The following is a 57,671-nucleotide window of genomic DNA, read 5'->3' on the forward strand; positions in this document are numbered from 1 at the left end:
AGGGATACATCAAATTAGAGAGATTATTAGAAAAATTGCAGCAACAGGTACTACTATATTACTTGCTTCTCACCTGTTAGATGAAGTAGAAAAAGTATGCTCTCACGTGATAATTATTAGAAAAGGAGTTATGCTTTACGCTGGTAGTGTAGATGATATGAATGCTAGTTTTGGTTATGTAGAATTAAAAGCTAAAAATGAAGAGTTTTTAATGGAAATACTAAAAAACCATGATTGGTTTGAAAAAATTAAGATAGACGAAGAAACGGGGCTTACTAAAGCTAATTTAACTAAACCTATAGAAGCAGAAGAACTAAACAAAATGCTTTTTGAAAAAGGAATAATTCTTTCTCACTTAGTTAAAAGAAAAGAAAGTTTAGAGCAACAATTTTTAGAATTAACCAAACAAAACGCTTAATATGTTACGATTACTAAATATAGAATTTCATAAATTAAAATATAGTAAATCTACCAAAGTGCTTTCTATTATCTATTTTGGTTTATTTACTTTTCTTGCCTTATTTGCTTCCATTAAATTTAATTTTATAGGGCTTGATTTTCAATTAGCAGATCAGGGGATTTTTAATTTTCCGTATATCTGGCATTTTAATAGCTACTTTGCTTCTTTTTTAAAGATATTTTTAGCTATTGTTATTGTTTCTATGATGTCTAATGAATATAGCAACAGAACTTTAAAACAGAACCTTATTGATGGTATGAGCAAAAAAGAATTTGTTCTTTCTAAGTTTTATACTGTTTTAGTATTTTCTGTAGTTTCTACCTTATTTATTGTATTGGTATCTTTAATTTTAGGACTTGCTTTTTCTGATTTTACAGAACTTTCTATTATTTTTTCTGATCTGGAGTTTATATTAGCCTACTTAGTAAAACTGATTGGTTTTTTCTCCTTTTGTATGTTTTTAGGCATTTTAGTAAAACGTTCTGCTTTTGCTCTTGGTTTCTTGTTTGTATGGTGGATTTTTGAAAGTATTATTATTGGTATACTTAGATTCAAAATTATGGACGATGCAGAAAAAACTGGATACATTACCCAATTTTTCCCATTAGAATCTATGGCTAATTTGGTAAAACAACCATTTACTAGGCTTAATGTAATACAAACAGCTGCAAATCAACTACAAACAGATATCACTTCAGATTATGGTGTACATTGGTATCAAATTATAATAGTATTGGCTTGGACAGCTATTTTTGTTTGGGCTTCATATAGATTATTAAAAAGTAGAGATTTATAATATTTTAATAGAATTTTTAAAGAAAAGTAGAATTTTTTTCAGCAAAAATCGTTTAGTTTTGAACCCTGACTTTTGATTGATGAAAAAAATTCTACTTATACTTTTACTATTACCCATAGCCGTATTTTCTCAAGGTGAAGCCAATTATTGGTATTTTGGTACAAATGCCGGAGTAAATTTTAACACCTCTCCTCCTACTTCTTTAAACGACGGACAATTAGATACTAGTGAAGGCTGCTCTTCAATTTCTGATGAAAGCGGAAATCTTTTGTTTTACACTGACGGAAGAACTGTGTGGAATAGAAATCATCAAATTATGAGTAATGCCAATTATTTTGGTAATACTGGTTTACTTGGTGACCCCTCTAGTACCTCTAGTGGTCTTATTGTACCTCATCCTACAGATAGTGATATATATTATGTTTTTACGGTAGATGAACCTCATCATGACAATGCAGATACTTATCCATCTCAAGGTCCTGGTACTTCTAATGGAGAATATACAGATCTACCCAACAGTAACGTCCCAGATGATGATGATGGTTATAATAACGGACTTAATTATTCTGTTGTAGATATGAGTCTTAATGGTGGTTTAGGAGATGTTATTTCAACTGAAAAGAACATTCATTTAATAACTTACGATGAAACAGATAGTGAAGAAATAAAATATAAATGTTCAGAAAAAATTACCGCGGTTAAGGGGAGCGATTGTAATTCTATTTGGGTACTTACTCATTTTATAGACAAATTCTACGCTTTTAAAATAGACGATACTGGTGTAAATACTAATCCTATAATTTCTCAAACAGGACCTAGCATTCCTATTTCTTCTTATAGAAGAGCTGCTTTGGGATATATGAAAACATCTCCAGACGGGAAAAAAATACTAATAGCACATAACACAAAAACCTACAATCAACAAGGTAGTGACGACGCAGAAGATGGCGGTGTATATCTATATGATTTTAACGATGCCACAGGAAACGTATCTAATAATTTACCTTTAGTTGAAAATGTAAATGCTTACGGTGTAGAATTTTCTATGGAAACCCAAAAAGCTTATGCTACGGTAACCAAAAACAACTCTGCATTCTTATACCAATGGGATTTGACTAGTGCAGACATCCCTAACTCTATACAAAGTATAAGTGGAGTAAGTGGCTCTTCTGCAACAGCTTTACAGTTAGCCCCAAATGGTAAAATCTACAAACCTGTGATTTCAACAGCTAAATTAGCTGTCATTAATAATCCTGAGTTAGATGCTAGCCTGGTAGACTATACAGAATCTACAATAGCTGGAGCTATAAACTTAGGTTCAAATAATGCTATTTTTGGTTTACCTCCTTTTATTCAATCTATATTTTCTTCTAGGGTAAATATTATAGATCAAAATTCTGAAGAAATCATTACTAATTTAAGTCTTTGTGAAGGAGAGAGTTTTAACCTTTCTTATGCTAATAATTATACCAATGCAACTTATACCTGGTATAAGGATGGAGTTGAAATTACTACTGCAAATACCGAGTCTTTTACGGTCAATTATGACAGCTCTATTACTACTCCTTATACCCAATCTTATAAATTAGAAATAGATATTAATGATGGGTCTTGCCCATTAATTGGCTTAGCAAACATTACTTACAATCCTTTTCCTGAAATTAGTGATATTTCTTTTAATCAATGTAATTATACTAGTAACGATACTTCAATTTTTGATTTAACTAATATTGAATTAACCGCTTCAGAAACTGGTTTATCCTTCCAATATTACGAGAATCTACAAGATGCAGAAAATGAAATAAATAGTATTGACAATCCTTCTTATTATTATAATAAAAGCAATCCACAAATAGTAATTGCTAAAGTTTCTAGTGAATTTTGCAGTTCTTATGCTGAAATTTCTCTTACTATTAGTAATAAGACAATAACTGCACCTATAGAAATTAATACTTGTTCTATTAATGATACCGGATTTGAAAGTTTTGATTTAAATGAAGCACTTGATCAAATTAACGCTCTAAATTCTCTTTACAATGTTAGTTTTTATTCTTCTGAAGAAGATGCTATTCTTATGGAAAATGCTATCAATAATATTAGTAATTACCAAAACACAACTAGCTTTCAACAAACCATATATGCTAGAGTAGAAAACGGAAGCTTATGTGAAGATATAATTCCTATTATATTGACTGTAGAAGATCCTATAATTTTATCGGAAGATGAAACCATTATTTATTGTTTAGAAGATTATCCTGATGAAATAGAATTAGACACTGGTATACCTACAAATCAAATAAATGATTTTACGTATTATTGGGAGCCTACAGGAGAAACCACTCCAACTATTTCTACCAATGTTATTGGTAACTATTCTGTTACTGTAACAAATATAGAAACAGGTTGCGAAAAAATTAGATTAATAGATTTAGAAGCTTCTAATAGGGCAGCGTTTACCACAGAATTAGATGGACTTATTGGAGAAAATAAAGTTTCTATAATTCTAGACGAAAGTAGCATTGGTGTTTATGAATACTCATTAGATAATCAATTTTTTAATTATCAAGATGAAAATTATTTTATAAACCTTACCCCTGGCTCCCATACTATCTACGTAAGAGATATTAATGGATGTGGAATTACCAGCAAAGAAATACTTGTACTTGGCGTTATGAGGTTTTTTACACCTAATAATGATGGTATTAATGATACTTGGCATTTATTAGGTAGAGACGCTACTAATACAGACGGTATAGAAATTTATATTTTTGATAGGTTTGGAAAATTAATAACATCTATAGACCCTGACGGAAAAGGCTGGGATGGAACCTATAATGGTAAAAATTTACCTTCTAACGATTATTGGTATCTGATAAAATTTAATAACGGAAAGGCATATAAAAATAATTTCACATTAAAACGATAGTTTTCATAAAATAACTATATTTACTACTAAATATTAGTTATTTATGAAACAATTCTATTTTATTTTAATATTTTTAATTCCATTATCTGTAATCTCACAAAAAATTTCGTTGTACGATCAATTTAATGGTAGGTATGATTATGTTGGTATAGGTAACACATTAAACACAGAAGAAAATAACAATCCTACGTCCCCATGTAGTATCAACACCTCATCGTCTGCTACATTAAACCTAAATACTTCTCAAACAATAAAAGCAGCTTATCTATATTGGGCTGGTTCTGGTACAGGAGATTTAAATGTAACTCTCAACAATCAAAACCTAACTGCCGATAGAAATTTTATAGTAAATTTAAATAACTTAGATTTTTTTGCTGCTTTTAAAGATGTAACTACAATTTTACAAGCTACAGGTAATGGCACTTATACCTTGTCTAATTTAGATTTAAATAGTGTTATCACCAACAATTCTGCATATTGTAATACTGCAACTAATTTCGGAGGTTGGTCTATAATAATTGTTTATGAAGACCCTAGCCTACCCTTAAATCAACTTAGTATTTATGATGGATTAGAAGGTGTTTCTAGTAGCAATCTTAATTTAAATATTAATCTTACAAATATAAACGTCATTGATAATATTGGAGCTAAAATTGGATTTTTAGCTTGGGAGGGTGACCAATCTTTATATTATGGAGAAGACTTATTAGTAAACGGGAACTTAATTTCTAATCCGCCCTTAAATCCATTAGGTAATGCTTTTAATGGTACAAATAGCTTTACAAATTCTAGTACTAGCTACAATATGGATTTAGATGTTTACAATGTAGAAAATAATATCAATATTGGAGACACCACTGCCAACATTCAACTTACTACTGGTGATTTAGATGAAAACGGAATTTTTAGAGCAGATTTAATTATTATTAATAACATAGTAACTGTATTTAACAGTGTTCTACCAGATCCTGCTCCTGTAATAGATTTAGTAGATGTATTTTGTGAATCTAGAGATATTGAAGTAAACTATACTGTTACTAATATCAACTGTACAGATGAACTTCCTGCAAATACAGTAATTTTATTTTATGCAGATAATTTACTTGTAGGGCAAACTAACACAAATAACATAATTGCTATTGGTGGTTCAGAATCTGGACAAATTACCTTAAGTATCCCTGCTTCTATTGCAAATACTTTTACATTATCTATGGTAGTAAACGATGATGGAAATGGAAATACTATTATTCAAGAAATTAATCCAGATAATAACGAAACAAATACACAAGTACAATTAATTAATCCTGTAGCTGCTGTTACTCCTTTAGATTTTGAAGAGTGTGACGATGCAAGTAACGACGGAATATCTAGTTTTGATTTTAGCTCCAACACCTCTTTAGTAATAGGCTCTCAAACAGATGTTTCTGTAAGTTATTATGAATTACTTAGTGATGCTGAAAATGCAATAAACCCCATTACAAATACTAACAATTACCAAAATATTACCAATCCACAAGAAATTTTTATCAGAATAGAATCTACAAAAGATAGTGACTGCTATATCACCACTTCGTTTTTCTTAACAATACACTACTTACCTGTAATTGGAGACCCAGAAGATTTAATTTTATGTGATGATTTTAGTAATGATGAAATAGCTACATTTAATTTAAATGATAACGATATTTTATTAGAAAATAATCAGCCAAACAGTGCATTAACTTATCATCTAACTCAAAATGATGCAGATATAAATCAAAATAACATTACTAACTTATCTGCTTTTGAAAATACCACTAACCCACAAACCATTTATGCAAGATTAGAAAATGAAGATCACCCAGAATGTTATACTACTGCTTCATTTTTATTAATTATAAATGCCATAGAAAATTTAGAAATTCCTGAAACAATTATTAATTGTGATGAAGGTTTTAACTTAGCAAGTTTTGACTTAACAGAAATAGAAGAGTTTATCCCCTTAACCAATTCAGAAGTTATAGAAAACTATTATGTAACAGCTACAGATGCTAGTTTTTTAAACAATCCTATTACAAATCCCATTAACTATTATTCAGTAAGTGATCCTCAACAAATTTTTGTTAGAGTAGAAGAGCAAGATGCTTGTTATAAAATCTATAGTTTTAATATAGGCGTAGAAAACTGTCCGCCATTTATACCAGAAGGTTTTTCACCAAACGATGATACAGTAAATGATACTTTTCATATAAGCGGATTGTATAATATTTTTGAAAAATTTCAGCTAAAAATTTACAATCGTTACGGTAACCTTATTTATGAAGGTAACAATAATACCCCTGAGTGGGATGGTAAAAGTACTAGAGGTTTAACCAATGAAGGGAAGCAATTACCTACAGGTACATACTACTACATATTAGATTTAAAAGATTCTAATTACCAAGTTTATAAAAGTTGGGTATATCTTAACCGATAAATTATGCTATAGTTAAATTATATACACAGTTAGAACTAATCTTTGAAAATTACCTAATTTTGCAATCCAAAATTTAGCTTTGAAAAGATTTTTATTTTTTGCATTTACATTATTTAGTTTTACTGGGTTTAGCCAATATATCAAAGTAGATTCTAATAGTTATACCCCACAAGAATTAATTGAAGATATTTTAATTAATAGCGGTTGTATAGAAAATATATTGGTTACTAATTCTGTAAGCGGAAGTTTTAATACAGAAAAAAGTATTGGCTATTTTAATAAAAACAATAGCAATTTTCCTTTTGAAGACGGTGTGGTAATGAGTACCGGTAGGCTTTCTAATGTACCTGGGCCAAATAACAATCTGAGTGATGATGATGCAAATGGTTGGGGTGCAGACCAAGATTTAGAACAAGTTTTGGGTATAAGCAATACACTAAATGCAACTTCTATTGAGTTTGATTTTACTCCCAATGCAAATACCATTCAATTTCAATACATTTTTGCTTCAGAAGAATACCAAGAAGGAGATGATAGTACTTGCCAATACTCAGATGTATTTGGTTTTTTAATTAAACCTATAGGTGGCACCTACACCAACATTGCGGTAGTACCAGGCACAACAACTCCAGTAAAAGTCACCACAGTACACCCAGAAATACCTGGAGGCTGTGATGCAGAAAATGAACAATATTTTTCTTCTTTCAACAATAACAATCACTCAATAAATTTTAACGGTCAAACCAAACCATTGGTAGCTCAAGCTTCTGTAAATGCAGGAAGTACCTATCATATAAAACTAGTAATAGCAGACGATTATAACTACAGATACGATTCTGCTGTTTTTCTAGAAGGAAGCAGTTTTAATATTGGTGCAGATTTAGGAGATGATTTAACCGGAGAAAACGCGCTTTGTGAGAATGAAACACATACACTTTCTGTAAGTGATAACGGTAATACACCTACAAATTATGAATGGTTTCTAGTTAATAACGATAATTCTGAGACTTTACTTACTTCTGGAACCACAACTACAGATTACACTATTAACACCGCTGGTACATATAAAGTGGTGGTTACTTACGGAGCAAATTGCACTGCAGAAGACAGTATTGAGGTAGAGTATTTTAGTTTTTCTAATTTAGTAGATGGTTTTTTATACGAGTGTGACACCAATAATGACGGATTAAGTATTTTTAATTTAAATAATGCAAGTCAAGATTTAATTAATAACAATCCAAACTTTACAGTTACCAACTATTTTTTAACAGAAACAGAGGCATTATCCAACCAAAATCCTATTTCTAACGCAGATAGTTTTTCTAATACCAATCCTAGTCAAAAAATTTATGCAAGAGTTGTTTCAATTTCTGGTTGTGTAACTACTGTAGGCCTAACATTAGAAACCACTTATACCAGTTATACTGCAATAAGTCTGGTAAATTGTTACTCAATTGCAAACAGTTTTATCCCTTTTAATTTAGCTAATGCTTATTCTTTAATTGAAACAGAAACCGGTTTAAGCTCTTTTTCGGTTACTTATTATGCTAATGAAGGTGATGCGTTAGCGGAAACAAATTCGCTTTCTAATAATATAGAAGTAAGTATAGAAGATTTACCCCTTTCTGTTTTCGGAAAAATTGAAAACTCCGCTGGCTGCCAAGGTATTATAGAAGTAGTTTTACAAGGTATACAAGAACCTGAACTTAACCCTAGTTACCAAGCTCCATATCTTTGTGTAGAAGAAAACAATACAGTTACTATTGAAGCAGGACTTAAAGAAAGCAACTCTACATTTACTTTTGAATGGAATACAGGTGAAACCACGCCTTCTATTAACGTAGATTCTTTAGGCACCTACCAGGTAAATATTACTAAAACTGAAGTTGTAAATGGAGAAGAATATACTTGTTCTACAACAAATTCTATAGAAGTTTTTGGTTCAGAAAAAGCAAGTATATCTTATAAAATTGAAGGTACTTTTGATGATTATACGTTAATTATTTCTGCAGAAGGTGATGGTGACTACATATATTCTTTAGACAATCAATTTAACAACTACCAAGAATCTCCTATTTTTAGTGTAGAAGCAGGTTCTCACATAATTTATGTAAAAGATATAAATGGCTGCGGTATTGCTATGAAAGAAATTATAGTATTAGGCTACCCAAAGTTTTTTACACCAAACCAAGATGGAATTAATGATACTTGGAGACTAATAGGTACTAACAACCTAAACAAACAGATTAAAGCGGTATATATTTTTGATAGATTTGGCAAATTATTAAAAAGTATTTCTTCTGTAGGTTATTGGGACGGAACCTTTCACGGTAAACAAATGCCATCTTCAGAATATTGGTTTTTAGTAACTTTTAAAGATGCCGAAGATTTTAAGGGACATTTCACATTAAAGAGATAGCAAATTGTTATTTTTAGAGTATGAAATTTAAACTTAAATCGGCGTTTCAACCAACTGGTGATCAACCCCAAGCTATAAAGCAATTAACAGAAGGTATTCATCAAAACGAGAGATACCAAACTTTATTAGGTGTTACAGGTTCTGGTAAAACATTTACCATGGCCAATGTGGTAAAAAATGTAGAAAAACCTACACTTGTTCTAGCACATAATAAAACACTAGCAGCACAATTATATAATGAATTTAAAGCATTTTTTCCAGAAAACGCGGTAGAGTATTTTGTGTCTTATTACGACTATTATCAACCAGAAGCATATATACCTACTTCTGGTACATATATAGAAAAAGATTTATCTATTAACGAAGAAATAGAAAAGTTACGATTAAGCACTACCTCTTCCCTACTTTCAGGCAGACGAGATGTTTTAGTTGTAGCCTCTGTAAGTTGTCTTTATGGTATTGGTAACCCTGTAGAGTTTCAAAAAAATGTCATTTCCATTCAAAAAGATATGGAAATTTCTAGAACCAAATTACTTCATAGGTTGGTACAGAGTTTATACTCTAGAACAGAAGCAGAATTTAATCGTGGTAATTTCAGAATTAAAGGTGATACCGTAGATATTTTTCCTGGTTATGCAGACGATGCTTTCCGAGTTCATTTTTTTGGAGATGAAATTGAAGAAATTGAAGCTTTTGATCCCTTAACTAATGAGATTTTTGAAAAATACGAGCGACTAAATATCTATCCAGCAAATATGTTTGTGACCTCTCCAGATGTTTTAAACAATGCTATAAACGATATTACGCTAGATTTAGGTAAGCAAATTAACTACTTTAAAGATATTGGCAAGCCACTAGAAGCAAAACGCTTAGAAGAACGTACTAACTTTGATTTAGAAATGATTAAAGAGTTAGGGTATTGCTCTGGTATAGAAAACTATTCTCGTTATTTAGATGGCAGGCAACCAGGTACGCGTCCTTTCTGCTTGCTAGATTATTTCCCAGATGATTATTTAATGATTATTGATGAAAGTCACGTTACCATTCCGCAAGTTGGTGCTATGTATGGTGGTGACAGAAGCAGAAAAGAAAATTTGGTAGAATATGGTTTTCGTCTTCCGGCAGCAATGGATAATAGACCTTTAAAAGCTGAAGAATTTGAAGCCTTACAAAACCAAGTAGTATATGTTAGTGCTACACCTGCAGATTATGAGTTAGCAAAAACAGATGGTGTTTACGTAGAGCAGGTAATTAGACCTACTGGCCTGCTAGACCCGATTATAGAAGTTAGACCTAGCCTCAATCAAATAGATGATTTAATTGAAGAAATTCAAATTAGAGTAGAGAAAGACCAGCGTATTTTAGTAACTACTCTAACTAAGAGAATGGCAGAAGAACTCACCAAATATTTAAGCAGAATAGATATTAGGTGTAGATACATTCACAGTGATATAGATACTTTAGAGCGTGTAGAAATAATGCAAGATTTACGTAGAGGTATTTTTGATGTTTTAGTAGGAGTTAACTTACTAAGAGAAGGTTTAGATTTACCAGAAGTTTCTTTAGTAGCAATTTTAGATGCAGATAAAGAAGGTTTTTTAAGAAGCAATAGATCACTTACACAAACTATTGGGCGTGCGGCAAGACACTTAGAGGGAAAAGCTATTATGTATGCAGACAAGATTACTAAAAGTATGCAGCAAACCATTGATGAAACCGAGTATAGAAGACAAAAGCAAATAAATTATAATACTAAAAACAAGATAACTCCAACTGCATTAAACAAATCTTTAGATGAAAACTCTCTTTACGGGAAAAAGACACAACCATATAAGTTTGAGCCTGCAGAAAATTTAAAAGCAGCAGAAGAAGAAGTTACTTATTTTAATGAAAACCAATTAGAAGATAGAATTAGAAGCGTACGTAAAGAAATGGAAAAAGCTGCAAAAGAATTAGATTTTATGGCTGCAGCAAAATTTAGAGATGAAATTAAAATGCTTCAAGAGAAACTAAAAAACAAAAAAGATTAAATTAAAAAAGGCTTGAGCAATAATACTCAAGCCTTTTTACTTAACTAATCCAACCTTACTATTATTATGAAACCTCTATAAAGCGTTTAGCTTGCACTTTTGCTTCTTCTTTTTTTGGTAGGTTAATCAACAAAACTCCATTTTCATAAGAAGCATTAATTTTAGAACTATCTACAGTTTCTGGTAAACTAAAAGCTCTTTTAAAGGTACTGTAGCTAAATTCTCTACGAGTAAATTTACCTGTTGCTTCCTCTTTTGTTTCTGTATTTTCTTTTTTAGCTTCAGAAGAAATTGTTAATACATCATTATTTAATTCTATATTAAAATCTTCTTTCTTTTTTCCTGGTGCAGCTACTTCAACTAAAAAATTATCTTCTGTTTCTTGAATATTAACTGCAGGGATACTTACTCCAATATTATTTACATTAGAAGTACCTCCTAACCAATCTGTTTTAAACATATCATCAAAAATAGATGGTAACCAATTTTCTGCTGGTGTTCTTTTAACTAAACTCATAATTATAATTTTTAATGTTTATATCAATTTTACGTTTAGCAATTAGCAATATAAATACCAACTCTAAAAAAGCGTCTTTTTGTCAGTTTTACATATTAAAAACAAGACATAAAGTCAGTTTATTTGTTTAAACTTATGTTAAGCTAGGTTTAATAGTCACTTAAAGAATTAAATTAGTAGCAGAAATCATTTTATGAAATCACTTTTCAACAGAGTATTTAGTTTTTTTCATACCATAGAAGGTAAAATTGCTTTTTACCCTACCCTATTTGCTTTTATAGGTTTTCATTTTGCTATGCTAATGCTCTATTTAGAAAAATTGGGTATTTCTACTTTTATTATAGAGCACGTACCAGAATTGGTTATTAATAATGCAGATACAGCTAAAACCTTACTCAGTTTTTTAACAGGAGGTATTATTTCTATAATGGTTTTTAGCTTTTCTATGGTAATGGTTTTACTTAACCAAGCATCTAGCAATTTTTCCCCAAGAGTATTACCTGGTTTAATTTCTAACAAAAATCATCAATATGTATTAGGTATTTATTTAGCTACCATTTTATACAACACCTTTACTTTAGTTGGTATAAACCCTAGAGACGAAGAACAATACCAATTACCAGGGTTTTCTGTTTTATTAGGCATTATATTTACCGTAGTTTGTTTTGGTGCTTTTCTATACTTTATTCATTCTATCTCTCAAGCCATACAGGTAAATAATATTTTAGATAGTATTTATAAAAAAGCAAAGAAAAAACTTATTGCAATTTTAGATAACGAAAAAGAAAGTACTCCAGATTTTCCAGATACTTCTAATTGGGTAAGCTATTACAGCTCAGAAACCGGATATTTTCAAAAATTTGCTGTAAATAATCTACTAGATATTTGTACAGAAGAAGACCTTCAAATAAAAATATTACCCGTTCAAGGAGTTTTTGTACTAAAGGGAATTCCTATTATAAAAATAAACAGAGAGATATCTGATGAATTACTGAATAAAATTCTATCTAATTTTAATTTTGCAAGAGGAGAATTAGTTGAAGATAATTACGTACTTGCCTTTAAACAAATTACAGAAATTGGAATAAAAGCAATGTCACCAGGTATAAACGATCCAGGTACAGCTATTAACACCATAGATTATTTAACAGAATTATTTGCTTACAGAATTAAGAAAAACGACAAAACAGTTCTAGTAAAAGATGAGGTTTCTAGAATTTTTATTACCACAGTAAATTTTAAAGAATTGCTTTACCAAGTTATGGTTGCATATAGAACTTATTGCAAAACAGACATTTCTTGCGTACAAAAGTTATTTATAATGATGACATACTTACTACAACAAGATTGTAAACTAGCCTCTTATAAAAAAGATATTTTAGAAGAAGCAGAGCAACTTTACACCGATATTCAACAAACTATACAGAATAAAAAAGACTTAGAAAGAATAGATAAAATTTATAAAAAACTATCTAGCTATTCAAAGTGAAATAAATTCTTAAATTTGTAGTTCATTAAAATAAATTATGGGATTAAACAATAATGATATCTTCAAAAAATTACGTGTTGCACATAAATTGAGAGATGATGATATCGTAAAAATTTTTGAGTTAGTAGATTTTAAAGTTTCTAAAAGTGAGTTAAACGCTATCTTTAGAAAAGAAGACCATCCCAAATACCAAGAATGTGGTGATCAATTTTTACGAAATTTTTTAAACGGACTAATTATTCACTTAAGAGGCCCAATGCCACCTAAGAAGAAATAAACCTGTTTGCTATTAACTATTTTGTAAAATAAACTCTTGCCTTAAGTCTAAGTAAGGTAAGTATTTCAATATTAAATTTATGAGCGATATTACTGTAAAAAAGCATGTTTTTACTGAAGAAGAAATAAAAGCGCTAAATAAAAAATATAAACCTCTATCTATTCAACAAAGAATAGAAGAATTATATAATGATTTTGATGTGTCTGAAGTTATGCTTACGAGCTCTTTTGCAGCTACTTCTGCATTTTTATTAAAATTATTTTCTGAAATTAATAAAGAACAAGAAGTTTTTTTTATTGATACTGGCTACCATTTTGAAGAAACTTTAGCTTACAAAAAAGAACTTACAAAAAAGTACGGATTAAACGTTAACTCTATTGGCGCCCTTAAAAACGAACACGAGTTTACTACAAAAGATGAAACTTGGAGAAAAAATCCAGATTTTTGTTGCTCAATTAACAAAGTAAGTCCGTTAGAAACCATCAAGAAAAAATATTCTGTTTGGGTAAGTGGTTTAATGGAGTGGCAAAGTGACCATCGTTCTAGCTTAAATATTTTTGAAGAACGTGGAGAAATTTTAAAATTTTACCCTCTATTAGATGTCACAAAAGAAGAACGTGATGAATATATTGAGAAAAATAAACTTCCTTTTCATCCTTTAGTAGCTAAAGGCTATAATTCTATTGGTTGCAAACACTGTACAGTACCTGGAGAAGACAGATCTGGACGTTGGAATAACAATCCAAAAACAGAATGCGGATTACACTTATAGCTTTTAAAAATTAGCTATTAATTTTATGAAATTAAAAAAGCAAAGCATAGATCTTGTATTTTGCCATAGAAAACCAGAACGTTCTTTTTTCTGGAAAGGAAAACAATTTCCTGTTTGTGCAAGATGTACAGGAATTCATCTAGGTTATTTATCTTTTCCTTTATTTTTATTTGGAGTTGTTCAAATTCCGTTGTTATTTGCATTACTTCTAATTATCCCTACCTATTTAGATGGCTTTATACAAGCTTATTTTAATATAGAAAGTAATAATTACAGAAGATTTATTACAGGCTTAGTTGCTGGTGTTGCAAGTATGGCCTTAGTATCTATAATAGGAATTTATTTAGGAAATTTAATATTATCAATAATTAATTAAACCAATCTCAAAATGTCTGAAGAAATTAATCAAAATCAAAATCTAGAAAATGAAGAATTAAGCACAGGTCTTAAAGTTTTATCTTTTTGTATTCCAATTGCAGGTGCTATTATTTACATCATGGAAAAAAACAAAAGCCCTAAAAAAGCAAAAACAGCTTGTTACGCTGCTCTAATTGGCTTTGGTGTTGCAATTGTTCTACAAATTATTTTTACTATAATTGGTGTAGGTGCTGGTCTAGCTTCTGGAAGTTACTAATTAACATTACTTCTTTTATAAAACAAAAAAATCCCGTTCTTGTAGAACGGGATTTTTTATTATATGCAAAACTTAATTTATTAAGCCAATACTTTTTGTACTTTATCTGCAGCTTCTTGAAATTGTACAGCACTCTCTACATTAAGACCACTACTATCAATTAATTCTTTAGCAACATCTGCATTAGTTCCTTGTAAACGTACAATAATAGGAACATTAATTGCATCTCCCATATTTTTATATGCATCTACAATACCTTGCGCTACACGATCACAACGTACAATACCACCAAAGATATTAACTAAGATAGCCTCTACATTCTCATCTTTTAAAATTAAACGAAAAGCTTCTTCTACTCTTTTAGCATCTGCAGTTCCACCAACATCTAAAAAGTTAGCTGGCTCACCACCTGCTTGCTTAATTAAATCCATAGTAGCCATTGCAAGACCTGCACCGTTTACCATACACCCAACGTTACCGTCAAGATCTACATAGTTTAAACCTGCATTTCTAGCTTCTACCTCTGTAGCATTTTCTTCACGCTCATCACGCATTGCCTCGTAATCTTTGTGACGGTAAAGTGCATTATCATCAATACTTACTTTTGCATCTACAGCTAATATTTTATCATCACTTGTTTTTAACACTGGGTTAATTTCAAATAATGAAGAGTCAGACTTATCGTAAGCAGTATAAAGAGCAAAAACAAATTTTGTCATTTCTTTAAACGCTGCTCCAGATAAACCTAAGTTAAAAGCAATTTTTCTAGCTTGGAAAGGTAAAATTCCTGTAGCAGGATCTATTTCTTCTGTAAAAATTAAGTGTGGAGTTTCTTCTGCAACAGTTTCAATATCCATCCCTCCTTCTGTAGAATACATAATCATGTTTTTACCGTTTGCACGATTTAATAAAACAGACATGTAATACTCTTCAGGCTCATTATCTCCAGGATAATAAACATCTTCTGCAATTAAAACCTGATTTACTTTCTTACCTTCGGCAGAAGTTTGAGGTGTTACTAATTGCATTCCAATAATTTCTCCTGCAATTTTTTCTACTTCTTGAAGATTTTTAGCAAGTTTTACCCCACCACCTTTACCACGACCACCTGCGTGTACTTGTGCTTTAATCACATGCCATCCAGTCCCGGTTTCTTCTGTAAGTTTTTTAGCAGCATCTACTGCAGCTTCAGGAGTATTTGCAACAATACCACGTTGTATTCTTACACCAAAGCTATTTAATATTTCTTTTCCTTGATATTCGTGTAAATTCATAATCAGGTTTTTCTAGTTCTATTTCGGTTCACAAAAGTAACAAATGTAATATTTTGTAGCAATACTTTTTGAATTTTAAAAGACCTTTATTCAATTTATTTCACTTTTTTTTGAAAAATTAATTCTGAATATCCATTTTTTGATGCTTAAAAACGAAGAATTATTGAAACTTGCCTACACTAAAATGTATTTTGGTAAGTATAAAGATTGGTATTTATCAGACATACCAGAACCTTATTTTGTTTGGTTTAACCAAAAAGGCTTTCCGCCAGGAAAAACGGGAGAACAAATGAGAGCTGTTTTTGAACTCAAAATTAACGGGTTAGAATACTTATTAAAGGAAATTAGAAAAAAATATCCGCATCCAAATAAAATTTAGACTACAAAAATGCAGTTTATAGCTTAAAAATAAATTGTTATTAGTACTTTTGCGCCCCGTATAGACAACATTTAAATTACCCAAAAATGGCCGATACCAAGTATATTTTTGTTACCGGTGGTGTTTCTTCGTCTCTAGGGAAAGGAATTATCGCAGCCTCTTTAGCAAAACTTCTTCAAGCACGTGGTTATAAAACCACTATTCAAAAACTAGATCCATATATTAATGTAGATCCTGGTACTCTTAACCCGTACGAACACGGTGAATGTTTTGTAACAGAAGATGGTGCAGAAACAGATTTAGATCTTGGGCATTACGAGCGTTTTTTAAATGTAAATACCTCACAAGCTAATAATGTAACTACAGGTAAAATTTACCAAAGCGTAATAGAAAAAGAACGTCGTGGTGAGTTTCTAGGTAAAACCGTACAAGTAGTACCTCACATTACTAACGAGATTAAAAGAAGAATTCAGCTTTTAGGTCAAAATGGAGATTACGATATTGTAATTACAGAAATTGGCGGTACTGTTGGTGATATTGAGTCTTTACCTTATATAGAATCTGTAAGACAATTAAAGTGGGATTTAGGTGACCATAACTCTCTAGTTATTCATTTAACTTTAGTACCTTACTTATCTGCTGCTAAAGAATTAAAAACTAAACCAACACAACACAGTGTTAAAACATTGATGGAAAGTGGTATTAGTGCAGATATTTTGGTATGTAGAACAGAACATGAACTTAGTGACGATTTACGCCAAAAACTAGCTCAATTCTGTAATGTAAAGAAAGAAGCTGTTATACAATCTATAGATGCATCTACTATTTATGATGTACCTAATTTAATGTTAGAAGAAGGTTTAGATACTATCACTCTAAAGAAATTAGACCTACCTAACGACTCTCAACCAGACCTTACTAATTGGAATAAATTTTTAAGCAGACACAAAAACCCTAAAGCAGAAGTTACAATTGGTTTAGTAGGTAAATATGTAGAATTACAAGATTCTTATAAATCTATATTAGAATCTTTTATTCATGCTGGTGCAGAAAATGAAGTAAAAGTAAATATTAGAAGTATTCATTCTGAATTTATTGACATTGAAGGAAAAACTAAAATTACAGATTTAGATGGTATTTTAGTAGCTCCTGGTTTTGGTGAGCGTGGTATTGAAGGTAAAATTGAAGCCGTTAGATTTGCAAGAGAAAACAACCTTCCTTTCTTCGGAATTTGTTTAGGTATGCAAATGGCAGTAATTGAGTATGCAAGAAACGTATTAAACCTTCCAGATGCCAACTCTACAGAGATGGAAGCGCAAACCAAAAATCCTGTGATTGATATTATGGAAAGTCAAAAAAATATCACCCAAATGGGAGGTACAATGAGACTTGGCGCTTGGGAATGTGAACTTAAAGAAGGTACAAAAGTATTTGAAGCATACGGAAAAAGTACTATTTCTGAAAGACACCGTCACCGTTATGAGTACAACAACAAATACAAAGAGCAACTTGAAGCTGCAGGTATGTTAAGCTCTGGTACAAACCCACAAACAGGATTAGTAGAAGTAGTTGAAATACCAACACACCCTTGGTTTATTGGAGTTCAATACCATCCTGAATATAAAAGTACGGTAAAAACACCACACCCTTTATTTATAGGATTTGTAAAAGCTGCCAAAGAATATGCTAAAAACAAAAAGAAATAATGTCATCTTGGCATTATTTTAATAATGGTAACTTTTTTGACTTTAAAAAAATAAATAGATAAGTATGGTTATCTACATCTAAATGAAGACTTTTGCCATCACTTATAAATAAAATAAAATTCCTTGTTCCTTTAATTTATGGAAAATAAAAAATTTGACGTCAATTCTTTAATAGGATTTGTATTAATTGGTGCCATTTTAGTATGGATGTTATACACCAATCAAAATGAAAAAACAGAAACTACCGTAGTTGGCACTCCAGAAAATCAAGAAATAGTTACAGAAGATAGCAACGCGTCTTCAAATACTATTACAGAAAACTCTAATGCAACTCCAGATTCACTTGCACTAGCAAAAGCTAAAAGTAGCTTAGGTGCTTTTGGTTATTCTGCAACTTTAGCTTCTGCTACCAATAATATTACCACAGTTGAAAATGATGTTCTAGAATTAAAAGTTAGTAATAAAGGAGGACAAATTATTGAAGCTAAACTTAAAAACGAAACTACCTACGACGGTAAACCAGTTTATATAGTAAAAGACAATAATGCATCTTTTAACCTACAACTTACTACCGTAGACAACAAAATTTTAAATACTAAAGATTTATATTTTGAACCTAAGTTAACCAAAAATGGAGAGAATAATATTCTTTCTATGAAACTAAAGGTTTCTCAAAATGAATATTTAGAATACGTTTACACCTTAAAACCTAATGACTATATGATGGATTTTTCTATCAGATCTCAAGGTTTAAACGATGTAATTAATAGTAGCAACGATGTTTTACTAGATTGGAAATTAAAAGCCCATAGACATTCTAAAAGTATTTCTTATGAAAATAGATATACAGAAATATTGTGGGAGTATGATGGTGACAACGATGATTACACAGGGCAAAGTGAATTAGATGAAGATGAAGAAGAAGATATCACTTGGATAGCTTTTCGTCAACACTTCTTCTCTTCTATTTTATTATCTAACTCTTCTTTTGAAAGTGCAAAATTTGTTTCTAGAAACTTAGTACAAGATGACGATGTAGACACCTTATTTACTAAAAGTTTTGCTGCTACCATTCCATTAAAGACTAATGGTGGAGAGTTAAATGAGTCTATGAACTGGTATTACGGACCTACAGATTATAAAATTTTAAACGATTATGACCGTAATTTAGACGAAGTAGTACCTCTTGGTTGGGGTATTTTTGGCTTTATTAATAAGTACTTAATTATACCTTTCTTTGATTTACTAAGCGGATTTTTACCTGCAGGTATCGCAATTATCTTTTTAACAATTTGCGTGAAATTGTTACTATCTCCTGTGCAATACAAACAGTACGTTTCTCAAGCTAAAATGAAGGTTTTAAAACCTGAAATAAATGAAATTAACGAGAAGTATAAAGATAATGCAATGAAAAAGCAGCAAGAAACCATGAAGCTGTACAGCAAAGCAGGTGCCAGCCCTATGAATGGTTGTTTGCCAGCTTTAATGCAAATTCCTGTATTTTATGCTTTATTCAACTTCTTCCCTAGTGCTTTTGAGTTAAGACAAAAGTCATTTTTATGGGCAGAAGATTTATCTAGCTATGATGTTATTGTAGAATTACCATTTAGAATTCCTCTTTATGGAGATCATATTAGTTTGTTCCCTATTTTAGCTTCTATTGCCATCTTTATTTATATGACGATGACTACTGGGCAAAGTATGCAACAGGCACAACAACCGGGAATGCCTAACATGAAATTTATCATGTACCTTTCTCCATTATTTATGTTGATTTTCTTCAACAACTATGCTAGTGGACTTTCTTTATACTACTTTACTTCTAACTTAATTACAATAGGTATTATGTTAGTGATTAAGAATTTTATTATTGATGATGAAAAGATTCACGCTAAAATTCAAGAGAACAAAAAGAAACCTAAAAAGAAAGGTAAGTTCGCTCAAAAATTTCAAGATATTATGGAGCAAGCAGAACAGCAACAAAGAAATAATAAGTAAGAAAGCAACAATTTCTTCAAAATAAAAAACCCCTTCAAACTAATACTTTGAAGGGGTTTTAATTGTATTTCACTCTACAAATTCTTATTGAATTCTTATAAAGCCGGTAAAATCACTTTATCAATAGCGTGCACTACACCATTAGTTGCTTGCACATTTGTTACAATTACAGTACTTACTCTTCCGTTTGCATCTGTAATAGTTGCGTTAGATTCATTTATAGTAACGTCTCCTCCTAAAGTAGTTACGTCTCCAGAGGTTAAATCTTCTGCTCTAACATTAGCCCCAGCAATCACGTGCATATTTAGGGTAGCTGCCAAAGTTTCTGTATCAATATCTGATAAATCACTTACTTCTAATTCTGCTAACAAATCTGCAAAAGCATCGTTAGTTGGTGCAAAAACAGTAAATGGTGCTGGAGAGCTTCCTGCTGGTGTGCTTAGAGTACTTACATAAGAAAAACTATCTTCTCTTGTTAATGCATTTACTAGAATTGAAAAATTAGGATCTGCAGTTGCAAATGTTACCACAGTTGGTAAAGCAATAACTTTATCTACAGCGTGTATCACTCCATTTTCAGCATCAATATCTGCATTTACCACAGCTACTTCTCCATTAATAGTAACGCCATTACTGGTATCTAAATACATACTTAAATTAGCTTGACTTGTTTCTTCTACCGCCAAATTAGTTACATAGCCAGTACTAATTTCATCTGACTCTACTTCTCCTTGAATAACGTGATTTAATAAAACTTGTTTTAATACATCGGTTGGCACATCTTCTAAAGAATTAAAACCATTATCGCTTAAAAATTCTGCAAACGCATCATTATCTGGTGCAAAAACAGTGTATTCTGTATCACCTGAAAGTGTAGTTACTAAATCTGCTTTAATTAAAGCCGCTTCTAGGCTTGAATAGTTTTCACTTTCAATAACAATTTCTGCTATTGTACTATCGTCCATTGCATCAGAAGTAGAATCGTCATCATCACTACATCCAACAAATGTAAATGAACATACTAGTAATAAGATTGAAAATAAATTTTGCTTTTTCATGATTATAGTTTATTTGTTTTAGATAAAACTAAATCATGAACACTTAACATTTTGTTTAACAAAAGTTAATTAACATTAAACAAACATTTGTTTAATAAAACATAAGAGTGTCTATTTTATGTAAAATTCCGTTCTTAGCTTTTATATCTACAGAGGTAGAATTAGCTGAGCGTTGTTGTGCATCTGTAAGTGTAAAAGTGCTATCGGTTTTAGCAATTTGCAATTGACTTTTTAGTGTATTTATTACAGAAGGTAAATTCTCTAGTGCATAAGCGTTATTAGTAACTAAGTGATTATTTAAAATAGAAGTTAAACTATCTGTAGGGATATCTTCTATTGTTGCCGCTTCTGCAGGGTACAATTCTAATAAAGCACTTTCAAAAGCAGTATCAATAGGGGCAAATATGGTAAACGGAGCCTCTGTCCCATTTACTGTATTTAGCCTATTTATATAGTCTTCTCCCGCTTGATCTGTTCGTGTTAAGCTAGACTGAAAATTAATTAAATCTAAATCCGCATTTATAAAATCTGCTAAAGTAGGCAAACTTAGAGTTTCATCTAGCCCATGAATAACACCGTTAGTAGCAACCACGTCTTGAACAGAAATATAGCTTACTCCGTTATATATCAATCCATCATCTTTATTTAAATAAATATTTAACAAGTAATCTTCGTTACCTATAGTTTCTTGTGCGTGGGTAGTTCTATAGCCCGTCACTAAATAATCTGAAGTTAAAAGACTATCTTGAATATGATAATTAAAAAATTGTTTTTTCTCTTCTTCTGTAAAATTTGCACTAGACCAAAAAGTGGTAAATGCATCTGCAGAAGGGACTAATAAGGTATGAAAATCTGTAGAAGAAAGTACATCTTGAAAATCACTAGTAGTGTTTATTGCTTCATTATAAAAAGCAGAAAAATTAGAATCTGCTTCTAAAAATGTTTGCAAAGTTGGTAGATCTAAAACACCATCAATTTCATGAAAAATACCATTATCTACATCAATATCTCCTTCTACAATACCAACCTCACCGTTAAATAGAATACCATCTTCTGTAGTAACCAATAAACTTAAATTGGTAGTAGTACTGTCTGTTAAGGCTACAGTAGACACACTACTTAAATAACTAGTTACAAAAGTAGATTCTGTATTAAGCGCTTCTAACAAATGGTAATTCACTAAATCATAAGCTAAATCACTAGAAATTTGAGCTACACTATCGTACGCATTTTCATTTAAATAAGTTTGCATAGCATCATTATTAGGTGCTAACATTGTGTAGGTACCATAATTACCATCTAGAACCCCGTCTAATTCTGCTTTAACTATTAATTGTTTAAATAAACTAAAACGCGGATTTTTATCCATATAATTTACAATAGAATTGGTTCCATTAATTATATTGCCATTATCGTCATCATCTACGCATGAAAATGTCAAAAAGATTATTCCAAATAAAGAAAGTAATTTTGCTATTTTTAAAATATTTTTATTCATCATTGCGTTATAAAATTTTATCAAATAAAAGCCACAATATACAAAAAACCATAGCTTATGTTCTCGTTTATTAGAAACGGTTTATTATTATTTTTTATTTTAATCCCTATAACTTTATTAGCTCAAAATGCAGAAATTAATCAATTAGATTCTAATGGAAAAAGACATGGTAAATGGGCAAAAACTTTTGAAGGGACAAACCAAATTAGATACGAAGGTGAATTTAACCATGGGAAAGAAACCGGTACTTTTAAATTTTATAAAAAAGGAAACGAAGATCACCCACATGCTACAAAAACCTACACTCCAAATAGTAATATTGTAGAAGCTAAATTTTTTACCAATAAAGGAAAGTTACTTACCCAAGGCCAGTTTGTAGATAAAAAAAGAGAAGGTGAATGGATTTATTATCACAAAGGTAAAGATGTGGTAATGATGAAAGAAAACTATAAAAACAATAAACTAAACGGCTTAAAATCTATTTATTATGAAAATGGAAAACTTGCCGAAACTCAAGAATATGCTAATGGAGTAATGCACGGAGAAAATCTTGTTTACGGTGCTAATGGTAATCTTTTACAATATTATAATTACAATAAGGGTACACTCCACGGGCTAACTAAAATTTACAATCCGAAAGGTGTAATAACTCAAGAAGGAAACTATAAAGATGGATTAAAAGATGGTATCTGGAAATATTATGAAGATGGAGAAGTAACCAAAACAGAAAAATTTCCTAAAGAAAAACCAACTGTAAGAAAAACCAAATAAACCGACAAAATCACTAATTTTGCAATAAATTGTTATTGAACGTGAAAAAGAAAAAAGTAGTTGTTGGTCTTAGTGGTGGTGTAGATTCTAGTGTTACAGCTTACCTATTAAAAGAGCAAGGTTATGAAGTAATTGGCCTTTTTATGAAAAATTGGCATGATGACTCTGTAACTATAAGTGACGAGTGCCCTTGGTTAGATGATAGTAATGATGCTATGCTTGTTGCAGAAAAATTAGGAATTCCGTTTCAAACCGTAGATCTAAGCGAAGAATATAAAGAACGTATTGTAGATTATATGTTCTATGAATATGAAAGAGGAAGAACACCAAACCCAGATGTACTTTGTAACCGAGAAATTAAATTTGATGTGTTTATGAAAATTGCACTTTCTTTAGGTGCAGATTTTGTAGCTACTGGTCACTATTGTAGAAAAGGAGAAGTGGAGATTGATGGTAAAACTACCTTCCAATTATTAGCAGGAAAAGACAAAAATAAAGATCAATCTTATTTTCTATGTCAACTCTCACAAGAGCAGCTTGCAAAAACTCTTTTTCCTATAGGTGAATTACAAAAAAGTGAAGTAAGAGAAATAGCTGCGCAACAAGAGCTGGTAACTGCTGGTAAGAAAGACTCTCAAGGTCTGTGCTTTATAGGTAAAGTAAGATTACCAGATTTTCTTCAGCAAAAATTACAACCAAAAGATGGAGTAATTATAGAAATCCCTTCAGAAGAAAATATTTATCATACAGAAACACCTTTATTTAACTCTACAGAAGAAGAGTTAGCATTTATTTCTAAAAAATTTACTTACCAAAAAGAGCAAGGTAAAGAAGTTGGCCATCATAATGGTGCTCATTATTTTACCAAAGGACAACGTAAAGGTCTTGCGGTAGGTGGTACTCCAGAACCTCTTTTTGTGATAGATACAGATGTAAATGAAAATATTATTTACACAGGGCAAGGTAAAAACCACCCTGGCTTATACAGAAAAGGCCTATTTGTAACTACAGAAGAAACTCATTGGATAAGAGAAGATTTGAAATTACAAATTGGAGAAGAGTTAGAAGTAATGGCTAGAATAAGATATAGACAAGCATTAGAAAAAGCTAAACTCTACCAAACAGAAAATGGACTATATGTTATTTTTGAAAATGCGCAAAGTGCTATCACAGAAGGGCAATTTGTAGCTTGGTATCATGAAGAAGAATTGTTAGGATCTGGAGTAATTTCGTAACTTGTAGCTGAAAAAGAATCGGCTATGAAAAAAATTTTACTGTTTTTTATTTTTCTGCTACACCAAATTACCTTTTCACAAGAACAGGCGTGGGTATATTTTAATAGTAAAGAAAATGTTACTGCAGCTATTGCAAACCCAATTAGTATTTTAACCCAACGGGCCATAGATAGAAAAAACTCTCACAATATAAGTATAGATGAGAGAGATGTACCTATTAATGAAGCTTTTGTAACTACTATAAAAAACCAAACTGGTATTGAGGTAAAAGCAAAATCTAAATGGTTTAATTGTGTGCACGTACTAGGTAGCGTAGAAGATATTAATGCCCTTAGTAGTTTTTCTTTTGTAGATAAAATTCTATTTGCAGATACTTCTTTAAACAATAAAATTAAAACTACAGAACAAGAAGTTTTTACCGAAAAACATTTAGAGAGTTTTGTAGATTTTAACTACGGAAACACTTCTGTACAAATAGAAATGCTTCATGTAGATTACCTTCACGAGAATAATTATACAGGAGAAGGAATGTTGGTTGCCGTAATGGATGCAGGTTTCCCAGAAGTAAATACTCTAGCTGGTTTTAGTAGATTAAGAAACAATAACGATTTAATTGGCGGTTATGATTTTGTAGATAGAACTGCTAATTATGATGCCTTTGCAGGAAGCAGTCACGGTACACTAGTCTTATCTAACATGGCTGGTTATATTCAAAATAGCTTTGTTGGCACCGCTCCAGATGCTAGTTATTATCTTTTTAGAACAGAAGACACCAACTCAGAGACACCACTAGAAGAAAGTTATTGGGTAGAAGCGGCAGAAAGAGCAGATAGCTTAGGTGTAGATGTAATCAACACTTCTTTAGGTTACTCTAGTTTTGATAATCCCAACCATAGTTACACCCCTGCAGATATGGATGGAGATACTGCATTTATTACCAAAGGCGCAAATATTGCGGTAGAAAAAGGAATTTTGGTAGTAGTATCTGCAGGTAATTCTGGTAATAGTACTAGTTTTAATATTATTGCTGCTCCTGCAGATGGACAGGTGTATAGCGTAGGTGCTGTAGACGCTACAGAGCAATATGCATCATTTAGTTCTATTGGACCTACTGCAGATGGTAGAGTAAAACCAGACGGGATGGCACAAGGCTCTTCTGCTACGGTTATAGATACTAATAATCAAGTTACCACAGCTAACGGTACTTCATTTTCATCTCCTATTATGGCTGGGGCAATTACTAGCTTATGGCAATCTAACCCTAACAAAACTAATTTAGAAATTATGCAATTGGTTAGAGAGTCTTCTTCTCTTTATACCTCTCCAACCAATCAAATGGGTTACGGAATTCCTAATTTTGAAACTGCTTTAAAAAATTTATCAGACACCATATACAACCAGCAAAATATTAAGGTTTACCCAAATCCCGTTTCTAAAATACTATATATTCAGAAGCAAAAACAAGAAAGCTTGAGTGTAAAAATATACAACTTGCTTGGTAAGTTGGTATATCAAAAACAAAATATCTCTTCAGAATTAAATTTATCTATGCTTTCTACAAGTATATATATTGCTAAATTTGAAGGAGAAAATTTCGAGAAGTCTTTAAAAATTATCAAACAATAATGGCAACAAATAAAATCACCTCTCTTTTTAATATAGAATATCCCTTAATACAAGCTGGAATGATTTGGGCTAGCGGATGGAAATTGGCTAGTGCTGTAAGTAATGCTGGTGGCTTAGGAATTATTGGAGCAGGCTCTATGTACCCTGAAGTACTTAAAGAACATTTACAAAAGTGTAAAAAAGCAACACAAAAACCTTTTGCGGTAAATGTACCTATGCTCTACCCTAATTTAGAAGAGATTATGGATATTATAATTGCTGAAGGGGTTAAAATTGTTTTCACTTCTGCAGGAAATCCTAAAACTTGGACTCCTATTTTAAAAGAAAAAGGAATTACCGTTGTTCACGTAGTGAGCAGTGTAAAGTTTGCATTAAAAGCTGAAGCTGCAGGTGTAGATGCTGTAGTTGCTGAAGGTTTTGAAGCAGGAGGCCATAATGGTAGAGAAGAAACTACTACGTTTACCTTAATACCAATGGTAAAAGAAAAACTTAGTATCCCGTTGATTGCTGCAGGAGGAATTGCAACTGGAAAAGGAATGTTAGCTGCTATGATTTTAGGTGCAGATGGCGTACAAATTGGAAGTAAATTTGTTGCTAGTAATGAAGCTTCTTCTCACCAAAATTTTAAACAAATGGTGGTAGATGCGCAAGAAGGGGAAACGCAATTAACGTTAAAAGAACTTGCTCCTGTAAGATTATTGAAAAATAAATTTTTTAACGATGTTACAGAGCTTTACACCAAAAGCCCTAGTAAAGAAGACTTAATTAACTTATTAGGAAGAGCTAGAGCCAAAAAAGGAATGTTTGAAGGTGATTTAGAAGAGGGAGAACTAGAAATTGGCCAAATTAGCGGATTAATACACGACATTAAACCCGCAGCAACTATTGTAAAAGAAATTATTGAAGAGTTTGAAGAGGCTAAAAAACAGCTTCCTACTTTTTAAAACTAAAAAATCCGGTTATTAAAATAACCGGATTTTTTTGCTTAATACTACTTTCTACTTTAGTAAAATATAGTTTATTTAACCTGTGTAACTTATTTGATGCGCACTAATTTCTGTGTAACTATCGGAAGTTATATTGTCTATAAATACATAATCTGCTAATACATCTGTAGTGCTAAAATTTAATTTTACATACCCTCTTTGAGAAGCATTTAAAAATTGTAAATCGTCTATCAACACATTAATTGCTTGCTCAAAACCAGCAATAACAGCAGAACCACCTTCACCTAAACCTAAATAAGTTTCAAAACCAGGAGATGTAACAGATGATGTTGCAAACTCTACAGCTACTTGCTCTCCTTCATTATTTCTTAAGTTATTAGCCCAAGCATTATGTGTGTCTCCTGCAAGACAGACTACTTTTTTACCTTCAAATGCATTTAAAAGCAACTCTCTTTCTGCTGCATAACCATCCCAAGCATCTAAATTATAAGGAGCAACAGTTTCTACTCTTAAAATTTCTTCTTGAGTAAGACTAGGGTCTTGTGCATTTATTCTAAGTTTTATAGTTACTAACTCTGTCATCAATGTATTAAAATTAGTAAAAGCCTCTTCTGTTATGCTTCCCGTTGCTGCAATAACAGCAAAAAGCTCGTTAAGCCCTAATAGTAATTCCATAGGGATAAGCATTCTTCCCATAATTACTTGTTGCCCTAAAACATTCCAATTTGTACTACTATTATTTAACTCTTCTAACAACCAGTTACGTTGTGTATCTCCTAAAATTGTTCGGTTAGTATCGGTTATGTCGGTTTGAAAGCTTACAAAGTCAAAACTACCGTCACTAGTAAAATAGTCTGCATAACTTAATTGTTTATCTCTACCTATCACACGAGTATCTAACATTAATAAGTTAACTAGATTACCAATATTAAAATTTCTATATATTTTTTCGTTATCAGAGGTAGTTACAGGCACATATTCACTGTATGCTTGTATGGCTACATTTTTTCTAGTTGTAAAATCTCCTTCACTAGATTGGTGATTTTCAGCTCCATCAATATAAGTATCATTTGCTATTTCATGATCATCCCAAACACATATAAATGGCTTTTTTTGATGTGCTAATTGTAGTTTTTCATCTGTACGATATTGTTTATAACGAGTTCTATAATCGTCTAGTGATATAATTTCATTGGTAGGATTGTGGGTTCTACCTAATGCAGAAGTATTTTCGTTAGTTCCGTATTCATTTTCTCCGTACTCATAAATATAATCTCCTAAATGAAGAATTACATCTACCTCAGAGTTTGCCATAGATTCATATACATTAAATAAACCTGCCGGGTAATTTGAGCAAGAACAGATGGCTATAGAAACGTTACTTGCATTTTCTGGAAAAGTAATTGTTTCTCCTGTTACAGAAACTGTAGCATCATCTATTTGAATAAATCTATAATATAATTTTTGATCTGCTGTAAGTTCTTGTACCTCTACTGCAACTGTATAATCTCTTGAGCTGTCTGTAGTAACCTCTCCAGATCTTACAATATTTTCAAAATTTGCATCTGTAGCAACTTGCCAGCTAATAACCACAGAAGATAAGTCTGTAGTATACCTTGTCCAGATAATTACTTGAGAAGATGTTGGATCAAAACTTGCTACACCGTGGTTAAAATTTGAATTTTCTAAATTTTCTGGAATAGATTTTTCATCAACAAAATCATCATCACTACTACAACTAATAAAGTTAGAGGCTAACATTACCCCTCCAGTAGCTAAAACGCTATTGTAAATAAATTTTCTTCTAGAAATAGAACTTACTTTTTTTTTCATTTTATGGTTATTTGTAAAACCATAAATTAATAAATAAAAAAAGTGACCTACTTTAACTCAAAATGAAATTAAGATTACTAATAAGTATCTTATATAGACAATTTATAGGTAAAACATCACCCCAATATTAAGTAAAGAGAAATTATTTGTAGTTAAAACTAATCTTCTTTTCTATATCTGGATGTAAACTATAATGTACAGGACAAGTATTAGCGGTATGCTCTAAAATCTTTTTCTGTTTATCTGAATAATTAAAAGGAAAATAAAGGTTTACTTCTATTTTAGAAATTCTTCTTGGCTCACTTGCCATAGTTTTAGTAACCTCTGCATATGCTCCATCAATACTAAAATCAGCATTTTTTGCTTTTATTCCCATTACAGTTAACATGCAACTTGCCAATCCAGTAGCAATAGTATCTGTTGGAGAAAAAGCTTCTCCCTTACCATTATTATCTATTGGTGCATCTGTAATAAAAGTATTTCCGCTCTTTAAATGCGTGCACTCTGTTCTTAAATTACTTTGGTAAACAATTTTTGCTGTCATATTAATTTACTACTTTAAGTTTTAAACCTTCTTCATACTTAATAAGGTAAGCAGCGTCATTATAATAACCACCTATCATTTTTTTATGATAACTAAATTTATTTTCTACGTGCTCAGACACTCCTTCTAGCTCTAAACCCTTATAAAAATCGTCATCTACTGCTAATCTTAATATAAGATCGTAGGTTAAATCAAAACCTCTAGTTGCAAATTTACTTGGCAAAATACCATAGTCTTGTATGTAAGATTTCACGAAAGAATTTTCTTCAAAAGTTTCACATTCTTTTGATACCGAAGCATAAGTAAAGTTTAAATTACTTAAGTAAGCGTTAGAAATTTCATCTTCGTAAGGCTCACTTTTATCAGAAGTAAAAACTCTAATTTTATATCTTGTAGATAAAGCATTAAGGTAAGATGTTGCATTACTTATTAGCTCTAAATCATCAGATTCTAAAATAAACCAATTTTCTTTTTCTTTAGATAGTACAGCAATCAAATCTGAATTTTGCATGTACTCAGCTTTTTTTTGCGTTACTACTTTAGCTTCAGGAAAAGTGTAAGATAATTTACTTTTTAAATACTCATGTTTATCATCTGCTAAAATAATAAGGTTTTTACCTTCTTTTAAACTATCTATATAGGTTATTAATGTTTTTTCCATCATTAACTGAGATGGTCTAGTTTGAAAAAGGTTTTCTTCCCCGTTTAATTCTGCATCTATTAAAGGAGAGAATACAGGAATTTGGTATTTATTAAAAAACTTAGAAGCCTTTTCTACATTATTAGTTAAAAGGGGACCAATTACAGCTTGATAGTTAGAAAAATCATTATTTCTTAAAATTTCATCTAATTTGGATCCACTTTTCTCTGTATCAAATATTTTAGCATTAATAGGAATACCTAATTTTTGAACAGAATCTATTGCAGAAACTACACCACTATAAAAATCTAAAGAAACTCTAGTTACTCTATCGTTTTTTAAAATTTCTTCTTTATCTGCCCCATTACTTTTAAATTTATCTAAAGAAAAAGGGAGCATAATTGCTAAATTCTTTTTACTTCTATTAGTAATATAGTTTTCTAATGTGATAATTTTTGTATTAGAAATTACTAAAGAATCACCAACCATATTGTTAGGCTTTGGTATTTTAATAGTCATCCCAGCCTCTAGACCTTCTTCTTCTAATATAGGATTATTTGCTATTAAAGCTTCTTTAGTAGTATTAAAACGTTTTGTTAGTCTGTAATAATTTTCTTTAGGTTGTACTGTGTAGCTAATAAAATTATCACTATTACCAACACCTTGTTGTGCAGCTAAAGAATCTTTATTTTGCGGGTTAATTACATTTAATACCTGCCCAGGTTGTAAATCATTTACACCTGGGTTTAAGGTATTTAATTGTTCTAGCGTCATACCATATTTTCTTGCAATAGCAAGCTTACCTTCTTTAGGTAATACAATATGTTTTAAGTTTTCAAATGTTGAATTTTGAACTGAATTATTAATATTTATAGTATCTTTTTCACTAAAAACAGGAATTTTAATTACATCTCCTTTTCCTAGCTCATTGTTATAAAGATAGTTATTATACTTTTTAAGATCGTCTACAGAAATATCATTTTTCTTAGCGATGCTATAAAGTGTTTCCCTTCTTTTAACTTTATACTCTTTAAAGTTTAATACTGAAGGAGTTTCTAGGTTTCTAACGTCTGTAGATTTACCAACAGGGATCACTAAAACCGTCCCTACTAAATTTCCTTTTTTAGCATCAGGATTAAATTTATAAATACTTTTTTCTGAAACATCATATTTCTTTGCTAATGAGGAAACAGTTTCTCCCTGTTTTACCTTGTGAGTTTCAAAATTTTGTGCAAAAGTTTGAAAACTAAAAAATACAATTAACAAAAAAAATAAACAGTTCTTTTTCATTCAAATTTGATTATTCCCACTCAATAGTAGCAGGTGGTTTTGAGCTAATATCGTATACTACTCTATTAACGCCTTTTACTTTATTTATTATAGAATTAGAGGTTTTCTGTAAAAAGTCATAAGGTAAATTCACCCAATCTGCAGTCATCCCATCTGTAGATTCTACAGCTCTAAGTGCTACCACTTTTTCATAAGTACGCTCGTCTCCCATTACTCCTACAGAGCTTACAGGTAGTAAAATAGCTCCAGCTTGCCAAACTTTGTCATATAAATTCCAGTCTTTTAGACCTTGAATAAAAATATAATCTACTTCTTGTAAAACTTTTACTTTTTCTGCTGTAATATCTCCTAAAATACGAATTGCCAAACCAGGACCAGGGAAAGGGTGTCTTCCTAATAATTCAGGATCTATTCCCATCTCTGCACCTACTCTTCTTACTTCGTCTTTAAACAACATACGTAACGGCTCTACCACTTTTAGTTTCATAAAATCTGGTAAACCACCAACGTTATGGTGTGATTTTATGGTTGCTGAAGGTCCGTTAACAGAAATTGATTCTATCACATCTGGGTAAATAGTACCTTGTGCTAAAAACTTTACATCTGTTAAAAGGTGTGCTTCATCATCAAAAACTTCTATAAATGAGCGACCAATTGTTTTTCTTTTTTCTTCAGGATCACTAATTCCTTTAAGGGCATCTAAGAAACGTGCCGAAGCATCTACTCCTTTTACATTTAAGCCCATGTCTTTGTATTGATCTAAAACGCTTTCAAATTCATTTTTACGTAATAAACCATTATTTACAAATATACAGTATAGATTATCACCAATTGCCTTATTTAACAAAACTGCAGCAACTGTACTATCTACACCTCCGCTTAAACCAAGAACAACTTTTTCATTACCAATTTGTTTCTTTAAATCTTCTACAGTTAAATCTACAAATGCTTCTGGTGTCCATTCTTGCTCTACTCCTGCTATTTTAACTAAAAAGTTTTCTAATAACTGCTTTCCGTCTGTAGAGTGGTATACTTCTGGATGAAATTGTATTGCGTAAGTTTGCTCACCGTCAATTCTATAAGCTGCATTTAATACGTCGTGTGTACTAGCAAGTCTAACTCCATTTTCTGGTAACTCTTTAATAGTATCACTATGAGACATCCAAACTTGAGAATTTTCTGTAATTGCATCAAACAATTCTTCTTCATCTTTAATGATAGATAAGTTAGCTCTACCATATTCTCTTGTTGCAGAAGGTTCTACTTTACCGCCGTGAAAATGGGCCAAGTATTGTGCGCCATAGCAAACTGCCAACATAGGCACTTTACCTCTAATATTAGATAAATCTGGATGCGGAGCATCTTCTGCACGAACAGAAAATGGGCTTCCTGATAATATCACGGCTTTAAACTCTTCTAAATTTTCCGGTAATTTGTTAAACGGATGGATTTCACAGTAGATATTTAACTCTCTAACTCGTCTTGCGATAAGTTGTGTATACTGTGAACCGAAATCTAATATAAGTACGTTATTTTGCATAGGCAAAAGTAAGAATTTGGGGTAAATTTCAAATTGATTAATTAATTATTTTTCCCTCAAAGTTGATAATTAGTTTAATTTAATGGTCTATAGTTTATTTCATAGAAGCTAATATATTATCTATATCTTCTTCTGTAGTATCTGGGTTTATAAAACAAAATCTAGAAATAGTTTCTGATTCTCCGTATTTTGTCCATTTAGTTGGTGTTACTAAGGCTAAACCTGATTTATGGTTTGCGTAGGTCCAATCTCTATAATCGTCTGGTGACCAACCTTTTCTTCTAAACAACACACAAGAAAGACTAGGTTCTCTTACTAACTCTAGATGATCTATAGCTTCAATTTTCTTTGCTGCACTTTGCGCAAGAAACAAACCTCTCTCTATAGCTTCTGTATATTTTTCTGTACCGTGCATAGCTAAAGAAAACCATAATGGTAATCCTCTTAAGCGCCTTGTTAATTGTATTTGGTAGTCTGCTGGATTAAAACCTTGCGCACCTTCATCTTTAAAAATATCTAAATAAGAACCTTTTTGAGAGTGTGCATTTTTAGCTAATTCTAAATCTTTATAAATTACTGCTCCACAATCATAAGGAGAAAACATCCACTTATGCGGATCTATAGTAATACTATCTGCTTTTTCTATTCCTTTAAATAAATGTCTTACAGATGGTGCTGCTAAAGCTCCACCGCCATAAGCTGCATCTACGTGAAACCAAAGTTCTTCTTTTTTGCAAATTTCTGCTACAGTATCTAGCTCATCTATAATTCCGGCATTGGTAGTACCACCAGTAGCTACTACTGCAAAAAGTCTTTTTCTGTCTATTTCGCTTAAATCATCTATAGCTTTTTGAAGCCATTTACCGGTTAGCCTATCTTCCTCATCATCATCTATTAAAATAATGTCTGCATCTATTACTTTTGCCATAGATTTTACAGAAGAGTGAGCTCCACTAGAAGTAATTAAAAGCGCTTTAAATGCTTTATTCTCCTCATTTTTATCTCTCCAAGCTTCTCTTGCTGCTGTCATTGCAGATAAGTTAGCACTAGTACCTCCACTGGTAAAAACCCCAAACGCACCATCTGGTAAACCTGTTAAAGAGACTAGCCATTTCATTGCTTGATTTTCACAAAAAATACCGCCTCCACCTGTCATCCAATAAGCACCGTGTATACTTGCTGCAGAGGTTACCAGATCAAATAAAATTGCAGCTCTTGTTGGTGCCGCTGGCACAAAAGCCAAGTGTCTTGGGTGATCTACTGGTACTGTAGCTTTAGCAAGAACATCTTTAAATAAGTGAAAAGCATTTTCTCCACCAATCCCTTCTTTAGTAACCGTCTCTCCTACAATTTTTAGAAGATCTTCTTCTTTTTTAGGCGCTCCAAGTTCTGGTTCTGTATTAGATATTCTATTGATGGCATATTTCATAATATCTAAGGTCATTTCAACCGTATTGATATCTATGGAATGCATACTTTTCATGAGGATTGTTTTTTATAGCTTTAGAGCTATTATGATAAATAAATAATTGAAAAATTTAACTCTAGGGGTTTTAATTGTTCTTTTAATTGCTGAATTAAGGAAGAACCATAAATTTGATAAAACTCACTAAAATTTCTATTTCTTTCTTGTAAACTTTGCTTAGGAAAAAGCTCATCTTGCAACTGAGTTACTCTACACAGTTCATCTTTTAACTTTCTTTTTTGAGCTTTTAATAATCTTTTTTCTAAATGATGAAGACCTTTAATCTGTTTCTTTTCTTGTGCCTCTACAGCTCCTATAAAAGAAGAGTCTGTTTTTTCTGCAAGTACATATAACTCTTTAAACTGAGTAGCTAATTGTTCTTTTTGAGGACTAAAATCTATTTTAATTTCAGAGATTTGATTGGTCTTTACTGTTTTTAAAGTAGATTGATCTAAAAATAGTTCTGATATCTCAGTTTTTAAGTTTTGAAGCTTTTTATTTTGTTTTTCTGAAACTAATAATACTGAGTTTCTTAACAAAAGTACCGGAAATGTAATTGCTGAAGCTTCAAAATAATTTTTAAATTCTAACCAATAAGCTAACTCACCGCCACCACCAACATAGCATAAATTAGGTAAGATTACCTCTTGGTAAAGGGGACGCATAATTACGTTAGGAGAAAAACGCTCTGGATAGTTTTTTAATTCTTCTAAAATTTCAGATTCAGAGAATTTAATTTCTGTGTTGTTTACAAAAAAATAATTATCCTCTTTTATAATACGCTCTCTAATACCTTCAGTTAAATAAAAAAGATTGATTTCTCTAGCATTTACTTGAGCTTTATAACCTAGACTTTTAAGCTTTTGTGCTGTTTTTTCTACTTCAACAGAAGATAATTGGTTTAACAATTCTTCTTTTACATACGGAGCAAACATTTTTTTTAGGTTATTATCATTACCGTCTACAATAACTAAACCGTATTTACCAAATAACTCGTTAGCCAAATATCTTGTTGCTTCTGTAAGATTGGTATGTTTTAAATAGGCGTTTTTAAACAAAGCTAAAATTTCTTCTGCTGCTTTAGATTTGTTTAATTGATCTTTAAATTTAGTCAACACCTCTTCTAAACCCTTGGTGGCAAACTCTCCAACAGCTCCAGTTTGCTCACTATCCCATTGTATTTTATTTTCTTTAAAATTAAAATAATTAATTTCTTCAAAATCATGATCTTCTGTTGCCATCCAATAAATAGGAACAAAATTATGCGTAGAGTACTCTTCTTTTAATTGTTCAACTAAATTAATAACAGAGATAATTTTATATAAAAAATATAATGGTCCTGTAAAGAGGTTTAACTGGTGACCTGTGGTAATGGTAAATGTATTGCTTTGTTGAAGTAAATCTAAATTTACAGTAGTCTCTTCAGAAATATTAAGAGATGAATATTGTTTTATTAATGCAGAAGATAAGGCAATTCTACTTTCTTGAGGGAAAGATAAATTTTTCTCTTCTATTTGTTTTTTGAAATTTTCTAAGGTAGGAAAATGGTGATAAAACTCTCTAAGTATTTCTTTTTCATCTAAATAATCTAACATTAAATCTGAAAAATAATGTGTGTCTCGATAAGAAATACAGTCGTCCATAAATTTAAGTTTCTCAAAAACTTCAAATATACGTTAAGTGCTTATTTTATCAATTATTTTTTAGTTAAAGACTTTAAAAAAAAGGTAATTATTAAAAAAAACAATTACCTTTTTGAGTATTACAAATAACAATTAAAAAATTATTTTACAGGCTCACCATACAAATCAAAATCTGCGGCTTCTGTTATTTTTATTTGTGCAAACTCACCTGTTTTTAGATAGGTTTTTGTAGCATCAATTAACACTTCATTATCTACATCTGGAGAGTCATGCTCTGTTCTACCAACAAAGTAATTACCTTCTTTACGATCTATCACACATTTAAATGTTTGCCCTATTTTTTGCTGATTAAGTTCCCAAGAAATTTGAGATTGAATTTCCATAATCTCATTAGCTCTTTCTTGTTTTACTTCTTCTGGTACATCATCTTCTAAATTATAAGCGTGTGTGTTTTCTTCATGAGAATAAGTAAAGCAACCTAAACGCTCAAAACGCATTTCTTTAACCCATTCTTTAAGCTCTTGAAAGTGCTCTTCTGTTTCTCCTGGGTAACCAACAATTAATGTTGTTCTAATAGTCATTTGAGGTACAATCTCTCTAAATTTATAGATAAGATCTGTAGTTTTTTTATGAGTGGTACCACGTCTCATAGATTTTAATAAATCATCTGAAATGTGTTGAAGTGGTATATCTAAATAATTACAAATTTTTGGTTCATTATTCATTACCTCTAAAACATCCATCGGGAAACCTGTTGGAAAAGCATAATGAAGACGAATCCACTCTATACCTTCTACTTTTACAAGTTCTTTTAGAAGCTCTGCTAAAGCACGTTTTTTATATAAATCTAATCCGTAATAAGTTAAGTCTTGAGCAATTAATATTAATTCTTTTACTCCATCTTTAGCAAGATTCTGAGCCTCTTTTACTAAATTTTCTATTGGAGTAGATTTATGCCCGCCACGCATTAACGGAATAGCACAAAATGAACAAGGACGATCACAACCTTCTGCTATTTTTAAAAATGCATAATTTTTTGGAGTGGTAGTGATTCTCTCCCCTATTAATTCATGCTTATAATCTGCGCCTAATGCTTTTAACAAAGATGGTAGTTCTGTAGTTCCAAAATACTGATCTACATCAGGAATTTCTTGTTGTAAATCTGGTTTGTAACGCTCAGACAAACACCCTGTAACAAAAACTTTATCTACTAAGCCTTCTTCTTTTTTCTGTACAAAGTCTAAGATAGTATTTACAGATTGCTCTTTAGCATTATCTATAAATCCACAAGTATTAATCACCACCACATTACCTTCTTCTTCGTGAACAACTTCTTTATTATTTGCTTTTAGCTGTCCCATCAATACTTCAGAGTCGTAAATATTTTTACTACAACCTAAAGTAACTACATTAATCTTGTTTTTCTTTAATGACTTTGTTCTCATATTCTTATTAAAATGTGCGCAAAGATAAAAATGCTTAGACAATAAGCATCTATGAATCTAAATATTATGAATGAATATATATTATTCTGAAAAAATTAAATAATATAATTATGAATTATAAAAGGTTAACTACTTTAATTAAAGAAAGTATAAGTTTTACCCAGGTAATTAGAATTTTTTATTCTAGAATTATATAATTGAAAATTTTTAATTCGTAATATCTAATTAGTGATATTACAATTACACCAACAATCACGTATAACCAATTATATGTATGTTTTTTAACAACCAAACCTCCCCAAAGTGAGAGTAATAAAAAAGGAGCACTTATAATTAAAGAAGCTTTTACAGGATAATTATTAAACACTGCTGTAATTTTCATAACTACATAAAAAACACTGTAAAAGAAAATTAATTTACAAGCAGTTACTTTAAATCTATCTTTAGAAAAGGGCTTAGGTCTATTTTCTAATTCTGACATTAAACCTTCTTTTTAAAGAAAGAATCTACAAATTCTAATTTATTAAAAACTTGTAAATCTTCCATACCTTCTCCCACTCCTATATATTTAACAGGAATTTGAAACTGATCACTAATACCTATTACTACTCCGCCTTTTGCAGTACCATCTAATTTAGTAACTGCCAAAGATGTTACTTCTGTAGCAGCAGTAAATTGTTTTGCTTGCTCAAATGCATTTTGCCCTGTAGAACCATCTAACACTAGTAAAACTTCATCTGGCACATTATCAACTACTTTTTTCATAACGCGTTTTACCTTAGTAAGCTCATTCATTAAGTTGACCTTATTGTGAAGTCTACCAGCAGTATCTATAATAACAATATCTGCATCTTGTTTTACTGCACTTTGTATAGTATCAAAAGCAACAGATGCAGGATCACTCCCCATACTTTGCTTTACAATAGGCACATCTACTCTATCTGCCCATATTTGTAGTTGATCTATTGCTGCAGCTCTAAAAGTATCTGCTGCACCTAACACAACTTTTTTACCTTTTTGCTTAAATTGATGAGCCAGTTTACCAATAGTAGTTGTTTTACCAACACCATTTACTCCCACTACCATGATTACATATGGTTTTTTATCAGGTACTACAAACTCTGCAGCTTCACCAGATCCCGTTTCACTAAGTAAACCAGCAATTTCTTCTCTTAAAATTTGATCGAGCTCTGACGTACCTAAGTATTTATCTCTAGCTACACGCGCTTCTATACGATCTATAATTTTAACGGTAGTTTTAACCCCTACATCACTTGCTACTAATATTTCTTCTAATTCATCTAAAACATCATCATCTACTTTAGATTTACCAGCAACAGCTTTGCTTAGTTTACCAAAAAAATTTTCTTTAGACTTTTCTAAACCTTTGTCTAAAGTTTCTTTTTTTTCTTTTGAAAAAATCTTTTTAAAAAAACTCATAGTTTCACTTTGGTTTGCGTTTTTAGCTATTAATCAAAACTTTTATTATCTCTAATAATTAGAAATAACAAAATATTCTGCTAACATCACAACCACATATTATGTGTAACGCCCAGATTAATTTGTTGCAAATATACAAAAAACAAAAAGCCGCTTTGAAAAAATTTCAAAGCGGCCTATATATTTTCAGTTCGATTTATTTTTCTTTGAAAAAATCGCTTACTTGATCAGGTGCCATAATTTGCTCTACAAATGTATAAGCTCCAGATTTAGGAGATTTAACCATCTTAATAGCTTTTGTAAGCCTTTTAGATCCTGTTTGTAACGATGCTACCGATTTCTTTGCCATAACTAATTACTTTATTTCTTTATGAACCGTCATTTTATTAAGAATAGGGTTAAATTTCTTTAACTCCATTCTATCCGGTGTGTTCTTTTTATTTTTAGTTGTAATATATCTAGACGTACCTGGTTTACCAGAAGTTTTGTGCTCTGTACATTCTAAAATTACCTGAACTCTATTTCCTTTTTTTGCCATTTTTCTTCGTATTAAAGGTTAAAAGATTACTTATTTAAGAAACCTTTTTCTCTCGCTTCTTTGATTACAGCAGAGATTCCTCGTTTGTTAATATTTTTTAAAGCAGAAGTAGACACTTTTAAAGTAATCCATTTATCTTCTTCAGGAATGTAGAAACGTTTTTTAACCAAATTAGCGTTAAATTTACGCTTGGTTTTATTCATCGCGTGAGAAACATTGTTCCCAACCATTGCTTTTTTCCCCGTAAGTTCACAAACTCTTGACATTTTTTCTAATCTTTTCTCGTTATTTCAAAACAGGCTGCAAATTAACGATAATTTTACCTTATATACAAGTGAATGTATAAAAAATATTTAATTATTTATTTAATTCATCTAAAATAAGACCTAAAGCCTTATAAACTGCTTTTTCTATTACTTTTTCTCGTTGTGCTCCAAGGTGATTTTCATACACCTCTACTCCATTTTTAGAAGCTATCGCTATAAAAACTGTCCCTATTTCTGCATCACTATCTCCTTTAGTTGGGCCAGCATTTCCTGTAGTAGCAATTGCGTAATCTGTTTGAAATAGTTTTCTAGCTTTTACAGCCATTTCTTCTGTAATTTCTTTACTAACTACAGAATATTTATCTATCACCTCTTGAGATATCCCTAATACATAGTTTTTTGTAGCTGTTTCATACGTTACCAAACCGCCTTTAAAAAATTTAGAAGAACCAGGTATAGCTGTTAGTTTTGAGGCAATTCTACCTCCTGTGCAACTCTCTGCTGTGGTAACTGTTTTGCCAAGACTTATAAACTTTTGAGCTATTTGATCTTCTAAGCTACCATTACCCTCATACCCTTTAATAATATCACCTATTAAGCCGTCTAGCGCACTTAATTGCTTATCTAACTCATCTAGCAATACCTTTTCATTATCACCTCTTGCAGAAAGCCTTAACCTCACTCTACCTAAACCAGGCAAATAAGCTAATTTGATAAATTTTGGTAAGTTATTTTCCCAATCTTCAATTTTTTCAGCAATTGCACTTTCTCCCATCCCATAAGTTAAAACTGTTTTATGGATAATAAAAGGGCGTTTAAAATGATTTTGAAGTTTAGGGATTACTGAGTTAATCATTAACTCTTTCATCTCAAACGGAACTCCAGGTAACGATATATAAACTACTTCATTTTCTTCTACCCACATTCCTGGTGCCGTACCGTGAAAATTAAAGAGCGCTTCTGCTTTAGATGGAATGTAAGCCTGCCCTCTATTCATATCTGAAATAGGATCTTTCACATACTTCTTAAAAAGCTCTTCTACATGTTCTAGCACACTTTGATTAAGTATTAGCTGATCGTTAAAATACTTACAGAAAGTTTTTTTTGTAATATCATCTTTTGTAGGACCTAAACCACCTGTTACTATTACCAAATTAGCTCTTTGAGAAGCTTCTTTTAAACTAGAAAGTATTTGATTTTCTTCATCTTGAATAGAGGTAATTTGCTGTACATCTATTCCTATTTTATTAAGTTCTTGACCAATAAACGCAGAGTTTGTATCTACAATTTGACCAATTAATATTTCATCTCCAATCGTTATTATTTCAGCTTTCATTATAAATTATAATCTTGCTTTAATTCACTACATACTAAATTTACTTTACTAGAAATGGTTTTAGCGTGCGGTAAGACTTCTTCTAACTGAAGACTAGACTTAAACCATTGTTCTAAAACTTTAATATGCTGCCCTAAATCTAACCCAAACATTTGAAGGTTAGGTTTCATTTTATGAGCTACTTGGTAAGCTAAAGAAGCGTTACCATTATCTATAGCATTATTCATCTCAATAATATCGTTTGGTAATTCTTCTGTAAATGTTTTAAGCATTTCTATAAAAAAATCCTCATCACCATCTGCCAACAATCGAAGTTCTTCTAAATTATAAGGTTTCATTATTTAATGTTTATATCAAATATTTTGCTACTCTCAATAGCTCCTACCAGCCTATCATTAGGCTCTACTTTACCGACTCCAGACGGCGTACCGGTAAAGATAACATCTCCTATTTTTAAAGTAAAAAACTGAGATACGTAGGCTATTATTTCATCTATCTTCCAAAGCATATATTCTGTGTTACCCTGTTGCACTAACTCATCATTTTTCTTTAATGTAAAATTGATGTTGTTTAAGTTAGAGAATTCTTTTTTATTTATCCAGGTTTCTCCTATAACCGCAGAGCCATCAAAACATTTTGATTTTTCCCAAGGTAGGCCTTTCTTTTTTAATGTAGATTGAAGATCTCTAGCTGTAAAATCTATACCTAAACCAATTTCATCATAATATTTATGAGCAAATTTCTCTTGAATGTATTTACCTACTTTTTTAATTTTTACTAATAATTCTACTTCATAATGAACATTATTAGAGAAATCTGGAATAAAAAAGGGTTGTTTTTTTAACAAAATAGAAGTGTCTGGCTTTAAAAAAATAACAGGCTCTTCAGGTTTTTCACTTCCTAATTCTGCTATATGCTCAGCATAATTTCTTCCTATACAGATAATCTTCATACTAATTAAGCTTTTCTGTTAACTTTCTTAATTTTATAGAGGTTAATACTTTTTTTGTATACAGAGGAAAATCTGCATTCTGAATCCAGTTGTAATAACCTGGCTCGTCTTCTAAAACTTTTTCTACTAGTTTACCTCTATGTTTACCAAAAGAGAACACTTCTTCTCCAGATTTATTGTATGCTATAAATCCAGCAAAATCTGCGTGTTTTTTATGTGAGCTAAATTCTGCTAACCATTTAGTATCATTTTCTAAATCGTCATACCTATCTAATTGTGACTCTAACACCTCAAAAGTAGCTAATGTATCTGCCTCTGCACTGTGTGCATTTTCAAGATCTTTATTACAGTAAAATTTATAAGCTGCTTCTAGTGTTCTTTTTTCTTTTTTATGAAAGATAGTTTGTACATCTACCGCTACAGAATTTTTAATATCAAAATCTACATCTGCTCTTAAAAACTCTTCTGCCAACAAAGGTATATCAAACCTATTGCTATTGTAACCTCCTAAATCACAACCTTTAATCATGGTGTAGATTTTTTTACTCAACTCTTTAAAAGTAGGCTCATTTGCAACATCTTCGTTAGAAATACCGTGAATTTTAGTTGTTTCTGCAGGAATATTCATTTCTGGGTTTACACGCCAAGTAAAACTCTCTTTATTTCCGTTAGGAAATATTTTAAGTATTGCAATTTCTACAATTCTATCTTTTGCAATATTTGTTCCTGTAGTTTCTAAATCAAAAAAACAAATTGGCTTGGTAAGGTTAAGCTTCATAATAATTATTTTAATACAAATATAACTTTGAGAGTTGTCTAAAAAAAATATATTTTCAATCTCAATTTTGATAAAAATAAAAAAAGCCACGGCATTAACCGTGACTTTTAAAATAAATACATTGTAATTTTATTTATTTCGCAATATTAACTGCTCTAGTCTCTCTAATTACAGTTACTTTAACCTGACCAGGATATGTCATATCTGTTTGAATTTTTTGCGAAATCTCAAATGATAAATTACTTGCTTTATCATCATTTACTTTTTCACTCTCTACAATTACACGTAATTCTCTACCTGCTTGTATTGCGTAAGCTTTTTTCACTCCACCAAAACCAAATGCTATTTCTTCTAAATCTTTTAAACGTTGGATATAAGAATCTAATACTTGGCGTCTTGCTCCTGGTCTTGCTCCACTAATAGCATCACACACTTGAACTATAGGAGATAATAAAGATGTCATTTCTACCTCATCGTGGTGAGCTCCAATTGCGTTACATACATCTGGCTTTTCTCCGTATTTTTCTGCCCATTGCATCCCTAAAATTGCGTGAGGTACTTCTGTTTCTGTATCTGGCACTTTACCTATATCATGCAACAGTCCTGCTCTTTTAGCTAATTTTGGGTTAAGCCCTAACTCTGCCGCCATTACACCACAAAGCTTTGCAACCTCTCTAGAGTGTTGTAATAAATTTTGACCGTAAGAAGAACGATATTTCATTCTACCTACTGTTTTTATTAATTCTGGATGTAAACCGTGAATACCTAAATCTATCACTGTACGCTTACCTATATCTATAATCTCTTCATCTATTTGCTTGCGGGTTTTCTTCACCACCTCTTCAATTCTTGCTGGGTGAATTCTACCATCTGTTACTAATTTATGTAAAGATAATCTAGCTACTTCTCTTCTTACAGAATCAAAACAAGAAAGAATAATTGCCTCTGGAGTATCATCTACAATAATCTCTACACCTGTTGCAGCTTCTATTGCTCTAATATTTCTTCCTTCACGACCAATAATTCTACCTTTTACATCGTCACTTTCTAGATTAAAAACAGACACACAATTTTCTACTGCTTCTTCTGTACCTATTCTTTGAATAGTGCTTATAATAATTTTCTTTGCTTCTTGCTGTGCGGTAAGTTTTGCCTCTTCAATTGTATCTTGAATAAGAGCCATTGCATCTGTTTTAGCAGATTCTTTTAAAGATTCTACCAACTGCTCTTTAGCTTCTTCTGCGCTTAAACCACTTATTACTTCAAGTTGTTTTACCTTACTATCTAAAAGCTTATCTATCTCTTCTTGCTTTTTCTCAAGGTATTCATTTCTGTAATTGTAGTCTTTTAATTTTTCTTCAAACTCTTTATTTAATTTTTTGTTTTTAGATAACTCGCTAGAGATTTGAGACTCTTTATCTCTTGTTCTCTTTTCTGCATCTGCAATTTTTTTATCTCTTGCTAAAATCACTTTTTCATGTTCTGCTTTTAGCTCAATAAACTTTTCTTTTGCTTGAAGTATCTTGTCTTTCTTTTTATTTTCTCCTTCTGCTGTTGCCTCTTTAATTATTGATTTTGCTTCTTTTTCAGCTTCATTAATAATTGAACCAGCTTTCTTTTTATCTAAAGATTTAGATATAAAGAAGCCTGCAATTAAACCAATAATTATTGCTACTACTGCTATCATTAAAGTTGTTATGTCCATAGTTTTTGTTAATGTATATATATAAAAAAAGCCTGTATTAGCATTGGTAATTGTATAAACTCCGTAAAAAACAGGTTTAGGGCTAACAAGCTGATCAAGGATCCGTTCAAAGACGGCTTGCTTTTACAACTTAGACTCACCCTTTTTAATAGTAAAATGTTGAGTTTATCAAATAGATAATGACTAATACAGGCAGTAAACCTTATTTATTTTAAAGAACGTATTATTTTGCCAAGAATTCTTGCAAAAGATTATTTAAAGCATTTAACTTTTCTTCTGCCTCACTTACTTGGTTATTATTATTTATAGATTTCTGTTCACTTTTTGATGCAAACTGCAAGGCACACATAGCCAACACATCTTGCTTATCACGAACAGCATAACTCTGCTCAAATTGCTTAATTGCTCTTTCTATCTCTTTCGCCGCTTTACGTAATCCCTCTTCTTGCTGAGGAAATACAGTTAAAGGATAAACCCTATCTGCAATAGATATTTTTATTTTTAACTTTTCATTCTGCATAAAGAACGTTTATTCTGAGAGTTGAACAATACATTGGTCAATTTCTCTTATCAAGCTATTTATTTTGAGCTTTGTTTCTCTTTTATATTCATTACTGCCTAGCATTGCGTTAGCAGCTTTAAGTGTTTTGGTTTGATTTTCTAAAGAGTTTATTTTTAAAGTTAGTTCTTGATTATTACTTTGCATTAATTTCAAGCTATTTTCTAATTCTAGTTTTTGTTGCTCTAAAATTTTATAACTATGCAATAATTTACTAATCTTTTTCTCTAGTGAATCAACTGTTTCTACCAATTTACTCATCTGCACTTCACGTAATACTTAATAAACAAAGTTAACATACCTTTACCAATATGCCAACTGTTTTTCATCAATTTTTTACACATTGTAGAGTTTTCATATTTAAAAGAAGTTTTTATATTTAGCCTCCAGCCCCTTACATCTATAACATCACAATTTATGAAATCATTTTTTTTGATTATTTTCATTACGCTTATTACTCAAAGTGCTTTTTCTCAAAATAATTTACCTCAAAATTATTTTAAAAGCCCTCTTGAAATTCCGTTAATATTATCTGGTACGTTTGGAGAATTACGCTCTAATCACTTTCATAGCGGTATGGATATTAAAACTCATCAGCAAACAGGCTTATCTGTTTTGGCTACAGCAGATGGTTATGTAAGCAGAATAAAAATATCTGAATTTGGTTATGGCAAAGCATTATACATACAACACCCAAATGGCTATACTTCTGTTTATGCTCATTTAAAAGAATTTGCTCCTGAAATAGAAGCATATATTAAAAAACGCCAATATGCTAAAGAAAGTTATGAAATTGAAGTGTTCCCTAAAGCAGGAGAACTTTCTGTTACTCAAGGCAAACTAATTGCTTACAGCGGAAATAGTGGTGGTAGCGGCGGACCTCATTTGCATTTTGAAATAAGAGACAGCCAAGCAAGCCCGATGAATCCTATGCAATTTGGTATTCCTATAAAAGATACTCATTTCCCTATAGTGCGCGGAATTTACGCCTACCCTATTCAGCAAAACTCTCACGTTGACAAAAACAACGAACGAAAGAAATTAAGAGTAATACCTCTAGGCAACGGAGAGTTTAAAACCGAACCAATAGAAGCTTACGGTAAGATAGGTTTTGGTATTAATAGTGTTGATTTACTAGACTACGCCGCTAACAAGAATGGATTAAACACCATTGAAACATTTTTGAATGGCAAAAAACTATTACAAGTAGATTTTAACAAATTTTCTTTTTCTGAATCTAGATATATTAATGATTTTATTGATTATGAATTAAAACAAAACAATAATCAAACGGTTCAAAAACTATTTATAGAAAATAACAATCCGTTAAGTATTTTTAAATGGGAAGAAGATCAAGGCTATATTAACATAAAAGATAGTTTAGATTACAACTACACCATACAGGTAAAAGATTACGAAGGCAACACCTCTACCATAAGAATACCTATTACACCTCTTGAAATTTCTTCTGAAGAAATAAAAACTACACCAATTAAAACCACTAATTATTTTGCTAAAGCTAATGAAGCTACTGCTTTTGATGAAGATGGATTTGACGTTTATATACCTAGAGGCGCTCTTTACGCAGACCAATATCTAAATATTAGCACAGATGGGGAGAGTATAAAAGTGCACCAGCCAGATGTTGCTCTTCACAAAAACATTACCATTGGTTTTGATGTAAGTAGATATAATGACGAAGATAAAGAACAGCTTTTTATAGCTAGAGTAAGCAAATGGGGGCGCCCGTATTACTCTACTACTTACAAAAAAGCTAATAGATTTACCACAAGAACTAGAACCTTTGGCACCTATAAATTAACTGTAGATAATACCGCACCTCTAGTGCAACCTATAAATTTTAAAGACAAGAAATGGATGTCTAATTACCGTTATTTGAAATTTAAAATATCTGACGACTTATCTGGAATTAGCAGCTACAGAGCTACCATTAACGGTAAATTTATATTAATGGAATATGATTACAAAACAGACATGTTGGTTTATGATTTTAATGACGAAGTAATTACTAATGAAACCAACAATAATTTGAAGATTATTGTCGTTGATAATGTAGGAAATAGTACTACATTTGAGGGTACATTTTTCAGAAAAAATTAAAGCACTGTTCATTTGAGAGATTTTTCTTTTTTTATCCCACTGTTTCTATTACTATCTATAAGTTCTTTCTGTCAAGAAGCCAGCCTACAAGGACTAGTTTTAGATGAAAATGAAGTACCAATACCAGGAGCCAATATAAAATTTAATACAAGCGGTACCCAAACTAATAGTAACGGCTACTATTTTTTAAAAATTCCGGCCAACCAAAAAAACACACTTCAAATTACCTATGTGGGCTTTAAAAACATTGAAGTAATTATTCCAGAAATGGAAGAAGGACAACAAGAAGAATTGAATTTTGTTTTAAAAACAGATATTGAGCAAATAGGTACAGTAGTTATTAATGGTAACCGAAATACCCGAGTAGAGGGAGTTACAACGATATCACCAGAAACAATAAGAAAAATACCAGGAGCCAATGCCGGAGTAGAAAATCTTTTAAAAAGCTTACCAGGCGTATCTTCTAACAACGAACTAAGCTCTCAATATGGCGTAAGAGGTGGTAACTACGATGAAAACCTAGTATATGTAAATGAAATTGAAGTATATCGCCCTTTTTTAATAAGATCTGGACAACAAGAAGGTTTAAGTTTTGTAAACTCTGATATGGTTAGAAAAGTAGATTTTTCTGCCGGTGGTTTTCAAGCTAAATATGGAGATAAATTATCTTCTGTTTTAGATATTACCTATAGAAGACCTGTAGATTTTGGAGCTTCACTAGACGCAAGCTTTTTAGGCGGTAGCGCTTCTATTGAAGATGCTTCTAAAAATGGAAAGTTTTCTGGAATTGCAGGCATAAGATACCGTGACAATAGTCTTTTTGTAAATGCAAAAGAAACAGAAACTAATTACAAACCTCGATTTGCAGATATTCAAACCTATCTTACTTACCAATTTACAGATAAATTTGAATTAAGCTTTCTTGGTAATATTGCTGTTAATCAATATGAATATGAGCCTATTACTAGACAAACCAACTTTGGAACCTTATCTGACCCTCAGGCTTTAGTAATCTATTACGAAGGACAAGAAAAAGATCAATACGAAACCTATTTTGGAGCCTTTAAAAGTACCTACAAAGTATCTGAAAACTATACAGCTAAATTAATTGCATCTACCTACAACACACAAGAGCAAGAACATTTTGACATTCTAGCTCAATACAATTTAGGAGAAGTAAATACAGATATAGGCGGTGAAAACGTTGGAGAGGTTGAATTTACAGAAGGCGTAGGCTCTCAATTAAGCCACGCACGTAATGATTTGGATGCGTTAATTATAAATATTCAACATTTAGGAACCATAAAAGAAGGAGATCATCAAATAAATTATGGTGTAAAATATACCCACGAAGATATAAGAGACCGCATAAGAGAATACGAAATTATAGACTCTGCCGGCTTTTCTATTAGACCTTCTTCTATTGAGTTAAAAAACGACCAACCTTACAACTCTTATGATGCTCCTATTACACCATACACAAGCATTAGAGCTACAAATAGCACTCAAATAGACAGATTTCAAGCATTTGCACAATGGAGCTACAAAACAGTTATTGGCAAAGCAGAGACTTGGTTTAACGCAGGTGTAAGAACTCATACTTGGAATATAAGTGGAGACAATATAGAAAGTAATACCCAACAAGTTTTTAGTCCAAGAGCTCAATTTGCCATTCAGCCAGACTGGAAAAAAAATATGATCTTTAGAGTTTCTGGTGGTCTATATTACCAACCACCAATGTATAAAGAATTAAGAGACTATACAGGTGCAGTGATACCAGAAGTAAAAGCTCAAAAATCTACACACATTGTAATTGGTAACGATTATAGTTTTAAAATTAAAGGAAGACCATTTAGTTTAGTTTCTGAAGCATATTATAAAAATCTTACAGATGTAAACACTTATACTATTGAAAATGTAAGAATAAGATATAGCGCTAATAACAATGCTGTAGCTTACGCATACGGATTAGACTTACGTTTAAATGGAGAGTTTGTACCCGGTACAGAAAGCTGGGTAAGCTTTAGCTACTTAAAAACAGAAGAAAATATAGATAATAGAGGTTATATAGCAAGGCCTACAGACCAGCGTTTAAAGTTTGCTGTTCTATTTCAAGATTATATCCCTGCCATTCCAGCTTTAAAATTTTATTTAAATATGGTTTACAACACCGGCCTACCTGGAGGCTCACCTAGTTATGTAGACCCTTATGACTACCAAACAAGACTTAGAGATTATAGACGTGCAGATACAGGTTTTTCTTATGTTTTTAAAGATAGAAATAGCAACTACCCAGAAGGGCATTGGCTAGAACGTTTTAAAGAACTAAGTGTAGGTTTCGAAATTTTTAATCTTTTTGATAATCAAAACTCTATTACAAATACTTTTGTTAGAGATGTATACTCAAAAACATTTTACTCAGTACCTAATTATTTATCACCTAGAGTCTTTAACTTAAAAATCGGAATGAAGTTTTAAAACCTCATCCCGATTTTTATTTTTATTTATCTTGATTTACTCCTGTGTAGTAAATCAAATATTAACTCTTAAGCACCTCTTCTTTTGGTTTCTTCCAACATAAGAAACAAACCCCAGCCCAAAGCAAATTAACTACAATCATTGCTAAAACAATAGTGATACGATCGTCATCTAAAGAATAATTTTGCACTTCTAACATAAAATATCCTAATAAAACTAGTAACAAGATTACCCCTACAAAGTATGCTATTTTCCCTTTTTTAGTTAAATGTTTTAATAGTAATCTTTCTATCATTTTTTTCTTATTAAGCTTCAATAAAATCTTTTAACACCTCTACTACATAATCTAACTCTTCCTTGGTATTGTATTTAGAAAATGAAAATCTGATAGATGGTTTTTTTAAATCTTCTTCAGAAAGTATATTACTCAAGACGTGAGAACCTTTATCACTTCCACTCTGGCAAGCACTACCTTTAGAGCAAGCAATTCCTTTTAAATCTAATTGAAAAAGCAACATCATAGATTTGTCTTGAGATATAGGCAAACAAACATTCACCAATGTATAAGTGCTGGCATCTACATTAGAGCAACCACCATTAAATTTTACTCCAGGAATTTCTTTTTGTAATTTGTCTATAAAATAACTTTTTAGCCCCGCAGTATACTTTTTATCTTCTTCTAAATTATCATAAGCTAATTTTAAAGCCTCTTCTAAACCTACAATATTATGCACAGACTCCGTTCCTGCTCTCACTCCACGCTCTTGTGAACCTCCAAAAATTAAAGATTTAAGTCCGCTATTACTTTTTATATACGCAAAACCAACCCCTTTAGGGCCGTGAAATTTATGTGCACTTACAGCAGCAAAATCTATTGGCAATTCATTAAGATCTAATGAATAATGACCTATAGACTGTACAGTATCACTATGAAATAATGCTTGATGAGTTTTGCATAAACTACCTACTTTTTCAATATCAAGAATGTTTCCTACCTCATTGTTAACATGCATTAAACTAACCATTGTTTTTTCTGAAGAATTTTCCAGTAAATTCTCTAAGTGACTATAATCTACGCTTCCGCAATCATCTAAATTCACATATTCAACAGTAATACCAAAACAATCTTTTAATTGGTCTACACAATGTAAAACCGCGTGATGCTCTATTTTAGAAGTAATAATTCTCTTTACACCTAAATCTCTTACAGCGCTATTCAAAATAAGATTATCTGCTTCTGTACCGCCAGAGGTAAATACAATTTCTTTTGCGGTAACGTTTAAATATTTAGCTACCGTTTTTCTAGCATTTTCTATTAGAGACTTTGCTGTTCTACCAAAAGTATGTGTAGAAGATGGGTTACCATATACTAACATAGCTTCTGCCATTTTAGATACAACTTCTTCTCTCATTTGTGTAGTGGCTGCACTATCTAAATAAACGTTTTTCATAAGTGGTTTTTTAACTAATGCCGGCAAAAATAAAACTTTTAAAAATTATTTACGGGTTTGAGCGTTAGAAATACGTAATTCATTTATTTTTGTTTAAAAATATAGTAATGATAAAAAAAGTAATTCTTCTTTTAGTAACATTTGTTTGCTTAACTGCTTGTGATGATGGTGATATTATTGTTACCACTTTTGATTATGATAGTGACACAGATTTAAGCTATTGTACAAATGCACTTGACACCACCTACTTAGTAGAAGAAGTTCAACTTTACAATATTAATGACGATACTAATGAAAGTATTGTATTTAATTTCTCTAGAGATGGTTTTACAGGTACTTTTGATAGAATTATAGAAAATGGTTCTATAGTAAAAGATTCTACTATTACTATTGATCTTAGCACCACTAACAAAATTACCTATAGAATTTTTGATGGAGAAATTCCGTCAGATTACTATTGCCAAAGCATACCACCTAGCTCTCCACAAGTTACGCAAGAATACAGCACCTTAGATGGCGGTACCGTAACATTAAATATAAGTGTTACTTATCAAGATGATGATGACGGGATACCAACAGAGGCAAATGCATCTGATGATTATAGCGGACCTTACGAATATTTAGAAAATGATAATGATGGAGACGGATTACCAGACCCATTAGATGAAGATGATGATAATGACAATGTTTCTACTGCAACAGAAATTTCAGAGAATATAGAAGGTTACACAGATCCTTCTACAGGTTTACCAGATACCGATGAAGATGGCATTTTAAATTACCTAGATAACGACGATGATAATGATGGTGTATTAACTAGAAATGAAGATTTAAATGCTTTTGATAATGAAAATGTGGTTTTAAACCCAACAGATGACTTTAATGCAGAAGGAATCCCGTATTACCTAGATGAAAATAGCTCGACAGAAATAACTGTAGATCAATACAAAAGTAACACCATTGATAGAACCTTTAAAACTACAGTAGTCGCTAATAATATTACATTAGAAAATAGTAGTACAGGAGAGCAAATTACTTTATCAAGCTTAATTTTAGGTAGTTTTGAAATAAGTACTACACTTACAGTACAAGTTATAGCTAATTAATTGTTTTGATAAATATAAACCTCTGTTGCACCTAAACCGTATTCTTTATAGTCTGCATCATAAAATTTTAAATTATCATACCTACTAAAAAGGGTTTTAAGCTCTGCTTTTAGCACTCCTTGCCCTACACCGTGAATAAAAACTATTTTTTGTATTCTTTTATGAACAGCAAATTCTAGTTGTCTTTTTGCTGTATCTAACTGGATATTAATAATTTCAAAATTTGAAAGATTTTTGGTGTTAGAAGTTATTTGATGAATATGTAGATCTACCTCCATTGGCGGAATTACTTTACTTCTCTTCTTAGAAATTTTAGGTCTATTATTTTTTGAATGTTCTTCTTTAATTACCTTATTAATATCTACCTGATCTACAATTATCTCATCATAATTTATTTTAACCAACTCATTTTCAGAAAATTCTAGATGAAATCCATCTTCTGTTTCTACAATTACATAGTTGTTATTAAAACCTATAACTCTACCTTCAATCTGTTCATCTAGTACTTCTACCCTATCTTCTACACTAAAAACACTACTCATTCTCTTCTTCTTCTTTTTTATTATCATCTACCCAAACTCTAGTAGCTCTAAATAAACCGAACATTAAAAATATAATTCCAACAACTTTTATATAAACGCTAGTAGTGTCATACATCATAGAGTAAATTAGTAAAACTCCACCTATCACTATCAAACAAGTAGCTAACAACTGTTTATTTGTGCTCATAAAAATCTAATATTTAAAAAATAAATGTTATAAAAACCTTATATTCAGGTTTTCTTTGTGTATATTGATACAAAAGTATTATTTTTGACGAAAATTTGCGCACATGAAAAATTTATACGTTTATTTATTTTTTTTGGTAGGTACAGCTAGCTTTGCACAGCTAACAGTAAAACCAACTTCTTTAACTACTGATAACTATCTATATGTTAAAGGTGATATACTTTACGTTGCTCAAGATATTAATTTAACGGAAAATAATGATACAGACGTTGCTAATATTTATTTGAGAGAAGAAGCTCAAATAATTCAGAGTAATACTACAACGTCTATAAATAAAGGTACAGGAAATATTTCTTTATTTCAAGAAGGTACTACAGATGCATATGCATATAACTATTGGTCTTCTCCAGTAACTGTACCAGGAGCTACAGATGGTAACCTTACTTTCTCTATCACATCTTTAAACGTACCTACGACAACATCATCAAGTAATCCTGTTAATATAGTAAGTGGTTATAACAGTACTACAACTGGAAGCGGGGTTTTAAATTTAGCGCACTATTGGATTTATAAATTTGTAAGTCCAGATGGCGTACAATCTTCTAATTGGGTGCAAGTAAAAAGCCAACAAACGCTTAATGCCGGAGAAGGTTTTACTATGAAAGGAGTTAACGGTACAGATAACACTGTGGTTGATGGTGTAGCAAATAACGCTGGTAGTAGCCAACGTTACGACTTTAGAGGCCGCCCTAACGACGGGCTAATTACTATTCCTATTATTGGATACCAAGAGTCTTATTTATTAGGTAACCCTTACCCTTCAGCGTTAGACTTAAACTACTTTTTATTACAAAATTCTGCCGAATTAGATGAAACTACTGGTGATGTAATACCTAGTAATGTAGATGTTTCTTGTACATCATCTACTGTAGCAAGAAGAAATGCAACAACAGGTATAGCTTATTTTTGGTCTAGTGACCCTTCTGTTCAATCTCACAATACTGCAGATTATGTTGGTGGTTATGCAAGTTATTCACCTAACGGTAGTTGTTCTTCAACGGGTATATATACTCCACCTACTTATTATAATTATTTAGTAAATGGTGACCCAGTAGATGGTTCTGGTAACACACAACCTGCAGGTGACGATCAATACAGAAGATATTTACCAATAGCCCAAGGTTTCTTTGTAAAAGCTCCTGAATCTGGTGTTTTACAAGATGTACAATTTACTAATGCTCACCGTGACTTTGTAAAAGAAGGTACTGCTAACGAGTCTGTATTTGGAAGAAATAGTAACAACTCTTCAGACAAGCCTAAATTTGATATCACAGAAGAGCAAGTAATTCCTAAAATTAGATTTAACATTGCTTTTGATGATGATTATACTAGACAAATTGCATTAGCTTTTGATGATAATGCAACCCCTAATGTAGACACTGCTAGAGATGCAATGAATTTATATACTATTTCTTCTGATGGTGGTTTTCTTTTAGAAAATAACAATTACACAATTGATGTAAGACCTTTTGAAGAAAATGACAGAATACCATTATATTTAAACTTATCTAAACAAAGAGATATTGCTATTAATGTTTACGATATTGAAAACTTTGATACTAACAATATTTATCTTTATGACAAAGACACAGAAACTTACCACCCTATAAAGCAGAATACTTTTTACATAAACTTACCTGCTGGTAACTATTCTGAAAGATTTCAAATAACTTTTAAAGATGAAGATGAATCTTTATCTGTAGCAGAAGAAATTGCTGAGAGTTTTACCGTTTACCAAAATAATAATATTTCTCAATTAGAAATTTACAACCCTATGGGTGCAGATTTAAAATCTGTTTCTATTTTTGATATTACTGGTAAACAAGTAGTTAACCAACTAAACATTGGTACAGAAAATAAATATACTTTCTCTACAGCCAACTTATCTACTGCAGTTTACGTTGTTAGAATTCAAACTTCTAATAATATTACCTCTACTAAAAAGATTAGCGTTTTAAATAGAGGCTAATATGGAAAAATATATGCTCCCTTGCCTGAATAAAAAACTTTTTGGTTTTGAATGTCCAGGTTGCGGAGGACAAAGAGCTTTGGTAATGCTTCTTAAAGGAGACTTTACCGAAGCTTTTTTTATGTACCCTGCTATATACCCTTTAGCTATTTTAGTTATATGTGTTGGAGTAAACTTGGTTTACCCCTATAAACTTTACTCAAAAACAGCTTCTACTCTAACTATCATAAGTATCACTACTATAGTAATCAGTTATATTTTTAAACAATTCATTGCATAAGTTTTTTATATTTGAAAAAACTAACTAAATCTAATATTTTATGGAACAACAAAAATTACCTAATACAACAGTTTCTTTAATCTTATCTATTGTGGCATTCTTAGGATGTTGTTGTTTTGGTATTGGTGGAGTAATTCCCTCTGGTATTGCTTTATACTTATCTAACAGTGATAAGAAAAAGTATGAAGAAAATCCAGAGTTATATAGTAATTACAAACAATCTAACACTGCCAGAACAGTTGCTATTGTTGCATTAATACTATCTGCTCTATTTCTTCTATACGTTATTATTAGTTTTGTATTTTTTGGAGGTGCTGAATCTTATGACATCTTTATGGAATCGTTTCAAAGAGAAATGGAAAGACAACAAAGTTTACAACATTAAAACCATAAAAAAATCCCGATGCAAAACATCGGGATTTTTTATATTGTTTATTTAAAATATCTGCTTAAAACTTATCTTTAAAAGTTTCTATAGTTATTCATAATAATACAAACACAGTCTAACAATTGTTGTTATGTAATCACTAATAGTGGTGTAAAACTAATCATGTTACCGTGAGTGGGTTTTCTAAAAAACCATTATCTTTTAAAATAACAAAAAATCCCAAGCAGTAAAGCTATCTTCTGCATCATTGATGATAATTACATTCATTAACCTTTCCCACTTATTCTATTCTATCAACTATTTTAAATGTTTTGATGTATTTATTTAATTCCCCTTAAATAAACATTCTATTGTTTAATGATTTTTTGCACTGAAGTTTCCTCTTGATTATTCATCTTAACAAAGTAAATACCATTTGCTAATTCAGTTATATCATAGTAATCATTAGCAAGAAATTTCTTTACTATTTTTCCCTTTACATTATAAACAATAATTTCATCAAGAGTTGTTAAATCATTTATCGCATTATTCGCAATTTGAAACCCTCTTGAAGTAGGATTAGGATAAAGATAAAACTTAGATTTTATAGCCGTTGTGTAGGATAATGTACAATTCTCTGAAAAATTTGAAGTAACACCACTATCATTAACCGTCCAACTAGTATAAACCCCTTGACTGTTAGTTGCTTCGTTAGCATCATTTACTTTAATACAAATTTCACGATTAAAAACTGGTGAGTCAGATACATTAATAGCTAAGTTATCTACATCAATACCATTTAGTTGTTTTAAGTCTAAAATTTGTAAGCCCCAATGCTCACTAGATTCAAAAATTCTAAGATTGGGGTTATTATTTAGTATTATTTCTTCTATTGCCATAACCCCTAAATCATCACCACCACCATTTAGATAAACTTCTTCAATATTTATATTATTACTTAAATCTAAAATATTCATCTGTAAGCCCGCCGAGTTAGCGTCTAAAATTTCTAGACTAGTAAAATCTTCTATCCCTGTTAAGTCTGTAACACTTAAGGTATAATTAGTTAAATATATACCTGTTATAGAGGAAATGTCACTAGTTGACACTTGACCGTTTACAGTACCATCTGAGTCTATAGAAGAGTCGATAAGATAGTTTTCAAAATTTTGATCTGGAATATAGGTAGTTTGAGAAAGGGCTACACCTCCTATAAATAATACAAATAGGTTTATTAATTTTTTCATCATTTATTTTTTATTGGATTACTAAATTTTTACTTTCAATAGGGTTACCATCACATACTAAAGTAACCACATAAGTCCCTGAATTACAAATAGAAATATCAATTTGAAGATCCCTTAAAGTATTGCCAATAATATAATGATAACCGTTATACTTTTAACTCATAATAGTTTGTTTTTCAGACATCTGAAATTAAACAAAAAAAATAGATGTAGCAGCTTTAATAAAAAAAAAATAAAAATTTTTTTATAATACAGACTTATAAATTTGTGTAAACAAAAAAATCCCGATGCAAAACATCGGGATTTTTTATATTTCTACCTCAATAGTAACAAACTCTAGAACTTATCTTCAAAAGTTTCTATAGTTTTTGTAATAATAGAAACACAATCTAACAATTGTTCTTCTGTGATTACTAATGGCGGTGTAAACCTAATAATGTTACCGTGAGTTGGTTTTGCTAACAAACCATTCTCTTTTAAAGCCATACAAATATCCCAAGCAGTAGAGCTATCTTCTGTATCATTAATAATAATTGCATTCATTAATCCTTTACCTCTTACTCTATCTACTACTTTAGAGGTTTTGATGTATTTATTTAACTCTGCTCTAAATAATTCTCCT

General features: G+C 31.2%; 53 protein-coding genes and 1 other RNA gene (2 of these 54 only partly in view). 24 read left to right on the forward strand and 30 right to left on the reverse strand.

Features of this window, described 5'->3' with window-relative positions; genetic code table 11:
- From BUC03_RS07550 to uvrB, 6 genes are all read left to right on the forward strand, one after another.
- A protein-coding gene (locus BUC03_RS07550) for an ABC transporter ATP-binding protein (RefSeq protein WP_073149885.1) crosses the window boundary here: on the forward strand, window positions 1–418 show its final stretch. 488 nt of this gene lie to the left of the window's left edge; 418 of the gene's 906 nt are visible here — the last part of the coding sequence; the start codon falls outside the window, past its left edge; its stop codon occupies window positions 416–418.
- A gap of 1 nt (window position 419) precedes the next feature.
- On the forward strand, window positions 420–1,256 hold the full coding sequence (locus tag BUC03_RS07555) for an ABC transporter permease (RefSeq protein WP_073149887.1): 837 nt from the start codon (window positions 420–422) through the stop codon (window positions 1,254–1,256).
- Between the two features lie 79 nt (window positions 1,257–1,335).
- Window positions 1,336–4,182, forward strand: a complete 2,847-nt coding sequence (locus tag BUC03_RS07560; RefSeq protein WP_073149889.1) for a T9SS type B sorting domain-containing protein — start codon at window positions 1,336–1,338, stop codon at window positions 4,180–4,182.
- Between the two features lie 43 nt (window positions 4,183–4,225).
- Window positions 4,226–6,637 carry a T9SS type B sorting domain-containing protein gene (locus BUC03_RS07565; RefSeq protein ID WP_073149891.1) on the forward strand — a complete coding sequence of 804 codons (2,412 nt, stop codon included), beginning with the start codon at window positions 4,226–4,228 and terminating at the stop codon, window positions 6,635–6,637.
- A gap of 79 nt (window positions 6,638–6,716) precedes the next feature.
- Window positions 6,717–9,056: a T9SS type B sorting domain-containing protein gene (locus BUC03_RS07570; RefSeq protein ID WP_073149893.1), complete on the forward strand. Its 2,340-nt coding sequence runs from the start codon at window positions 6,717–6,719 to the stop codon at window positions 9,054–9,056.
- Between the two features lie 20 nt (window positions 9,057–9,076).
- Window positions 9,077–11,086 carry an excinuclease ABC subunit UvrB gene (gene uvrB / locus BUC03_RS07575; RefSeq protein WP_073149895.1) on the forward strand — a complete coding sequence of 670 codons (2,010 nt, stop codon included), beginning with the start codon at window positions 9,077–9,079 and terminating at the stop codon, window positions 11,084–11,086.
- A 64-nt stretch (window positions 11,087–11,150) separates the two neighbouring features.
- Here uvrB and BUC03_RS07580 read toward each other — a convergent pair whose 3' ends face one another.
- Window positions 11,151–11,603 (reverse strand): Hsp20/alpha crystallin family protein, encoded by a 453-nt coding sequence (locus tag BUC03_RS07580; RefSeq protein ID WP_073149897.1) that lies wholly within the window; start codon window positions 11,601–11,603, stop codon window positions 11,151–11,153.
- Window positions 11,604–11,796: 193 nt separating this feature from the next.
- Here BUC03_RS07580 and BUC03_RS07585 point away from each other — a divergent pair, with 193 nt between their 5' ends.
- From BUC03_RS07585 to BUC03_RS07605, 5 genes are all read left to right on the forward strand, one after another.
- The gene (locus tag BUC03_RS07585; protein WP_073149899.1) at window positions 11,797–13,092 is read left to right on the forward strand and encodes a DUF2254 domain-containing protein; all 1,296 of its coding nucleotides are present in this window, start codon (window positions 11,797–11,799) and stop codon (window positions 13,090–13,092) included.
- Window positions 13,093–13,129: 37 nt separating this feature from the next.
- A complete protein-coding gene (locus BUC03_RS07590; RefSeq protein ID WP_073149901.1) occupies window positions 13,130–13,369 on the forward strand; it encodes a DUF1456 family protein in 240 nt (79 codons plus the stop codon).
- Window positions 13,370–13,448: 79 nt separating this feature from the next.
- Complete coding sequence (locus BUC03_RS07595; protein WP_073149903.1) at window positions 13,449–14,141, forward strand: phosphoadenylyl-sulfate reductase; 693 nt, start codon at window positions 13,449–13,451, stop codon at window positions 14,139–14,141.
- Between the two features lie 25 nt (window positions 14,142–14,166).
- Window positions 14,167–14,517, forward strand: a complete 351-nt coding sequence (locus BUC03_RS07600) for a DUF2085 domain-containing protein (protein ID WP_073149905.1) — start codon at window positions 14,167–14,169, stop codon at window positions 14,515–14,517.
- 12 nt (window positions 14,518–14,529) lie between these two features.
- Complete coding sequence (locus BUC03_RS07605) at window positions 14,530–14,775, forward strand: hypothetical protein (RefSeq protein WP_073149907.1); 246 nt, start codon at window positions 14,530–14,532, stop codon at window positions 14,773–14,775.
- An 80-nt stretch (window positions 14,776–14,855) separates the two neighbouring features.
- Here BUC03_RS07605 and sucC read toward each other — a convergent pair whose 3' ends face one another.
- Window positions 14,856–16,049: an ADP-forming succinate--CoA ligase subunit beta gene (gene sucC / locus BUC03_RS07610; protein ID WP_073149909.1), complete on the reverse strand. Its 1,194-nt coding sequence runs from the start codon at window positions 16,047–16,049 to the stop codon at window positions 14,856–14,858.
- Between the two features lie 142 nt (window positions 16,050–16,191).
- On the opposite strand from sucC, the gene BUC03_RS07615 reads away from it, so the two are divergent.
- The 3 genes from BUC03_RS07615 (at window position 16,192) to yidC (ending at window position 20,132) form a co-directional block, all read left to right on the forward strand.
- Window positions 16,192–16,428: a DUF3820 family protein gene (locus BUC03_RS07615; RefSeq protein ID WP_073149912.1), complete on the forward strand. Its 237-nt coding sequence runs from the start codon at window positions 16,192–16,194 to the stop codon at window positions 16,426–16,428.
- An 86-nt stretch (window positions 16,429–16,514) separates the two neighbouring features.
- Window positions 16,515–18,134, forward strand: a complete 1,620-nt coding sequence (locus BUC03_RS07620) for a CTP synthase (RefSeq protein WP_073149914.1) — start codon at window positions 16,515–16,517, stop codon at window positions 18,132–18,134.
- A gap of 138 nt (window positions 18,135–18,272) precedes the next feature.
- The gene (gene yidC / locus BUC03_RS07625; protein ID WP_073149916.1) at window positions 18,273–20,132 is read left to right on the forward strand and encodes a membrane protein insertase YidC; all 1,860 of its coding nucleotides are present in this window, start codon (window positions 18,273–18,275) and stop codon (window positions 20,130–20,132) included.
- A 95-nt stretch (window positions 20,133–20,227) separates the two neighbouring features.
- Here the strand turns inward: yidC and BUC03_RS07630 are convergent, their stop codons facing one another.
- Window positions 20,228–21,190 (reverse strand): fasciclin domain-containing protein, encoded by a 963-nt coding sequence (locus BUC03_RS07630; RefSeq protein WP_073149918.1) that lies wholly within the window; start codon window positions 21,188–21,190, stop codon window positions 20,228–20,230.
- A gap of 91 nt (window positions 21,191–21,281) precedes the next feature.
- Window positions 21,282–22,691, reverse strand: a complete 1,410-nt coding sequence (locus tag BUC03_RS07635) for a fasciclin domain-containing protein (protein ID WP_084112855.1) — start codon at window positions 22,689–22,691, stop codon at window positions 21,282–21,284.
- 54 nt (window positions 22,692–22,745) lie between these two features.
- Here BUC03_RS07635 and BUC03_RS07640 point away from each other — a divergent pair, with 54 nt between their 5' ends.
- Genes BUC03_RS07640 through BUC03_RS07655 form a run of 4 tightly spaced genes read left to right on the forward strand, consistent with a single transcriptional unit; the run spans window position 22,746 to window position 27,264 of the window.
- Window positions 22,746–23,459 (forward strand): toxin-antitoxin system YwqK family antitoxin, encoded by a 714-nt coding sequence (locus tag BUC03_RS07640; RefSeq protein WP_073149923.1) that lies wholly within the window; start codon window positions 22,746–22,748, stop codon window positions 23,457–23,459.
- Window positions 23,460–23,500: 41 nt separating this feature from the next.
- Window positions 23,501–24,694: a tRNA 2-thiouridine(34) synthase MnmA gene (gene mnmA, locus BUC03_RS07645; protein ID WP_073149925.1), complete on the forward strand. Its 1,194-nt coding sequence runs from the start codon at window positions 23,501–23,503 to the stop codon at window positions 24,692–24,694.
- A 24-nt stretch (window positions 24,695–24,718) separates the two neighbouring features.
- Window positions 24,719–26,320, forward strand: a complete 1,602-nt coding sequence (locus tag BUC03_RS07650) for a S8 family serine peptidase (RefSeq protein ID WP_073149927.1) — start codon at window positions 24,719–24,721, stop codon at window positions 26,318–26,320.
- The gene (locus BUC03_RS07655) at window positions 26,320–27,264 is read left to right on the forward strand and encodes an NAD(P)H-dependent flavin oxidoreductase (RefSeq protein WP_073149929.1); all 945 of its coding nucleotides are present in this window, start codon (window positions 26,320–26,322) and stop codon (window positions 27,262–27,264) included. The genes BUC03_RS07650 and BUC03_RS07655 overlap by 1 nt, the downstream gene beginning before the upstream one ends.
- A 78-nt stretch (window positions 27,265–27,342) precedes the next feature.
- On the opposite strand, the gene BUC03_RS07660 is transcribed toward BUC03_RS07655, so the two are convergent.
- The 20 genes from BUC03_RS07660 to BUC03_RS07755 form a co-directional block, all read right to left on the reverse strand.
- The gene (locus BUC03_RS07660; protein ID WP_073149931.1) at window positions 27,343–29,100 is read right to left on the reverse strand and encodes an alkaline phosphatase D family protein; all 1,758 of its coding nucleotides are present in this window, start codon (window positions 29,098–29,100) and stop codon (window positions 27,343–27,345) included.
- Window positions 29,101–29,242: 142 nt separating this feature from the next.
- Complete coding sequence (locus BUC03_RS07665; RefSeq protein ID WP_073149933.1) at window positions 29,243–29,644, reverse strand: OsmC family protein; 402 nt, start codon at window positions 29,642–29,644, stop codon at window positions 29,243–29,245.
- Between the two features lies 1 nt (window position 29,645).
- Window positions 29,646–31,574 (reverse strand): PBP1 and LysM peptidoglycan-binding domain-containing protein, encoded by a 1,929-nt coding sequence (locus BUC03_RS07670; RefSeq protein ID WP_073149935.1) that lies wholly within the window; start codon window positions 31,572–31,574, stop codon window positions 29,646–29,648.
- A 10-nt stretch (window positions 31,575–31,584) separates the two neighbouring features.
- Complete coding sequence (gene guaA, locus BUC03_RS07675) at window positions 31,585–33,114, reverse strand: glutamine-hydrolyzing GMP synthase (protein ID WP_073149937.1); 1,530 nt, start codon at window positions 33,112–33,114, stop codon at window positions 31,585–31,587.
- Window positions 33,115–33,208: 94 nt separating this feature from the next.
- Window positions 33,209–34,597: a pyridoxal phosphate-dependent decarboxylase family protein gene (locus BUC03_RS07680; RefSeq protein ID WP_073149939.1), complete on the reverse strand. Its 1,389-nt coding sequence runs from the start codon at window positions 34,595–34,597 to the stop codon at window positions 33,209–33,211.
- Between the two features lie 29 nt (window positions 34,598–34,626).
- Window positions 34,627–36,222: a bacillithiol biosynthesis cysteine-adding enzyme BshC gene (bshC, locus tag BUC03_RS07685; RefSeq protein WP_073149941.1), complete on the reverse strand. Its 1,596-nt coding sequence runs from the start codon at window positions 36,220–36,222 to the stop codon at window positions 34,627–34,629.
- Between the two features lie 140 nt (window positions 36,223–36,362).
- The gene (gene rimO / locus BUC03_RS07690; RefSeq protein WP_073149943.1) at window positions 36,363–37,667 is read right to left on the reverse strand and encodes a 30S ribosomal protein S12 methylthiotransferase RimO; all 1,305 of its coding nucleotides are present in this window, start codon (window positions 37,665–37,667) and stop codon (window positions 36,363–36,365) included.
- Window positions 37,668–37,845: 178 nt separating this feature from the next.
- A complete protein-coding gene (locus BUC03_RS07695; protein ID WP_073149945.1) occupies window positions 37,846–38,148 on the reverse strand; it encodes a hypothetical protein in 303 nt (100 codons plus the stop codon).
- Window positions 38,148–39,107 carry a signal recognition particle-docking protein FtsY gene (gene ftsY, locus BUC03_RS07700; RefSeq protein WP_073149947.1) on the reverse strand — a complete coding sequence of 320 codons (960 nt, stop codon included), beginning with the start codon at window positions 39,105–39,107 and terminating at the stop codon, window positions 38,148–38,150. Before ftsY ends, BUC03_RS07695 begins: the two co-directional genes overlap by 1 nt.
- Before the next feature lie 196 nt (window positions 39,108–39,303).
- Window positions 39,304–39,456 carry a DUF4295 domain-containing protein gene (locus BUC03_RS07705; RefSeq protein ID WP_073149949.1) on the reverse strand — a complete coding sequence of 51 codons (153 nt, stop codon included), beginning with the start codon at window positions 39,454–39,456 and terminating at the stop codon, window positions 39,304–39,306.
- Between the two features lie 6 nt (window positions 39,457–39,462).
- Entirely contained in the window at window positions 39,463–39,645 is a 183-nt protein-coding gene (gene rpmG, locus BUC03_RS07710) for a 50S ribosomal protein L33 (RefSeq protein ID WP_027884677.1), read from the reverse strand.
- Window positions 39,646–39,671: 26 nt separating this feature from the next.
- Window positions 39,672–39,911 carry a 50S ribosomal protein L28 gene (rpmB, locus tag BUC03_RS07715; RefSeq protein ID WP_027884678.1) on the reverse strand — a complete coding sequence of 80 codons (240 nt, stop codon included), beginning with the start codon at window positions 39,909–39,911 and terminating at the stop codon, window positions 39,672–39,674.
- Window positions 39,912–40,002: 91 nt separating this feature from the next.
- Window positions 40,003–41,247 carry a competence/damage-inducible protein A gene (locus BUC03_RS07720; RefSeq protein WP_073149952.1) on the reverse strand — a complete coding sequence of 415 codons (1,245 nt, stop codon included), beginning with the start codon at window positions 41,245–41,247 and terminating at the stop codon, window positions 40,003–40,005.
- A complete protein-coding gene (locus BUC03_RS07725) occupies window positions 41,247–41,585 on the reverse strand; it encodes an Hpt domain-containing protein (protein ID WP_073149955.1) in 339 nt (112 codons plus the stop codon). Before BUC03_RS07725 ends, BUC03_RS07720 begins: the two co-directional genes overlap by 1 nt.
- Window positions 41,585–42,199 (reverse strand): fumarylacetoacetate hydrolase family protein, encoded by a 615-nt coding sequence (locus BUC03_RS07730; RefSeq protein ID WP_073149958.1) that lies wholly within the window; start codon window positions 42,197–42,199, stop codon window positions 41,585–41,587. The genes BUC03_RS07725 and BUC03_RS07730 overlap by 1 nt, the downstream gene beginning before the upstream one ends.
- 1 nt (window position 42,200) lies before the next feature.
- Complete coding sequence (locus tag BUC03_RS07735; protein ID WP_073150092.1) at window positions 42,201–42,977, reverse strand: 3'-5' exonuclease; 777 nt, start codon at window positions 42,975–42,977, stop codon at window positions 42,201–42,203.
- 133 nt (window positions 42,978–43,110) lie between these two features.
- A complete protein-coding gene (rny, locus tag BUC03_RS07740; RefSeq protein WP_073150094.1) occupies window positions 43,111–44,682 on the reverse strand; it encodes a ribonuclease Y in 1,572 nt (523 codons plus the stop codon).
- A gap of 56 nt (window positions 44,683–44,738) precedes the next feature.
- A non-coding RNA gene (ssrS, locus tag BUC03_RS07745) (6S RNA) lies at window positions 44,739–44,847 on the reverse strand.
- A gap of 58 nt (window positions 44,848–44,905) precedes the next feature.
- Window positions 44,906–45,202: a cell division protein ZapA gene (locus BUC03_RS07750; protein ID WP_073149961.1), complete on the reverse strand. Its 297-nt coding sequence runs from the start codon at window positions 45,200–45,202 to the stop codon at window positions 44,906–44,908.
- A gap of 9 nt (window positions 45,203–45,211) precedes the next feature.
- Window positions 45,212–45,502 (reverse strand): hypothetical protein, encoded by a 291-nt coding sequence (locus BUC03_RS07755; protein WP_073149963.1) that lies wholly within the window; start codon window positions 45,500–45,502, stop codon window positions 45,212–45,214.
- A 156-nt stretch (window positions 45,503–45,658) separates the two neighbouring features.
- On the opposite strand from BUC03_RS07755, the gene BUC03_RS07765 reads away from it, so the two are divergent.
- Window positions 45,659–47,362 carry a M23 family metallopeptidase gene (locus BUC03_RS07765; protein WP_073149969.1) on the forward strand — a complete coding sequence of 568 codons (1,704 nt, stop codon included), beginning with the start codon at window positions 45,659–45,661 and terminating at the stop codon, window positions 47,360–47,362.
- 12 nt (window positions 47,363–47,374) lie between these two features.
- Window positions 47,375–49,840 carry a TonB-dependent receptor gene (locus BUC03_RS07770; protein ID WP_073149972.1) on the forward strand — a complete coding sequence of 822 codons (2,466 nt, stop codon included), beginning with the start codon at window positions 47,375–47,377 and terminating at the stop codon, window positions 49,838–49,840.
- Between the two features lie 61 nt (window positions 49,841–49,901).
- Here BUC03_RS07770 and BUC03_RS07775 read toward each other — a convergent pair whose 3' ends face one another.
- Both BUC03_RS07775 and BUC03_RS07780 read right to left on the reverse strand, forming a co-directional pair.
- A complete protein-coding gene (locus tag BUC03_RS07775) occupies window positions 49,902–50,135 on the reverse strand; it encodes a hypothetical protein (protein ID WP_073149975.1) in 234 nt (77 codons plus the stop codon).
- A 10-nt stretch (window positions 50,136–50,145) separates the two neighbouring features.
- Window positions 50,146–51,291: a cysteine desulfurase family protein gene (locus tag BUC03_RS07780; protein ID WP_073149978.1), complete on the reverse strand. Its 1,146-nt coding sequence runs from the start codon at window positions 51,289–51,291 to the stop codon at window positions 50,146–50,148.
- Between the two features lie 107 nt (window positions 51,292–51,398).
- Between BUC03_RS07780 and BUC03_RS07785 the strand changes: the two genes are divergently transcribed.
- Window positions 51,399–52,397, forward strand: coding sequence for a hypothetical protein (locus BUC03_RS07785; protein ID WP_073149981.1), 999 nt, complete (start codon window positions 51,399–51,401; stop codon window positions 52,395–52,397).
- On the opposite strand, the gene BUC03_RS07790 is transcribed toward BUC03_RS07785, so the two are convergent.
- Entirely contained in the window at window positions 52,394–52,939 is a 546-nt protein-coding gene (locus tag BUC03_RS07790; RefSeq protein ID WP_073149984.1) for a Smr/MutS family protein, read from the reverse strand. The two genes, BUC03_RS07785 and BUC03_RS07790, sit on opposite strands and share 4 nt — an antisense overlap.
- Window positions 52,932–53,126, reverse strand: a complete 195-nt coding sequence (locus BUC03_RS07795) for a hypothetical protein (protein WP_073149987.1) — start codon at window positions 53,124–53,126, stop codon at window positions 52,932–52,934. The genes BUC03_RS07790 and BUC03_RS07795 overlap by 8 nt, the downstream gene beginning before the upstream one ends.
- A gap of 103 nt (window positions 53,127–53,229) precedes the next feature.
- Here BUC03_RS07795 and BUC03_RS07800 point away from each other — a divergent pair, with 103 nt between their 5' ends.
- From BUC03_RS07800 to BUC03_RS07810, 3 genes are read left to right on the forward strand one after another with little or no spacing between them, the layout of a single operon-like run.
- The gene (locus BUC03_RS07800) at window positions 53,230–55,155 is read left to right on the forward strand and encodes a T9SS type A sorting domain-containing protein (RefSeq protein WP_073149990.1); all 1,926 of its coding nucleotides are present in this window, start codon (window positions 53,230–53,232) and stop codon (window positions 55,153–55,155) included.
- A gap of 1 nt (window position 55,156) precedes the next feature.
- Window positions 55,157–55,435 carry a DUF2752 domain-containing protein gene (locus BUC03_RS07805; protein WP_073149992.1) on the forward strand — a complete coding sequence of 93 codons (279 nt, stop codon included), beginning with the start codon at window positions 55,157–55,159 and terminating at the stop codon, window positions 55,433–55,435.
- A gap of 40 nt (window positions 55,436–55,475) precedes the next feature.
- A complete protein-coding gene (locus BUC03_RS07810; RefSeq protein WP_073149995.1) occupies window positions 55,476–55,820 on the forward strand; it encodes a CCC motif membrane protein in 345 nt (114 codons plus the stop codon).
- Window positions 55,821–56,170: 350 nt separating this feature from the next.
- Here the strand turns inward: BUC03_RS07810 and BUC03_RS07815 are convergent, their stop codons facing one another.
- Together BUC03_RS07815 and rocD are read right to left on the reverse strand one after the other, a co-directional pair.
- The gene (locus BUC03_RS07815) at window positions 56,171–57,052 is read right to left on the reverse strand and encodes a T9SS type A sorting domain-containing protein (RefSeq protein WP_084112857.1); all 882 of its coding nucleotides are present in this window, start codon (window positions 57,050–57,052) and stop codon (window positions 56,171–56,173) included.
- A 333-nt stretch (window positions 57,053–57,385) separates the two neighbouring features.
- Window positions 57,386–57,671, reverse strand: the 3' portion of a protein-coding gene (gene rocD / locus BUC03_RS07820; RefSeq protein ID WP_073150000.1) for an ornithine--oxo-acid transaminase. 965 nt of this gene lie beyond the right edge of the window; the window shows 286 of its 1,251 coding nt (coding positions 966–1,251); its start codon lies beyond the right edge, outside the window; it ends in the stop codon at window positions 57,386–57,388.

Origin of the sequence: Mesonia phycicola (assembly GCF_900141885.1) — a bacterium.
In the GTDB taxonomy this organism is placed as follows: domain Bacteria; phylum Bacteroidota; class Bacteroidia; order Flavobacteriales; family Flavobacteriaceae; genus Mesonia; species Mesonia phycicola.

What these genes read in the sequence shown, in the direction of transcription:
- uvrB (WP_073149895.1), top strand. Translation starts at nt 9,077, where the DNA reads ATGAAATTTAAACTTAAATCGGCGTTTCAACCAACTGGTGATCAACCC.
- BUC03_RS07630 (WP_073149918.1), bottom strand. Translation starts at nt 21,190, where the DNA reads ATGAAAAAGCAAAATTTATTTTCAATCTTATTACTAGTATGTTCATTT.
- BUC03_RS07805 (WP_073149992.1), top strand. Translation starts at nt 55,157, where the DNA reads ATGGAAAAATATATGCTCCCTTGCCTGAATAAAAAACTTTTTGGTTTT.
- BUC03_RS07635 (WP_084112855.1), bottom strand. Translation starts at nt 22,691, where the DNA reads ATGATGAATAAAAATATTTTAAAAATAGCAAAATTACTTTCTTTATTT.
- BUC03_RS07585 (WP_073149899.1), top strand. Translation starts at nt 11,797, where the DNA reads ATGAAATCACTTTTCAACAGAGTATTTAGTTTTTTTCATACCATAGAA.
- rny (WP_073150094.1), bottom strand. Translation starts at nt 44,682, where the DNA reads ATGGACATAACAACTTTAATGATAGCAGTAGTAGCAATAATTATTGGT.
- BUC03_RS07615 (WP_073149912.1), top strand. Translation starts at nt 16,192, where the DNA reads ATGCTTAAAAACGAAGAATTATTGAAACTTGCCTACACTAAAATGTAT.
- BUC03_RS07730 (WP_073149958.1), bottom strand. Translation starts at nt 42,199, where the DNA reads ATGAAGATTATCTGTATAGGAAGAAATTATGCTGAGCATATAGCAGAA.
- BUC03_RS07555 (WP_073149887.1), top strand. Translation starts at nt 420, where the DNA reads ATGTTACGATTACTAAATATAGAATTTCATAAATTAAAATATAGTAAA.
- BUC03_RS07795 (WP_073149987.1), bottom strand. Translation starts at nt 53,126, where the DNA reads ATGAGCACAAATAAACAGTTGTTAGCTACTTGTTTGATAGTGATAGGT.
- BUC03_RS07720 (WP_073149952.1), bottom strand. Translation starts at nt 41,247, where the DNA reads ATGAAAGCTGAAATAATAACGATTGGAGATGAAATATTAATTGGTCAA.
- BUC03_RS07680 (WP_073149939.1), bottom strand. Translation starts at nt 34,597, where the DNA reads ATGAAAAGTATGCATTCCATAGATATCAATACGGTTGAAATGACCTTA.
- BUC03_RS07815 (WP_084112857.1), bottom strand. Translation starts at nt 57,052, where the DNA reads ATGATGAAAAAATTAATAAACCTATTTGTATTATTTATAGGAGGTGTA.
- BUC03_RS07640 (WP_073149923.1), top strand. Translation starts at nt 22,746, where the DNA reads ATGTTCTCGTTTATTAGAAACGGTTTATTATTATTTTTTATTTTAATC.
- BUC03_RS07650 (WP_073149927.1), top strand. Translation starts at nt 24,719, where the DNA reads ATGAAAAAAATTTTACTGTTTTTTATTTTTCTGCTACACCAAATTACC.
- BUC03_RS07565 (WP_073149891.1), top strand. Translation starts at nt 4,226, where the DNA reads ATGAAACAATTCTATTTTATTTTAATATTTTTAATTCCATTATCTGTA.
- BUC03_RS07655 (WP_073149929.1), top strand. Translation starts at nt 26,320, where the DNA reads ATGGCAACAAATAAAATCACCTCTCTTTTTAATATAGAATATCCCTTA.
- yidC (WP_073149916.1), top strand. Translation starts at nt 18,273, where the DNA reads ATGGAAAATAAAAAATTTGACGTCAATTCTTTAATAGGATTTGTATTA.
- BUC03_RS07665 (WP_073149933.1), bottom strand. Translation starts at nt 29,644, where the DNA reads ATGACAGCAAAAATTGTTTACCAAAGTAATTTAAGAACAGAGTGCACG.
- sucC (WP_073149909.1), bottom strand. Translation starts at nt 16,049, where the DNA reads ATGAATTTACACGAATATCAAGGAAAAGAAATATTAAATAGCTTTGGT.
- BUC03_RS07560 (WP_073149889.1), top strand. Translation starts at nt 1,336, where the DNA reads ATGAAAAAAATTCTACTTATACTTTTACTATTACCCATAGCCGTATTT.
- BUC03_RS07755 (WP_073149963.1), bottom strand. Translation starts at nt 45,502, where the DNA reads ATGAGTAAATTGGTAGAAACAGTTGATTCACTAGAGAAAAAGATTAGT.
- rpmG (WP_027884677.1), bottom strand. Translation starts at nt 39,645, where the DNA reads ATGGCAAAAAAAGGAAATAGAGTTCAGGTAATTTTAGAATGTACAGAG.
- BUC03_RS07620 (WP_073149914.1), top strand. Translation starts at nt 16,515, where the DNA reads ATGGCCGATACCAAGTATATTTTTGTTACCGGTGGTGTTTCTTCGTCT.
- BUC03_RS07595 (WP_073149903.1), top strand. Translation starts at nt 13,449, where the DNA reads ATGAGCGATATTACTGTAAAAAAGCATGTTTTTACTGAAGAAGAAATA.
- BUC03_RS07800 (WP_073149990.1), top strand. Translation starts at nt 53,230, where the DNA reads ATGAAAAATTTATACGTTTATTTATTTTTTTTGGTAGGTACAGCTAGC.
- BUC03_RS07810 (WP_073149995.1), top strand. Translation starts at nt 55,476, where the DNA reads ATGGAACAACAAAAATTACCTAATACAACAGTTTCTTTAATCTTATCT.
- BUC03_RS07775 (WP_073149975.1), bottom strand. Translation starts at nt 50,135, where the DNA reads ATGATAGAAAGATTACTATTAAAACATTTAACTAAAAAAGGGAAAATA.
- BUC03_RS07790 (WP_073149984.1), bottom strand. Translation starts at nt 52,939, where the DNA reads ATGAGTAGTGTTTTTAGTGTAGAAGATAGGGTAGAAGTACTAGATGAA.
- guaA (WP_073149937.1), bottom strand. Translation starts at nt 33,114, where the DNA reads ATGCAAAATAACGTACTTATATTAGATTTCGGTTCACAGTATACACAA.
- rimO (WP_073149943.1), bottom strand. Translation starts at nt 37,667, where the DNA reads ATGAGAACAAAGTCATTAAAGAAAAACAAGATTAATGTAGTTACTTTA.
- BUC03_RS07705 (WP_073149949.1), bottom strand. Translation starts at nt 39,456, where the DNA reads ATGGCAAAGAAATCGGTAGCATCGTTACAAACAGGATCTAAAAGGCTT.
- BUC03_RS07605 (WP_073149907.1), top strand. Translation starts at nt 14,530, where the DNA reads ATGTCTGAAGAAATTAATCAAAATCAAAATCTAGAAAATGAAGAATTA.
- BUC03_RS07695 (WP_073149945.1), bottom strand. Translation starts at nt 38,148, where the DNA reads ATGTCAGAATTAGAAAATAGACCTAAGCCCTTTTCTAAAGATAGATTT.
- BUC03_RS07725 (WP_073149955.1), bottom strand. Translation starts at nt 41,585, where the DNA reads ATGAAACCTTATAATTTAGAAGAACTTCGATTGTTGGCAGATGGTGAT.
- BUC03_RS07785 (WP_073149981.1), top strand. Translation starts at nt 51,399, where the DNA reads ATGATAAAAAAAGTAATTCTTCTTTTAGTAACATTTGTTTGCTTAACT.
- BUC03_RS07590 (WP_073149901.1), top strand. Translation starts at nt 13,130, where the DNA reads ATGGGATTAAACAATAATGATATCTTCAAAAAATTACGTGTTGCACAT.
- BUC03_RS07765 (WP_073149969.1), top strand. Translation starts at nt 45,659, where the DNA reads ATGAAATCATTTTTTTTGATTATTTTCATTACGCTTATTACTCAAAGT.
- BUC03_RS07670 (WP_073149935.1), bottom strand. Translation starts at nt 31,574, where the DNA reads ATGAAAAAGAACTGTTTATTTTTTTTGTTAATTGTATTTTTTAGTTTT.
- BUC03_RS07750 (WP_073149961.1), bottom strand. Translation starts at nt 45,202, where the DNA reads ATGCAGAATGAAAAGTTAAAAATAAAAATATCTATTGCAGATAGGGTT.
- ftsY (WP_073149947.1), bottom strand. Translation starts at nt 39,107, where the DNA reads ATGAGTTTTTTTAAAAAGATTTTTTCAAAAGAAAAAAAAGAAACTTTA.
- rpmB (WP_027884678.1), bottom strand. Translation starts at nt 39,911, where the DNA reads ATGTCAAGAGTTTGTGAACTTACGGGGAAAAAAGCAATGGTTGGGAAC.
- BUC03_RS07780 (WP_073149978.1), bottom strand. Translation starts at nt 51,291, where the DNA reads ATGAAAAACGTTTATTTAGATAGTGCAGCCACTACACAAATGAGAGAA.
- bshC (WP_073149941.1), bottom strand. Translation starts at nt 36,222, where the DNA reads ATGGACGACTGTATTTCTTATCGAGACACACATTATTTTTCAGATTTA.
- BUC03_RS07600 (WP_073149905.1), top strand. Translation starts at nt 14,167, where the DNA reads ATGAAATTAAAAAAGCAAAGCATAGATCTTGTATTTTGCCATAGAAAA.
- BUC03_RS07735 (WP_073150092.1), bottom strand. Translation starts at nt 42,977, where the DNA reads ATGAAGCTTAACCTTACCAAGCCAATTTGTTTTTTTGATTTAGAAACT.
- BUC03_RS07660 (WP_073149931.1), bottom strand. Translation starts at nt 29,100, where the DNA reads ATGAAAAAAAAAGTAAGTTCTATTTCTAGAAGAAAATTTATTTACAAT.
- BUC03_RS07580 (WP_073149897.1), bottom strand. Translation starts at nt 11,603, where the DNA reads ATGAGTTTAGTTAAAAGAACACCAGCAGAAAATTGGTTACCATCTATT.